This window comes from Thauera butanivorans NBRC 103042 (assembly GCF_001591165.1).
Classification (GTDB): Bacteria; Pseudomonadota; Gammaproteobacteria; order Burkholderiales; family Rhodocyclaceae; genus Thauera; species Thauera butanivorans.
In genome coordinates this window covers 1-49,975 of sequence record NZ_BCUG01000047.1, presented here as the reverse complement: position 1 = coordinate 49,975, position 49,975 = coordinate 1, and the positions used below count along the sequence as shown (strand labels likewise).

Annotated in this window: 44 protein-coding genes and 1 riboswitch; of the genes, 20 read left to right on the top strand and 24 right to left on the bottom strand. The window is 65.3% G+C overall.

Features of this window, described 5'->3' with window-relative positions; translation table 11 throughout:
* Positions 1-5: 5 nt before the first annotated feature.
* Positions 6-362 (bottom strand): hypothetical protein, encoded by a 357-nt coding sequence (locus TBU01S_RS24005; RefSeq protein ID WP_157659188.1) that lies wholly within the window; start codon positions 360-362, stop codon positions 6-8.
* A 122-nt stretch (positions 363-484) separates the two neighbouring features.
* Between TBU01S_RS24005 and TBU01S_RS17160 the strand changes: the two genes are divergently transcribed.
* Complete coding sequence (locus TBU01S_RS17160; protein ID WP_068638373.1) at positions 485-1,501, top strand: IS110 family RNA-guided transposase; 1,017 nt, start codon at positions 485-487, stop codon at positions 1,499-1,501.
* Positions 1,502-1,893: 392 nt separating this feature from the next.
* Here the strand turns inward: TBU01S_RS17160 and TBU01S_RS24000 are convergent, their stop codons facing one another.
* Positions 1,894-2,751, bottom strand: coding sequence for a hypothetical protein (locus TBU01S_RS24000; RefSeq protein ID WP_157659187.1), 858 nt, complete (start codon positions 2,749-2,751; stop codon positions 1,894-1,896).
* A gap of 447 nt (positions 2,752-3,198) precedes the next feature.
* Here TBU01S_RS24000 and TBU01S_RS17150 point away from each other — a divergent pair, with 447 nt between their 5' ends.
* A complete protein-coding gene (locus TBU01S_RS17150; protein WP_068638369.1) occupies positions 3,199-4,389 on the top strand; it encodes an MFS transporter in 1,191 nt (396 codons plus the stop codon).
* Between the two features lie 68 nt (positions 4,390-4,457).
* Here the strand turns inward: TBU01S_RS17150 and TBU01S_RS17145 are convergent, their stop codons facing one another.
* Complete coding sequence (locus TBU01S_RS17145) at positions 4,458-5,096, bottom strand: pyridoxamine 5'-phosphate oxidase family protein (RefSeq protein ID WP_068638367.1); 639 nt, start codon at positions 5,094-5,096, stop codon at positions 4,458-4,460.
* A 136-nt stretch (positions 5,097-5,232) separates the two neighbouring features.
* Here TBU01S_RS17145 and pdxR point away from each other — a divergent pair, with 136 nt between their 5' ends.
* The 4 genes from pdxR to TBU01S_RS24330 all read left to right on the top strand — a co-directional run bounded on the left by pdxR (position 5,233) and on the right by TBU01S_RS24330 (position 7,795).
* Complete coding sequence (gene pdxR, locus TBU01S_RS17140; protein WP_068638364.1) at positions 5,233-6,696, top strand: MocR-like pyridoxine biosynthesis transcription factor PdxR; 1,464 nt, start codon at positions 5,233-5,235, stop codon at positions 6,694-6,696.
* 180 nt (positions 6,697-6,876) lie between these two features.
* A complete protein-coding gene (locus tag TBU01S_RS17135) occupies positions 6,877-7,248 on the top strand; it encodes a hypothetical protein (protein ID WP_157659186.1) in 372 nt (123 codons plus the stop codon).
* Between the two features lie 9 nt (positions 7,249-7,257).
* On the top strand, positions 7,258-7,650 hold the full coding sequence (locus TBU01S_RS25145) for an RES domain-containing protein (RefSeq protein WP_083953690.1): 393 nt from the start codon (positions 7,258-7,260) through the stop codon (positions 7,648-7,650).
* Positions 7,571-7,795, top strand: a complete 225-nt coding sequence (locus TBU01S_RS24330; protein WP_169802978.1) for a hypothetical protein — start codon at positions 7,571-7,573, stop codon at positions 7,793-7,795. The genes TBU01S_RS25145 and TBU01S_RS24330 overlap by 80 nt, the downstream gene beginning before the upstream one ends.
* Positions 7,796-8,110: 315 nt before the next feature.
* Here the strand turns inward: TBU01S_RS24330 and TBU01S_RS25140 are convergent, their stop codons facing one another.
* From TBU01S_RS25140 to TBU01S_RS17105, 6 genes are all read right to left on the bottom strand, one after another.
* Entirely contained in the window at positions 8,111-8,242 is a 132-nt protein-coding gene (locus tag TBU01S_RS25140; protein WP_083953689.1) for a HepT-like ribonuclease domain-containing protein, read from the bottom strand.
* Between the two features lie 18 nt (positions 8,243-8,260).
* Complete coding sequence (locus tag TBU01S_RS23205; RefSeq protein WP_083953688.1) at positions 8,261-8,551, bottom strand: nucleotidyltransferase family protein; 291 nt, start codon at positions 8,549-8,551, stop codon at positions 8,261-8,263.
* Between the two features lie 86 nt (positions 8,552-8,637).
* Positions 8,638-9,735, bottom strand: a complete 1,098-nt coding sequence (locus TBU01S_RS17120; protein ID WP_068638356.1) for an NADH:flavin oxidoreductase/NADH oxidase — start codon at positions 9,733-9,735, stop codon at positions 8,638-8,640.
* Between the two features lie 50 nt (positions 9,736-9,785).
* The gene (locus TBU01S_RS17115) at positions 9,786-10,925 is read right to left on the bottom strand and encodes an ABC transporter permease (protein WP_068638354.1); all 1,140 of its coding nucleotides are present in this window, start codon (positions 10,923-10,925) and stop codon (positions 9,786-9,788) included.
* A gap of 11 nt (positions 10,926-10,936) precedes the next feature.
* Positions 10,937-13,705 carry a ribosome-associated ATPase/putative transporter RbbA gene (rbbA, locus tag TBU01S_RS17110; RefSeq protein ID WP_068638383.1) on the bottom strand — a complete coding sequence of 923 codons (2,769 nt, stop codon included), beginning with the start codon at positions 13,703-13,705 and terminating at the stop codon, positions 10,937-10,939.
* 47 nt (positions 13,706-13,752) lie between these two features.
* Positions 13,753-14,817, bottom strand: coding sequence for an HlyD family secretion protein (locus TBU01S_RS17105; protein WP_068638351.1), 1,065 nt, complete (start codon positions 14,815-14,817; stop codon positions 13,753-13,755).
* 314 nt (positions 14,818-15,131) lie between these two features.
* Between TBU01S_RS17105 and TBU01S_RS17100 the strand changes: the two genes are divergently transcribed.
* The 4 genes from TBU01S_RS17100 to TBU01S_RS17085 are packed head-to-tail and all read left to right on the top strand — an operon-like array spanning position 15,132 to position 18,703.
* Complete coding sequence (locus TBU01S_RS17100; protein WP_083953692.1) at positions 15,132-16,280, top strand: MlaE family ABC transporter permease; 1,149 nt, start codon at positions 15,132-15,134, stop codon at positions 16,278-16,280.
* Entirely contained in the window at positions 16,280-17,095 is an 816-nt protein-coding gene (locus TBU01S_RS17095) for an ABC transporter ATP-binding protein (protein ID WP_068638350.1), read from the top strand. The genes TBU01S_RS17100 and TBU01S_RS17095 overlap by 1 nt, the downstream gene beginning before the upstream one ends.
* 7 nt (positions 17,096-17,102) lie before the next feature.
* A complete protein-coding gene (locus tag TBU01S_RS17090; protein WP_068638348.1) occupies positions 17,103-18,041 on the top strand; it encodes an MlaD family protein in 939 nt (312 codons plus the stop codon).
* The gene (locus tag TBU01S_RS17085; RefSeq protein WP_068638346.1) at positions 18,038-18,703 is read left to right on the top strand and encodes an ABC-type transport auxiliary lipoprotein family protein; all 666 of its coding nucleotides are present in this window, start codon (positions 18,038-18,040) and stop codon (positions 18,701-18,703) included. The genes TBU01S_RS17090 and TBU01S_RS17085 overlap by 4 nt, the downstream gene beginning before the upstream one ends.
* A 97-nt stretch (positions 18,704-18,800) precedes the next feature.
* On the opposite strand, the gene TBU01S_RS17080 is transcribed toward TBU01S_RS17085, so the two are convergent.
* Positions 18,801-22,193: an error-prone DNA polymerase gene (locus tag TBU01S_RS17080; RefSeq protein WP_068638344.1), complete on the bottom strand. Its 3,393-nt coding sequence runs from the start codon at positions 22,191-22,193 to the stop codon at positions 18,801-18,803.
* 224 nt (positions 22,194-22,417) lie between these two features.
* Between TBU01S_RS17080 and TBU01S_RS17075 the strand changes: the two genes are divergently transcribed.
* The 8 genes from TBU01S_RS17075 (at position 22,418) to gltX (ending at position 32,837) form a co-directional block, all read left to right on the top strand.
* A complete protein-coding gene (locus TBU01S_RS17075; protein WP_068638343.1) occupies positions 22,418-23,389 on the top strand; it encodes an ABC transporter substrate-binding protein in 972 nt (323 codons plus the stop codon).
* A gap of 74 nt (positions 23,390-23,463) precedes the next feature.
* Positions 23,464-24,354 (top strand): ABC transporter permease, encoded by an 891-nt coding sequence (locus TBU01S_RS17070; protein ID WP_068638341.1) that lies wholly within the window; start codon positions 23,464-23,466, stop codon positions 24,352-24,354.
* Between the two features lie 83 nt (positions 24,355-24,437).
* Positions 24,438-25,232 carry an ABC transporter ATP-binding protein gene (locus TBU01S_RS17065; protein WP_068638339.1) on the top strand — a complete coding sequence of 265 codons (795 nt, stop codon included), beginning with the start codon at positions 24,438-24,440 and terminating at the stop codon, positions 25,230-25,232.
* 80 nt (positions 25,233-25,312) lie between these two features.
* A complete protein-coding gene (locus TBU01S_RS17060; RefSeq protein ID WP_068638337.1) occupies positions 25,313-25,693 on the top strand; it encodes a Rap1a/Tai family immunity protein in 381 nt (126 codons plus the stop codon).
* Entirely contained in the window at positions 25,690-26,178 is a 489-nt protein-coding gene (locus TBU01S_RS17055) for a T6SS effector amidase Tae4 family protein (RefSeq protein WP_068638334.1), read from the top strand. The genes TBU01S_RS17060 and TBU01S_RS17055 overlap by 4 nt, the downstream gene beginning before the upstream one ends.
* Positions 26,179-26,360: 182 nt before the next feature.
* Positions 26,361-30,764, top strand: coding sequence for a phospholipase A2 (locus TBU01S_RS17050; RefSeq protein WP_068638332.1), 4,404 nt, complete (start codon positions 26,361-26,363; stop codon positions 30,762-30,764).
* On the top strand, positions 30,751-31,143 hold the full coding sequence (locus tag TBU01S_RS23995; protein WP_157659185.1) for a hypothetical protein: 393 nt from the start codon (positions 30,751-30,753) through the stop codon (positions 31,141-31,143). The genes TBU01S_RS17050 and TBU01S_RS23995 overlap by 14 nt, the downstream gene beginning before the upstream one ends.
* A 281-nt stretch (positions 31,144-31,424) precedes the next feature.
* A complete protein-coding gene (gene gltX / locus TBU01S_RS17045) occupies positions 31,425-32,837 on the top strand; it encodes a glutamate--tRNA ligase (protein WP_068638330.1) in 1,413 nt (470 codons plus the stop codon).
* 87 nt (positions 32,838-32,924) lie between these two features.
* Here gltX and TBU01S_RS17040 read toward each other — a convergent pair whose 3' ends face one another.
* From TBU01S_RS17040 to lysS, 8 genes are all read right to left on the bottom strand, one after another.
* Positions 32,925-33,368 (bottom strand): phasin family protein, encoded by a 444-nt coding sequence (locus tag TBU01S_RS17040; protein ID WP_068638328.1) that lies wholly within the window; start codon positions 33,366-33,368, stop codon positions 32,925-32,927.
* A 158-nt stretch (positions 33,369-33,526) separates the two neighbouring features.
* Entirely contained in the window at positions 33,527-34,177 is a 651-nt protein-coding gene (locus TBU01S_RS17035) for a response regulator (protein ID WP_068638326.1), read from the bottom strand.
* The gene (locus TBU01S_RS17030; RefSeq protein WP_068638379.1) at positions 34,174-35,292 is read right to left on the bottom strand and encodes a PAS domain-containing sensor histidine kinase; all 1,119 of its coding nucleotides are present in this window, start codon (positions 35,290-35,292) and stop codon (positions 34,174-34,176) included. The genes TBU01S_RS17035 and TBU01S_RS17030 overlap by 4 nt, the downstream gene beginning before the upstream one ends.
* Positions 35,293-35,438: 146 nt before the next feature.
* Positions 35,439-35,663, bottom strand: coding sequence for a hypothetical protein (locus TBU01S_RS17025; protein WP_068638324.1), 225 nt, complete (start codon positions 35,661-35,663; stop codon positions 35,439-35,441).
* Between the two features lie 8 nt (positions 35,664-35,671).
* On the bottom strand, positions 35,672-37,423 hold the full coding sequence (locus tag TBU01S_RS17020) for a Na+/H+ antiporter (RefSeq protein WP_068638322.1): 1,752 nt from the start codon (positions 37,421-37,423) through the stop codon (positions 35,672-35,674).
* A gap of 18 nt (positions 37,424-37,441) precedes the next feature.
* The gene (gene mnmC / locus TBU01S_RS17015; protein WP_068638320.1) at positions 37,442-39,397 is read right to left on the bottom strand and encodes a bifunctional tRNA (5-methylaminomethyl-2-thiouridine)(34)-methyltransferase MnmC2/FAD-dependent 5-carboxymethylaminomethyl-2-thiouridine(34) oxidoreductase MnmC1; all 1,956 of its coding nucleotides are present in this window, start codon (positions 39,395-39,397) and stop codon (positions 37,442-37,444) included.
* 6 nt (positions 39,398-39,403) lie between these two features.
* On the bottom strand, positions 39,404-40,324 hold the full coding sequence (locus tag TBU01S_RS17010) for a DUF808 domain-containing protein (RefSeq protein ID WP_068638318.1): 921 nt from the start codon (positions 40,322-40,324) through the stop codon (positions 39,404-39,406).
* A 20-nt stretch (positions 40,325-40,344) separates the two neighbouring features.
* Positions 40,345-41,844, bottom strand: a complete 1,500-nt coding sequence (gene lysS / locus TBU01S_RS17005) for a lysine--tRNA ligase (RefSeq protein ID WP_068638316.1) — start codon at positions 41,842-41,844, stop codon at positions 40,345-40,347.
* A gap of 356 nt (positions 41,845-42,200) precedes the next feature.
* On the opposite strand from lysS, the gene TBU01S_RS17000 reads away from it, so the two are divergent.
* Both TBU01S_RS17000 and cobO read left to right on the top strand, forming a co-directional pair.
* Complete coding sequence (locus TBU01S_RS17000) at positions 42,201-43,997, top strand: methyl-accepting chemotaxis protein (RefSeq protein ID WP_068638314.1); 1,797 nt, start codon at positions 42,201-42,203, stop codon at positions 43,995-43,997.
* Between the two features lie 45 nt (positions 43,998-44,042).
* Positions 44,043-44,273, top strand: a riboswitch (cobalamin riboswitch).
* A 155-nt stretch (positions 44,274-44,428) separates the two neighbouring features.
* Positions 44,429-45,040: a cob(I)yrinic acid a,c-diamide adenosyltransferase gene (cobO, locus tag TBU01S_RS16995; protein ID WP_068638377.1), complete on the top strand. Its 612-nt coding sequence runs from the start codon at positions 44,429-44,431 to the stop codon at positions 45,038-45,040.
* A 12-nt stretch (positions 45,041-45,052) separates the two neighbouring features.
* On the opposite strand, the gene TBU01S_RS16990 is transcribed toward cobO, so the two are convergent.
* The 6 genes from TBU01S_RS16990 to TBU01S_RS16970 all read right to left on the bottom strand — a co-directional run bounded on the left by TBU01S_RS16990 (position 45,053) and on the right by TBU01S_RS16970 (position 49,588).
* On the bottom strand, positions 45,053-46,837 hold the full coding sequence (locus TBU01S_RS16990) for a chorismate-binding protein (protein ID WP_068638375.1): 1,785 nt from the start codon (positions 46,835-46,837) through the stop codon (positions 45,053-45,055).
* Positions 46,838-47,137: 300 nt separating this feature from the next.
* Positions 47,138-47,545, bottom strand: a complete 408-nt coding sequence (locus TBU01S_RS25135) for a GFA family protein (protein WP_068638312.1) — start codon at positions 47,543-47,545, stop codon at positions 47,138-47,140.
* Positions 47,546-47,566: 21 nt separating this feature from the next.
* Complete coding sequence (locus TBU01S_RS16980) at positions 47,567-48,289, bottom strand: hypothetical protein (protein WP_068638310.1); 723 nt, start codon at positions 48,287-48,289, stop codon at positions 47,567-47,569.
* A gap of 22 nt (positions 48,290-48,311) precedes the next feature.
* Entirely contained in the window at positions 48,312-48,599 is a 288-nt protein-coding gene (locus tag TBU01S_RS16975; RefSeq protein ID WP_068638308.1) for a DUF1330 domain-containing protein, read from the bottom strand.
* Positions 48,596-49,039 carry a 5-carboxymethyl-2-hydroxymuconate Delta-isomerase gene (locus TBU01S_RS23195; RefSeq protein ID WP_217999653.1) on the bottom strand — a complete coding sequence of 148 codons (444 nt, stop codon included), beginning with the start codon at positions 49,037-49,039 and terminating at the stop codon, positions 48,596-48,598. Before TBU01S_RS23195 ends, TBU01S_RS16975 begins: the two co-directional genes overlap by 4 nt.
* Before the next feature lie 123 nt (positions 49,040-49,162).
* Positions 49,163-49,588, bottom strand: coding sequence for a GNAT family N-acetyltransferase (locus tag TBU01S_RS16970; RefSeq protein WP_068638306.1), 426 nt, complete (start codon positions 49,586-49,588; stop codon positions 49,163-49,165).
* Positions 49,589-49,975 lie beyond the last annotated feature (387 nt).

The following is a 49,975-nucleotide window of genomic DNA, read 5'->3' as shown; positions in this document are numbered from 1 at the left end:
CAATGTTAGATTTCAAGTTCACGGATACGCTTCTCAGCTTGGTTGTGAGTAACTGACGGTCTTTCAAAACCTTTTTCAACAACCTTGTCTCGATGGCTTATCTTCAGAGATTTTTCTGTTCCGCCGTTTGTAGTTTTTATTACCGCGATGAACTCTTGTTCAAGCTGATAGTAGGCACTAATTTGTCGGTAGGCGGCAACCAGCTCTTTTTTTGCTGATGCCATTTCTTCCTTGGCCTTTGCCATATCGGCAGTTGCTTTTACGCTCTTAAATCCAAAATACGCTGTAATGGCTGACCCAATTACGGTTGCCAAAGCAACGATTAACGAAGTTCCGAGTGTGGTTAACGTTTGTGCATCCATAGTGAAATCTAACGAATGAAAGGGACTTCCCCGTCCCGGCCTGACCGCATTGCGGTGATCGGCACCTGAGTGCCACGATGGGAAGTGCGAAGTCTCATCAATCCGTCCGAAAGGGGAAGTCCATGAGCATTGTGACCGTTGGCATCGATCTCGCCAAGAACGTGTTTGCCGTGCATGGCGTCAACGAAGCCGGCCGCGCCGAGCTGGTACGCCCGGCAGTGCCGCGTGAGAAGCTGCATGAATTGATCGCAAGCCTGCCACCATGCGTGATCGGCATGGAAGCGTGCTCGGGTGCGCATCACTGGGCACGGCTGTTTCAGGCTTCGGATCATACCGTTCGCCTGATCGCACCGAAGTTCGTCACGCCCTACCGCATGAGCGGGCGACGCAGCAAGAACGATGCGGCCGACGCCGCTGCGATCTGCGAGGCAGTGCAGCGGCCCCACATGCGTTTCGTGCCGATCAAGACGCTCGATCAGCAATCGCACCTGATGGTGCATCGTGCGCGCCAAGGCTTTGTCGAACAGCGCACCGCTACACTCAATCGCATCCGAGGCTTGTTGGCCGAGTTCGGCATTGTCTTGCCGCTCAAGGCAGCTACCGTGCGCCGACGCGCGGGCGAATGTCTGGAAGAGTTGCCCGGCTGGGCCAATACGGTCATCGGTGATCTGCTCAGCGAGATCGGCCGACTCGATGAACGGATTGCGCAATATGACCAACATATCCGACACATTGCCCGCCAGGACAGTCGCGCTCAACGCCTGACCCGCCTGAACGGTGTGGGGGAAACCACCGCTACCTGCCTGGTCGCCATGATCGGCAACGGTCATGACTTCGACTGCGGTCGGCAGTTCGCCGCCTGGCTCGGCCTGGTGCCCGGCCAATACAGCTCGGGCGGCAAGGCCCGACTGGGCCGCATCACCAAGGCCGGCGATCCCTACTTGCGCAGTTTGCTGGTCATGGGGGCTCGTGCCGTGTTGGCGGCAGCGAAGAACAAGACCGACACATTGAGTCGCTGGGCGATGGCTTTGCAGCAACGGCGAGGCTACTGGAAGGCGGTGGTGGCGATTGCCGCAAAGAATGCGCGCATGGCTTGGGCGGTCCTGCGACGAGGTGAAGCCTTTGTCCTGCCGACCTGATCCAGCCCGAACCTGCAACCGATCAGAGAAACCCGATTTGACCGCCGCGTGACGGCAAACGTTGATGACAACAGGTCTGGACCTGCGCGGGGCGTGACCGATTAACTCAAGGGCGGCAGCACGAGCGCCGGCTAACGAATGGGTTCCCCGCGTGCGTCCTTCATCAGGGTCCGCAGCCATCAAAGTGCTGCAAGAGTGACCGTTTGTAGTCTGGCCAGTCCGCACCTTGTTGTTATTGCATTGCTTGCAGCTCATTCGGGGGAAAGTTGTTCAGCAAGGGAAACGTCGTCCACTCTGTGGGCCGGGGAAAGCTATTGCTTGACAGATGGGGAAGCCCTTGTAGACGAAAATAACCGGACGCGAGAACCGCGAAGCGGTTTTCGCGGTCCGAGTTAATTTGCTTTGTTAGAGGTCATTACTTGTTCAAGCGTATTTCTATCAGTGAACTCCCTGATAATCACTGCGCCCACAGAGTGAGCAAACGAGTAGCCATCCCAAAGCCTTTGAAACGTGATGTCTTGCTCTTTGTAGCGCTGATGTATTTCAGGAAACACTTTTAGAAGATCTCTTGTTCTTTCCCAGTCATTCAATCCTGAGGCCTCGATAAACCTATCCAGACCCTTGTTAAGGTTGTGGCCGATGGCCTTTGCTTCATTTTCTGAAAGCCCCGTTCTCAGAGAAACGTAAGACTTGAAAAATATCTCGAGGGCCATTCTGCAATTAAGGATTGCACGAGGATCAGGGCGATGCTGGGAAAGTATGGATGTAGCCGCCCTCAGTTCTTGATCCGCAGACATGAGAAGCTGGGCACCAAATTCATTCAGGCCTTGCGTTTTACGCAAATCATCAATGCCCATTCCATAGTCTAAACAGTCGGCCCAATAGATGGCATAGTCCCAAGCTTGCCTATGATCGGCCATCATCTCCTGCTTAATGCCTTCAGGCATTTCATGAAGACAATCGAGCGCATTCAGCTGGACTGTGCCATACGTGATTGGAATAGATACAACCCAAAACTGGGAATCATAAAAATAGACGGCTTCATAAAGACTCCCGACTTGATGCACCCCTGGTTTTGAATGCGCTTCAAACCATTTGAAAATTTTTTTTGCGACATCGGAGGACATGTCCACTGAGGTATTAAACTCCTCGGAATAACGACGAATCGCCTCCCAAGGTCGACGCCGCTGGTCTATGCCTGCGGCGCGGAACTCTGTGTTTAGGTTTGCAATCCACTCTTCGGAAACCACTTAGCCGTCCTTTTCCTCTAACTATTAGTAGACGACAAATGTCGGCGTAAAAATGTTATCCGACATCGAAAAACTCGCAAGAAACCCTTGCATCATCTTGATTTCCCTTATTTGATGCATAAATATTTTGTCATATTTCGAATAGCATATTCAATAGCTCGCCGCCGCCTGTGCCACGTTTGCCCGATGTTCATCCCCACGAGTAGGGCCGCTTGTGTATCCAAAAAATATCGCTCGCGTCAAAAGATACATTCTTTCCCACGGCAGCCGCCATCCATACAACATGGTCTGTGTGACCTGCGTCATGCAGGCATGCTGATGCCAGAGGTCTGAACCCCGCGCCGAGCAGTTGCGGAGCTCATCACCACACCCCGAGCAACACCAACCGCACACTCACCGCGCAACGCGGTACATTCACGCCTAACATCAAAAAACAACGATTTACTTATGAAGAAGAATCTGTGGCTGCTGGCCATCGCCCAGGGCTTGTTCCTGACCAACAACGTGGTGTTCATCGCCATCAACGGTCTGGTGGGGCTGGCGCTGGCGCCGGTGGCGTGGATGGCGACGCTGCCGGTGATGGGCTATGTGGTGGGCGGGGCGATGTCGACCGGGCTGGTGGCGCGCAGCCAGCGGCGCTGGGGGCGCAAGACCTCGTTCCAGCTCGGTTTGCTGGTCGCGCTGCTGACGGCCTTGCTGTGTGCGCTGGCGCTGTATCTGCGCAGCTTCTGGCTGTTGGTGGCGGGGACGGTGATTGCCGGCTACTACAGCGCCAATGGCCAGCTCTACCGTTTTGCCGCCGCCGAACTGGCGCCGCCGTCGTTCCGCGAGAAGGCGGTGTCGCTGGTGCTGGCGGGTGGGCTGATCGGCGCGGTGATCGGGCCGAACCTGGCGAACCACACGCGCGAGGCGATGGCCGCGCCTTTTCTCGGTTCCTACTTGGCGCTGTCGGTGGTGGCGCTGGTGTCGATGGCGGTGATGGCGGGCATCCGCTTTCCGCCCGAGCCGAAGCAGGCCGCGGGTGCGGCCGGCGGGCGGCCGCTGGGCGAAATCATGCGCCAGCCGGTGTTCATCGTGTCCACCCTGGGCGCGGCGCTGGGCTATGGGGTGATGAATCTGCTGATGGCGGCGACGCCGCTGGCGATGGACGTGTGCGGCATGCCGTTCTCGGATGCCGCGCTGGTGCTGGAGTGGCACGTCATCGGCATGTTCGCGCCGGGCTTCTTCACCGGCCACCTGATCAAGCGCTTCGGCGTGCTGCCGGTGATGGGGGCCGGCGTGGTGCTGAACCTGGCCTGCATCCTGATCGCGCTGTCGGGGCAGGACCTGCACCAGTTCCTCGTTTCGCTGTTCCTGCTGGGGGTGGGCTGGAATTTCCTTTTCACCGGCAGCACCACGCTGGCGATGCAGGCTTACCGCCCGGAAGAAAAGGACAAGGCCCAGGCGGCGATCAACTTCGCGGTGTTCGCGACGATGGCGCTGACGTCCTTTGCCTCGGGCGCGCTGGTGACGACGCAGGGCTGGGCGCTGCTTAACCTGGGCTCGCTGGTGCCGGTGGTGCTGACCGGCGCGGCGCTGCTGTGGCTGGGCCTGCGCCGCCGGCGCGAGACGGCCGCAGGCAGTGCCGGGCGGGTTTGAGCCAGGGCCGGGGTGCCCGGCCCGTATGGGGGCACGGACATGGACGATGGCCGCGCCAGGCAGGGCACTCAGCCGAGGCGCGTCTTCGGCACTTCCTGCAGCACACTGTCCCGCTCGGCCACCGGCTCGCCAGTGACGGTGTGCAGCGGGACCACGCCTGCCCATACCGGCCAGCTCAGGTCTTCCTCGTCGTCCTTGACGCCATGGGCGCGAATCTTGGCCGAGGCTTCGGACAGCGCGATGCGCAGCAGGCCGGTGGCGTTCAGTTCCTTGTCGGTGATGGGGCGCAGCGTGTCCCAGCGGCCGGGATAGAGGCCTTCGATGAAGGCGCGCAGGCTGTTCAGCTTGTAGCTGGGGTCGGTCACCGGCTCGAAGCGGCCATAGATGACGACTGAGCGATAGTTCATCGAGTGGTGCATCGCCGAACGTGCCAGCACCAGGCCATCGGCCAACGCGATCGTTACACAGGCTTCGCCCGCCGTCAGCGCCTTGAGCATGCGCGACGCCTTGGCGCCGTGGATGTACAGATGCCCGCCTTCGCGCCAATGGATGGTGGGGATGGCATGCACCATGCCGTCGATCTGGAAGGCGACGGTGCATAGCATCGCGGCATCGACGATGGCGGCGACGGTGTCGGCGTCGTAGTGCGCGCGGTCCGGCAGGCGGCGGACGCGGGTGCGGGAGGAGGGGGCGGAAACCGGGGGCATGGCGGCAGACCTTTGAACGGGTGAGGTGGAAGAGGGCGCCTGGAGGCGGGAAGCTCGCAAGCATCGACGGGCTTCAGGCTACGGCGGCCGTGGTACCTTTTGTAGGGCCACGAATCCCCTTGTTCATGGAGCCACGATGGAACTCGACTGGCTGCTCGCCCCGCCGCTGCCCGATGCCGTGCCCCGCCAGCGCCTGCTGTACCGGCGCCTGCGCGAAGCCATCCTGTCCGGCCGCCTGCCGCCGGGCACGCGCCTGCCGGCCAGCCGCAGCCTGGCCGCATCGCTGGGCATCGCGCGCAATACCGTGCTCTTTGCCTACGAACAACTGGCGGCCGAAGGTTGCCTCGATGCCGGCCGCCAGGGCACCTGCGTCGCACGGCTGCCTGTTCGCACCGCCGTGCTGTTCGGCGATGCGGCGGCATTTGGGCCACGGCAGTTGTCCGCCCGTGCGGCGGACATGCTGGGGTCGCTGCCGGCGAGGGAGGCTGAGGCCCTGCCGTTTTCCCTTGGCGTGCATGATTACGGCGCCTTTCCCTTCCGTGCCTGGCGGGCCTGCCTGGAACGCGCCTGGCGCGAGGTGAACTGGCGGCAGCTCGGTTATGCCCGCGACGGCGGCGATCCGGCGCTGCGCGAGGCCCTGGCCGGCCACCTCACCAGCGTGCGCGGCCTGCCTGTCGATGCCGGGCAGGTCGTCGTCACCAGCGGCGCGCAGGCCGCGCTCGATCTTTGCGCCCGCCTTCTTGCCGACCAGGGCGAAACGGTGTGGGTGGAGAACCCCGGTTACATCGCCGCCCGCGCCGCCTTCGGCCTGGCCGGGCTGCGGGTGTACGACGTTGCCGTCGATGCCGAAGGGCTGGCGCCGACCGAGCGCGACTGGCACGAGCACCGCCCGCGCCTGGTCATGGCCACGCCTTCGCACCAGTACCCCACCGGCCGCGTCATGTCGCTGGCCCGGCGTCTGGACTTGATCGCGCGCGCGCAGCAGGCCGGCGCCTGGATCGTCGAGGACGACTACGACAGCGAATTCCGCCGCGGCGGGCCGGCGCCGCCCGCGCTGTTCGGCCTGCGGCCCGATGCGCCCGTGGTCTATCTCGGCACCTTCAGCAAGACGCTCTATCCGGGGCTGCGCCTGGGCTATGCCGTGCTGCCACGGCACGTCGCCGCCGACTTCGCCCGTGCCGCCGCGATGGCGACGCGCGCCGGCCAGGGGGTCGAGCAGCGCGCGCTGGCAGACTTCATCCTGCGCGGCCACTACGCCGCCCACCTGCGGCGCATGCGCGCCCGCTATGCCACGCGGCAGGAGGCGCTGCGCACCGCGCTGGTCGCCGCCTTCGGCGAGCGGGTGGAACTGTCAGGCGGCGAGGCCGGCCTGCATCTGGTGCTGTGGCTGCCGGATGCGGTGCCGGATGTCGAAGCGGCCCGCCGCGCCGCCGCGCTGGGGTTGGGCGTGCGGGCGTTGTCCGGATTCGCCCGGCCGCCGCTGGCGTGCAATGGGTTGGTGCTCGGTTACGGCAACCTGGAGGAGAGTACGGTTGCCGAAGCGGTCGGGCGGCTGGTGGCGGCGGTGGATGGTTGGCGGACGGGCTTGGCGGTTGGATGACAGGCAATTGCAACCCCGTTTTCTGGCGATAATCCGCCACAGCATCGCGCAGCATGCACCGGGGAGCGTTGATCTACATCTCGAGACATCGAAGCGCATTGAAAACGTCAATTCAAACCGCCTGTTGTTACGCAACATAAAGCGCTATATTTGGACCGGGCGCAAGCCGGGAGACTCGCCGTGCTCACCTTCCTTTCCATTGAGGTCCATGTCATGGGCAATGCGATTGCACGCCGCCTGGAGGCGATCCAGACCAAGGGGGCGATGCGCTCGTCCGACATCGCCAACGTCCTGAACATACGGCCCGAGACGGTTTCCCGATGGAACACGGGCAAGGCGCTGCCGCATGCCAGTACCGAGAAGCAACTTCTCGAACTGGAGTTCGTCATCGACAAACTCGCCGACATCTACGAACCTCACGACGCCCGCCTGTGGCTCTTCGCACGCCAACGTCTGCTGGACGACCGAGTGCCCGCCGAGCTCATTCAGCAGGGCCGTGTCGACGAAGTACTGGCCTGCGTCAATCAGTTGCTCGATGGTGTTCATCTGTAAAGCCCCGGGATGATCCACGATCCTGAACTGCTCGACCGACTGGATGCCTTTCCGAAGGAAACCTTCGTCGGTGAGGTCTTCCGGGGCACACGACAGGGGCTGAGCCCGTTGGCCAGTTCGTACAGCGGTGGGCGTTGGATGCGGCGTGACGGCGCCGGTGTGCTCTACACCAGCCTTGCACGCGAGGGAGCGCTGGCCGAGATTGCGTTCCATTGGGGACAACTCAGCCCGCGTCCGACAAAGCCCGTCATGCTGCATACGTTGCGTGTGGTGGCTCATCGGACCCTGAAGCTCGTGAGAGCGGACCCTGACAGTGCTGGGTGTGCCCGAAAACACCTATGCCGGTATGAATTTGCCCCGTACTCAGGAGATCGGTGCGGCCATCGAATTCCTGGGCTGTGATGGCCTGATCGCACCGGGGGCCAGGTGGGCTTGCGACAACCTCATTCTGTTCCCCGATCGGATGGGTGCGGACGCCACGCTGGAAATCGTGACGAGTGAATCCATCGATTGGCTGATGTGGGCGAATGCTCATGGGCTGGCATGAGCCAGTTCGCGCGGTGTGCCTATTGACGCCGCTTGCTCAGCGGGACAAGTTGGTCGGCCAAGCGGTGCATTGCCTCGGGAGCTGAATTTAGAGCGCTTGGTAGTAATCACGGATAGTTGCAGCCATCAGCTTGCGTCGCTCGACCAGGAAATCCTTGTACATGAGTGAGGGCGCTGTCCGGATTCACCCGGCCGCCAGGTGTGCAATCGGCTGGTGCTGGGCTACGGCAACCTTGAGGATCAGGCGGCGGTGGAAGCGGCCGGGCGCTTGGCGGCGGCAATCAACGCGGTGAAGTCGCACTCGACAACTTGAACGTCATTTGTCTGTCAGCATTGTCTGCATACAGGCCTGAAGCGCAGGAAAATGCTGATCGATTACCGTGGCAATGGTGGATGGATCGATGTTGCCCAGATAGTTGTGCACCAGAATGTTGTGGAAGCCGGCGATGTCACGCCCAGGATTTGCTCATGGCTCGATGGCTTCCGCGAGGATGCTGTCGCGCAGGTGACGGTTCAGTTCATGTTCTGGAACCAGATCGACCGGGCGTCCCAGCAATTCGGACAGTTGTCGAGCCAAGGGCAGGCGCTGCGCAAACAAATCGTAGCCGGGATCGAATTCCACGAGAAAATCCACGTCGCTTTCGGGACGTTCTTCACCTCGGGCCACTGAGCCGAAAACACGGATGCGCCGGGCGCCATATGTCCTGCCCAGAGCGGCAATGGCATCTTTCTGGGCGTGCAATTGGTCGAGCAGCATTCTTCAACCCCCGGATGCAGGTGTTCCCGAATTGTACAGCGCACACCGACTGGCCGTGGAGCCGGGCTTCCGGCCCCGCGCGAGCTTCACTCGGTCCGATACCGTTCCAGCCAATGCGCGTACGGCGCCGGCAGCACCCAGGTCGGACGCTCGACCTTCAGCACCTTTGCGGCGTGCATCGGCCAGTGCGGGTTGGCGAGGTGGGAGCGGCCGACCATGACGAGGTCGAGCTGGCCGTTGGCGACGGTGGCTTCGGCGAGTTCAGGCGTGCCGATGCCCCAGGACGAGGCGACCGGGATGGCGGCTTCTTCGCGCACGCGGGCGGCGATGGGAGCGAGGAAGGCGGGGCCCCAGGGTATGTCGGCCTTCGGCGTGGAAAAGCCGACGCTGACGCTCAGCAGGTCGAGCCCGCCACGCTTGAGATTGCGGGTGAGGCCGATGGCTTCGGCCAGGGTTTCCTCGTCGCGGCCGTCGTATTCGATGACGCCGAAGCGGGCGGTGAGGGGGCGGTTTTCCGGCCAGACTTCGCGCACCGCAGCCAGGGTCTCGAGCAGGAAGCGGCTGCGGTTTTCGGCGCTGCCGCCGTAGGCGTCGTCGCGCTGGTTGGCATGCACCGAGAAGAAGCTCTGGCCCAGGTAGCCGTGGGCGAAGTGAAGCTCCAGCCATTCGAAACCGGCGTTGCGCGCACGCCGGGCAGCGGCGGCGAAGTCCGCGCGGACGCGGGCGATGTCGTCCAGCGTCATGGCCTTGGGGACTTTCGGCAGCTTGGCGCCGAAGGCGACGGCTGAGGGCGAAATCGTCGGCCAGCCGCGCGGATCGCCGTCGGCGATGTGGTCGTCGCCCTGCCACGGCAGGTTGGCGCTGGCCTTGCGGCCGGCGTGGCCGATCTGGATGCCGGGCACCGCGCCGGCAGCCTTGATCGCAGCGGCGATGGGGGCGAGGGCCTCGGCCTGGGCATCGTTCCACAGGCCGAGGCAGGCGGGCGTGATGCGGCCTTCCGGCGAGACCGCGGTGGCTTCGACGATGACCAGGCCGCCGCCGCCGCGCGCCAGGGCGGGGTAATGCACCCGGTGCCAGTCGTTGGCGACGCCGTCGACGGCCATGTACTGGCACATCGGCGGGATGGCGATGCGGTTGCGGAGGGTGGCGTCCTTGAGCGAGAAAGGCTGGAACAGTGCCGACATGGAGCGGGTCCTTGGGGTCGTGCGAGGGTGCGATGAGGGAGGGGGCCGGTTCAGCTCTGCATCTTGCCGATGGTGTTGCGCAGGCGGTGGAGGGCGAGGGCGAAGAAGATGCTGCCGATCAGCGCGACCATGGCGAAGGCGGGCCATACCACGTCGATGCCGGCGCCGCGGAACAGGATTGCCTGGGCGAGGCTGACGAAGTGGGTGGTGGGCGTCAGCGACATCAGCCAGCGGACGACGTCCGGCATGCTTTCGAGCGGCGTCAGCGCGCCCGACAGGATCTGCAGCGGCAGCAGCACGAGAATCGCCATCAGGCCGAACTGCGGCATGTTGCGCGCCACCGTGCCCATGAAGATGCCGATCGACGCGGCGGCGAACAGGTAGAGCAGGGTGGCCATGCCGAACAGCAGCGCCGAGCCCGGCACGACGACGCCGAGCAGGCCCTTGGCGACGAACTGCAGCGACAGGGACGAGGCCACCAGCACCACCACGCCCATCGACCACACCTTGGACAGCATGATCTCGAACGGCGTCACCGGCATCACCAGCAGGTGCTCGATGGTGCCGTGCTCGCGTTCGCGGATCAGCGCGGCGCCGGTGAGCAGGATGCCCAGCATGGTGATGTTGTTGATGATCGCGGTGATCGCGCCGAACCAGCCGGCATCGAGATTGGGGTTGAACATCGCGCGCTCGACCAGTTGCACCGGCTGTGCCGCAGTGCTGCGGTGGCGCTGCATGAAGGCGCGGATTTCGTCGTTGACGATGTTCTGGATGTAGCCGGTGCCGGTCTGCGCCTGGCTCTGGCGGGTGGCGTCGACGTTGAGCTGCAGCGCGGGCGCGCGGCCGGCCAGCACGTCGCGCTGGAAGTTGGGCGGGATGTCGAGCACGAAGGTGTGCAGGCCGGCGTCCATGCTGCGGTCGATGTCGGACAGGCCGATGCGTTCGGGCACGATGAACTGCGGCGGCTGCAGCGCGGCGATGATGCGGGTGGACAACTGCGACTGGTCTTCGTCGACGACGGCGATCGAGGCGCGGTGCAGGCTTTCGGGTTTGGCACGGGCGTCGGCATAGACGGACAGCGTGAACATGAACACGATCAGGAACAGCATCGTCCAGTCGCCGAGCAGGCTGTGGAATTCCTTGATGCCCAGATGCCAGGTGTTGTGCAGGGTGCTGTTGCGCGTGGTCATGGTGTTTCCGTTCAGCGGGCCTGCTTCTTCAGCAGCAGCGTGGAGGCCAGCGTCAGCACCGGGATGGCGAGCAGCAGCGGGATGAAGGCGCCGCCCAGGTCGCCGAAGCCGAGCGCCTTGGCGAAGGTGCCGCGGCTGATGTCGAGGAAATGGGTGGTGGGGTAGATCGCGCCCAGCACCGCGCCGGCGCCTTCGAGCGAGGACACCGGGTCGAGCATGCCGGAAAACTGGATCGCCGGCAGCAGGGTGCCGATGGAGGTGCCGGCGATGGCCGCGACCTGGCTGTCGGTCAGCGTCGACATCAGCAGGCCCAGGCCGGTGGTGGCGGTGACGTAGAGCAGCGCGCCGATGAAGAAGGTCGACAGGCTGCCCTTGAACGGCACGCCGAACAGGACGAGCGCGAGCACGAACATCAGCACGCAGTTCAGCATCGACAGCGCGATGTAGGGCAGTTGCTTGCCGAGCAGGAATTCGAGCTTGGTCACCGGCGTGGTGTAGACGTTGAGGATGGAGCCCAGCTCCTTCTCGCGCACCACGCCCAGCGCGGTCAGCATCGATGGGATGAAGACCAGCAGCATCGGGATCACGGCCGGCACCATGGCGATCAGGCTGCGCATTTCCGGGTTGTAGCGGTAGCGCACGGCGATGTCGGCGAGCGCGGCGGGCGCGCTGCCGGTGGCGGCGGCGACCGCTTCGGTGAGCGTCTGCGCGTGCACGCCCATGACGTAGCCGCGCGCGACTTCGGCCCGCATCGGCATCGCGCCGTCCAGCCAGACGCCGATTTCCGGCCGTGCGCCGCGGGCGAGGTCGCGGCCGAAGTTGGGCGGAATCTCCAGCGCCATGGCGAGTTCGCCGGAACGCATGCGGCGGTCGATGTCGGCGTGGCTTTCGAGCGGCGGACGCTCCTCGAAATAGCGCGAGCCGGCGATGTTGAGGGTGTAGCTTTCGCTCGCGGTGCTGCGGTCGAGGTCGAGCACCGCGTAGCTCAGGTCTTCCACGTCGGTGCTGATGCCGTAGCCCATCACCAGCATCAGGATCACGGTGCCGAGCAGCGCCAGCGTCAGGCGGAAAGGGTCACGGCGCAGTTCCATCGCTTCGCGCATGCTGAAGCTGAGCAGGCGGGCGAGGCTGAAGCGGGGCGGCCGCGAATGCGAGGCGCCGGCGGCTGCTTCGCCTTCTCCCCCGGTGGGATGGGTCCGGGGATCGGAGGCACTCGGCTCAGCACTTCGGCCATCGCTCCCCAGCTTGACCCCGCTCGCCTCCGCCAGATACCCCACGAACGCATCTTCCAGCGAACTCGCGCCGCGCTGCGCGGCGAGTTCGTCAGGCGCGCCGCTGGCCAGGATGCGGCCGGCGTGCATCAGCGAGATGCGGTCGCAGCGCTGTGCTTCGTTCATGAAGTGGGTGGTAATGAAGATCGTCACGCCGTCCTTGCGCGACAGGTCGATGATCAGTTCCCAGAAGTGGTCGCGGGCCACCGGGTCGACGCCCGAGGTGGGCTCGTCGAGGATCAGCACGTCGGGCCGGTGCAGTACCGCCACCGCCAGTTGCAGGCGCTGGCGGATGCCCAGCGGCAGCGCTTCCGGAATGTCGTCCATGACCGGCGCCAGGTCGAAGCGCCCGGCCAACTCGGCGATGCGGGCTTCGGCTTCCGCCGGCGGCAGGTTGAACAGGTCGGCGTGCAGTTGCAGGTTGCGGCGCACCGACAGTTCGCCGTACAGCGAGAACGCCTGCGACATGTAGCCGACCCGGCGCCGGGTGTCGATGTTGCGGGCATCGAGAACTTCGCCCAGCAGCCGCGCTTCGCCGCGGGTGGGTGGCAGCAGGCCGGTGAGCATCTTCATCGTCGTCGACTTGCCGCAGCCGTTGGAGCCGAGAAAGCCGAAGATCTCGCCGCGCCGCACCTGCAGGTTGATGTCGTCGACGGCGACGAAGTCGCCGAAGCGCATCTGCAGGTCGCGCGCCTCGATGACGATTTCGCCGGCGTCGAGCGGCGGAATCGTCAGCGGTGTGTGGTCGCCGAGGCGTTCGGGCGGCAGCAGGGCGAGAAAGGCGTTTTCCAGCGTGTCGGTGCCGGTTCTTTCGCGCAGTTCGGCCGGACTGCCGGTCGCCAGCACGCGGCCGGTGTCGACCGCGACCAGCCAGTCGTACTGTTCGGCTTCTTCCATGTAGGCGGTGGCGACCAGCACGCTCATGCCCGGCCGCCGGCCGCGGATGCGATCGATCAGTTCCCAGAACTGGCGGCGCGACAGCGGATCGACGCCGGTGGTGGGCTCGTCGAGGATCAGCAGGTCGGGGTCGTGGATCAGCGCGCAGCACAGGCCGAGCTTCTGCTTCATGCCGCCGGACAGCTTGTTGGCCGGGCGGTCGGCGAATTCGGCGAGGCCGGTCGAAGCCAGCAGGTCGGCGATGCGTTCTTCGCGTTCGGCACGCGATTGGCCGAACAGGCGGCCGAAGAAATCGACGTTCTCGAACACCGACAGCGTCGGGTAGAGGTTCTTGCCCAGGCCCTGCGGCATGTAGGCGATGCGCGGGCAGACGTTGCGGCGGTGGCCGGCGCTGGCCATGTCGCCGCCGAGCACTTCGACCTTGCCTCGCTGAATCTGGCGCGCGCCGGCGATCAGCCCGAGCCAGGTGGATTTGCCGACGCCGTCCGGGCCGATGAAGCCGACCATGCAACCGGCCGGAATGTCGAGCGTGACATGGTCGGCGGCGAGCGTGTCGCCGTAGCGGTGCTCGACGTCGAGGAGGCGAACGGCGGGTCGGCGAACGGCTGTCAGGTGGTCGACCGGCGCCGTGGTGCCCGGTGCCGGTCCGGTCGCTGGATTCACGGCAGCCTCGTCTGCAATTCGTCGGGCCAGGGCTTGCCGTCGTCGAGGCGGACGTGCGCGACGCCGGGCAGGCCGGTCTTGACGTGTTCGGGGTACTTGGCCAGCAGTTCGGGATCGATGCGCGCCTTGACGCGGAACACCATCTTCTGCCGTTCGCTCTGGGTTTCGACCGTCTTGGGGGTAAACTGTGCGATGCTGGCGACGTAGGAAATGTGCGCCGGAATCACGTAGTGCTGGGCGGCGTCGAGCACGATGCGCGCCTCGGTGCCGATGGCGACGCGGCCGGCGGCCATTTCGGGCAGGAAGAAGGTCATGTACACGTCGCCGATGTCGACCAGGCTGACGATCTTGCCGCCGCTGCCGACGACTTCGCCCGGCTGCACGATGCGGTACTGCACGCGGCCGCTACGCGGCGCTTTCAGCACGCCGTCCTCGATTTCGGTCTCCAGCCGGGTGACGACGGCGAGGGCGGCTTGGATCGCCGCTTCGGCCTGCTCGACCTGGGCTTCGGCCGCCTTGACGCCGGCCTGGGTGGCGGCGATCTGGGCGTGGGCGACGTTGATGTTGGCTTCGGCGTTGTGTACGCGGGCGAGATTGTCGTCGGCGACCTGCTCGGAGATGGCGCGGTCGGCGCGCAAGGCCTGCGAGCGGGCGTTGGTCTTGCGCGCAAGGTCGAGTTCGGAACGGCGCTGCACCAGCACTGCTTCGGCCATGGCGACGTCGGCCTTGCGCTGGGCGACCTGGGCGAGCGCGGTTTCGCGTGCGCTGCGGGCATTGGCGGCTTCGGCCCGGGCCTGCGCGAGCTGGGCTTCGACCGCCTTCATGTCCATGCGGGCGATGACCTGGTCGGCGGCGACGAAGTCGCCTTCGTTGACCAGGATGTCCTGCACGCGGCCGGCGGCCTTGGCGGCGACGTCGACTTCGGTGGCTTCGATGCGGCCGTTGCCGGAAACGAAGTTGCCGTCATCGCCCTGCGGCTTCAGGAACTGCCAGGCGGCAGCGGCAGAGATGGCGACGATGGCGGCAATGATCCAGGTGGCCTTGCTGTTGGTGGTTTTCATGGTGTTTCCGGGGCGGTGGAGCGGATGTTCGGTTCATGCGCGCGCAAATCGGTCCGCCATGCCGGCCCTGCGCGGAAGGAGCCCTTGCCGGCGTGGCCAGACGGGAAGATGGCATCGCATTTCGATGGCGCGCTTGCATTCGGTCATTGGTCGAATAGTATCATCGCCGCGCATCCCGGTCCGCACGGCGGCCCGGTGCTGACCCTGATGTCATGAGCTCCGCGTGCGGCTTGCATGCAGGGGGCGGAAGAAAAGCGGAGCATGAAGGCGGTATGCCGGGGCGGTTGCCGCTGCCGGTGCGGCAACATTGGAGCATGGACGTTTTGAGTGATTCGACGGGTGGTTTCGCGGGTTTGTCCCGCGCCGGCGGTGAAAGCCGTCTGGTGCTGAGCGGCGACTGGACGCTGACGCACTATCGTGCCATCACGGGACGCGTGGCGGCATTGCAGGGCCGGCTCGAAGCGGGTACGCAGATCGATGCCGCCGGGCTCGGCGCGCTCGATACCGCCGGCGCGGCGCTGTTGCACGGCTTGCTCGGGCCGGCGCGCTTCCAACTGCTGGCGGGAGAGGGCAGTCCGCTGGGCGCGGAGCGCCGGGCGCTGCTCGAAACGGTGTCGGCCGCGCTTGCCGCCGAAGCGCCGCCGCCCGCCAGACCGGCCCATGCGCTGGGCGACGTGCTCGCGCACATCGGCGAGACGATGACGGCGTTCTTGCACCACGTGCTCGGCATCGCCGGTTTCATCGGCCTCACGCTGCAGACGGCGCTTGCCGTCATGCTGCATCCGCGGCGCTGGCGCATCACCTCGCTGGTCGCCAACCTGGAGCGGACGGCGCTCGACGCCGTGCCCATCGTTGCCTTGCTGACCTTTCTGGTCGGCGCGGTGGTGGCCTTCCTGGGCGCGACCGTGCTGGCGGCCTTCGGCGCCAGCATCTTCACCGTGGACCTGATCGCCTTTTCCTTCCTGCGCGAATTTGGCGTGCTGTTGACGGCGATCATCGTCGCCGGCCGCACCGCCAGTTCCTTCACCGCGCAGATCGGCTCGATGCGCGCCAACGAGGAGATCGACGCGATCCGCGTGCTGGGGCTCGACCCGATCGAACTGCTGGTGCTGCCGCGGGTGGCGGCGCTGCTGCTGGCGTTGCCGATGCTGACTTTCGTGGCGATGGTCTCGGGCATCGCCGGCGGCATGCTGGTGTGCGCGGCCAAGCTCGACATCTCGCCGGTGATGTTCCTGTCGGTCGTCGAGAACAACGTCGGCCTCAAGCACTTCGTCGTCGGCATGGCCAAGGCGCCGATCTTCGCCTTCCTGATCGGTGTGATCGGCTGCCTGGAAGGCTTCCGTGTCAGCGGCAGCGCGCAGTCGGTGGGCGAGCACACCACGTCGGCGGTGGTGCAGTCGATCTTCATCGTCATCGTGGTCGATGCGGTGGCGGCGCTGTTCTGCATGGAGATGGGCTGGTGATGCCCCCCGGCCCGGAGAACATCATCGAGGTGCGCGGCGTGCGCAACCAGTTCGGCACCCAGGTGGTGCACGACGGGCTGGACCTCGACGTGCGCCGCGGCGAGATATTGGGCGTGGTCGGTGGCTCGGGCACCGGCAAGTCGGTGCTGCTGCGCACCATCGTCGGCCTCAACCGCCCGGTGGCGGGCACGGTGAGGGTGTTCGGCGAGGACTTGCTGACCCTGCCGGAGGCGCGGCGCGCGCGGATCGAGCGGCGCTTCGGCGTGCTGTTCCAGCAAGGGGCGCTGTTTTCCTCGCTGACGGTGGCCGAGAACGTGGCCCTGCCGCTGATCGAGCATGCCGGGCTGAAGGCGGCGGAGGCGGCGGACCTGGCGCGGCTGAAGATCGCGCTGGCGGGCCTGCCGGCCAACGCCGGCGGCAAGTATCCGTCCGACCTGTCGGGCGGCATGGTCAAGCGCGCCGCGCTGGCGCGCGCGCTGGCGCTCGATCCCGACATCCTGTTCCTCGACGAGCCGACCGCCGGCCTCGACCCCATTGGCGCGGCCGCCTTCGACCAGCTCATCCTGACGCTGCGCGACGCCCTCGGCCTGAGCGTGTTCATCGTCACCCACGACCTCGACACCTTGTACACCATCACCGACCGCATCGCGGTGCTGGCGCAGAAGCGGGTGCTGGTCAATGACAGGCTCGAAGTCGTGGCGGCGACCGACGATGCCTGGATCCGCGAGTATTTCCACGGCCCGCGCGGCCGCGCCGCTGCCGATGCGGCACAGGCGTTGCAGCGCGATCCGCAAACAGCGTTCAAACCGGAGTAAACCCCAAATGGAAACACGTGCCCATCACGTGCTGATCGGCTTCTTCACCCTGCTGGTGGTCGGCGCGGCGCTGGTGTTCGCGCTGTGGCTGGGCAAGAGCCACAGCGACACCCAGTTCCAGGCCTACGACATCGTCTTCCAGGAGGCCGTCAGCGGCCTGTCGAAAGGCAGCACGGTGGAGTTCAACGGCATCAAGATCGGCGATGTCTCCAGCCTGCGGCTCGATCCGCAGGACCCGCACCGGGTGATCGCCCGCGTCCGCGTCGACAGCGCCTCGCCGGTGCGCAGCGATACCCAGGCGCGGCTGGTGCCGGCGGGCATCACCGGCATCTCGATCATCCGCCTGAGCAGCGGCAACGATCCGGCCAGCACGCCGCTGCCGGCCGGCAACGAAATACCGGTGATCATCGCCACGCCATCGCCGCTGGCCAAGCTGATGGCCGGCGGCGAGGACGTGATGCTCAACTTCAATGGCGTGCTGTTCCAGATGCGCGAGCTGTTCTCGACCGAAAACGTCGCCAACATCGCGCAGACGCTGAAGAACCTGGAGCAGGCCACCGGCGCGGTCGCCGCCGAACGCGACGGCATCGCGGCGGCGGTGCACCAGCTTGCCCAGGTCAGCGCGCAGGCCACGCTGGCGCTGAACGAGGCTTCGAAGCTGGTCGGCACCGCCAATCGCCTGGTCGACGTGGAAGGCGTGCAGACGCTGCAGAGCGCGCAGCGCTCGATGGCCGCTTTCGAGCGCGCCATGGCCACCGTCGATGCGCTCGTCAGCGACAACCGCGGCCCGCTCGACAACAGCGTGCGCGGCCTGGCCGAGCTCGGCCCGGCGCTGGCCGAGCTGCGCGACACCCTGGCGTCTGTGCGCGCCATCACGCGCCAGCTGGAAAAACGGCCGACCGATTATCTGCTCGGCCTCGAGCCGGTCAAGGAGTTCACACCATGAAATCGCCCAAGTTCGAGATGCCCGCCCTGCGCGGCGCGGTGGGTCGTGCCGGCGGCGTCGCGGCGCTGCTGGCCCTGTCCGCATGCTCCGTGCTGCCGCGCCCGGAGCCGGTCGACACCTACCGGCTGCCGGCGGCCGAATGGCGCACGGCAGAGCGGGCGGCGCTGCCGGTGTCCTTGCCGGTATCTTTACGTATTGCACGGCCGGTGGCCGGCGCCAGCCTGTCGGGGCAGCGCATCGTGGTCGTGCCCGAGGGCGACCGGCTCAGCGTCTACAAGGGTGCGGCCTGGAGTGATCCCGCGCCGGTGCTGGTGCGCGAGCGCATCATCGATGCCTTCCGCGCCGACGGCCGCATCGCGGCGCTGAGCAGCGACGAAGTCCGGCTGCAGGCCGACTACGAGATCGCCAGCGACCTGCTGGCCTTCCAGACCGAATACCGCGACGGCGCGCCCGAAGTGGTGGTCAGGCTGGATGTCCGCCTGGTGCAGCGCGACGGCCGCCGCATCCTCGCATCGCGCCAGTTCGAGGCGCGCCACCGTCCCGGGGATGCCGAAGTACCGCAGGTGGTGGACAGCTTCGGCCAGGCGTCGGCGACGGTGGCGGGCGAACTGGTCGAGTGGGCGATCGGCGCGATCGGCGCGATCGGTGCGTCCGGGCGCTGACCCGGTGCCGGCCGTTTGCGGGTGAGCCTGGATTGCCCTGGCTGGACGGCGGTGGGCATACCACGGCGGGCAGAACGGCAATGGCCGCTGCCAGGCTTCAGTGAAAATCCCGGCTCCTTGCCGCCAGGCCCCGCAGCATGCCGGAGTGGTCCACCACCCGGTTCGCCACCAGATGCACGACCTGGCCCTGGCGGCTGACCTGGCCATAGACGCCGAGCAGGTGGGCGCCGAGCAGGATGCGGCGCTGGCGTTCGAGGAGTTCGGGGCGGACGACGACGTTGACCAGGCCGGTTTCGTCTTCCAGCGTGATGAACAGCGTGCCCTTGGCCGTGCCGGGGCGCTGGCGGCAGGTGACGAGGCCGGCGCCGCGGGCGAGCATGCGGTCGGGGGCGGCGGCGATGCCGGCGGCGGTGATGAAGCGCAGCCGGGCGAGTTCGCCGCGCGCGAAACACAGGGGGTGGCGGCCCAGCGTGAAGCCGAGGCGGGCATAGTCGGCGAGCAGATCTTCGCCGGCGGCCGGCGCGGCGAGCGTGGCGCCGGCATCGCCGCCGGGCGCGGTGGCCAGCAGGCCGGGCAGGGGCGCGGCGCCGCTGGCCTGCCACAGCGCCTGGCGGCGGTGGCCGGCCAGCACGGCGAGCGCGCCGCCCGCGGCCAGCACGCGCAGTTCGCCGGCATCCAGCCCGGCGCGGACGGCGAGATCCTGGGTGTCGGCAAAGGCGCGCTGGCGCCGGGCGGCGGCGATGCGCAGCGCGGTGTCCTGCCCCAGGCCGTGGATCATGCGCAGGCCGAGGCGCACGGCGGGCTGGGGAGGCACGGACAAGGGCTGCGCCTCCTGGGACGGTTTGCCGTCGCGGGTGGCGGTGTTCCCGGCCGGAGCCGTGCCGGCGGTGGCGGCCGCCGCTGCTTCGAGCGTGCATTCCCAGGTGCTGGCGGTGACGTCGGCCGGGCGTACTTCGACGCCGTGGCGGCGGGCATCCTGGATCAGTTGCGAAGGGGCGTAGAAGCCCATCGGCTGGCTGTCCAGCAGCGCGGCAAGGAAAGCGGCCGGTTCGAAGCGCTTCAGCCAGGCCGAGGCATAGACCAGCAGCGCGAAGCTGGCGGCGTGGGATTCGGGGAAGCCGTATTCGCCGAAGCCTTCGATCTGCTGGCTCAGGCGCTGGGCGAAGCCGGCGTCGTAGCCGTTGCGGGCGAGGCCCTGCAGCAGCTTTTCCCGGTAGCGTTCGAGTTCGCCCTTGCGCCGCCAGGTCGCCATCGAACGCCGTAGCTGGTCGGCTTCGCCGCCGCTGAAGCCGGCCGCGACCACGGCAAGCTGCATCACCTGCTCCTGGAAGATCGGCACGCCCAGCGTGCGCGCCAGCGCGCCATGGATTTCGGCACGCACCTCTTCCAGCGGGTTTTCGCCGCGTGCGGCGCGTTCGCGCGCGTGCAGATAGGGACGAACCATGCCGCCCTGGATCGGGCCGGGGCGCACGATGGCGACCTGCACCACCAGGTCGTAGAAACGCTGCGGCTTGAGGCGCGGCAGCATGCTCATCTGCGCGCGCGACTCGACCTGGAACACGCCGACCGCATCTGCGCGCGACAGCATTTCATAGACTTCCGGCCGCTCGCGCTCGATGCTGGCCAGGCTCAGCGGCTGGCCGCGCCAGGCCGACACCAGCGCCAGTCCGCGGCGCAGCGCCGACAGCATGCCGAGCGCGAGCACGTCGATCTTCATCAGCCCGACGGCGTCGAGATCGTCCTTGTCCCACTGGATGACGGTGCGTTCGGGCATCGCGGCGTTTTCCACCGGCACCAATTCGTCGAGCCGGCCGCGGGCGATGACGAAGCCGCCGACGTGCTGCGACAGGTGGCGCGGGAAGCCGATCAGTTCCTCGGTGAGCGTGGCCAGCCGGCGGCTGATCGGGCTGTCGGGATCGAGGCCGGCGGCGGCGAGGCGTTCGCGCCGCACGCGGCGGCCGTCGAACCAGTGGTGCTCGCGCGTCAGGCGATCGACCTGCGCCTCGCCCAGGCCGAGGGCGCGGCCGACGTCGCGCAGCGCGCTGCGGGCGCGGTAGGTGATGACGGTGGCGGCAAGCGCGGCGCGTTCGCGGCCGTACTTGCGGTAGACGTACTGGATGACCTCCTCGCGCCGGTCGTGCTCGAAGTCGACGTCGATGTCGGGCGGTTCCTTGCGTTCGCGCGAGATGAAGCGCTCGACCAGCATGATGCCGAGCCCCGGATCGACTTCGGTGATGCCCAGCGCCCAGCACACCGCGGAGTTGGCCGCGGAACCCCGCCCCTGGCACAGGATGCCGGCGCTGCGGGCGAAGCGGACGATGTCGTGCACGGTGAGGAAGTAGGGCTCGTAGCCGAGCTCGGCGATCAGCGCCAGTTCGTATTCGATCTGCTTGCGCACGGCGGGCGGCGCGGGGTCGGCAGCGGGCAGGGGCGGGGCGGCCGTGGGTGCGGGCGCGGCGACACGGATGGGCGCCGCTTCGCGTCCGGCCGCGTCCTGCATCGGCGCGGGCCGGGTTTTCGGGGTGCTGTGCCGGGAGCGGGTCGCATGCTGTCCGTCATAGCGCCAGCTCAGGCCGCCTTCCACCAGGCGGCGCAGCCAGGTGGCGGGGGTTTCGCCGTCGGGCACGAGTTCGGCCGGGTATTCGTAGCGCAACTCGTCGAGGCTGAAACTGCAGCGCGCGGCCACAGCCAGGGTTTCGGCGAGCAAGGCGGGCGGGTAGCGGCTGGCGAGCGTGGCACGGTCGTGCAGCCGGCGTTCGGCATTGGGGGCGAGTGCCAGGCCGGCTTCGGCCACGCTGCAGTGCAGCCGCAGCGCGGTCATCACGTCGGCCAGCGGACGGCGGGCGGCATCGTGCATCAGCGCGCCGCTGGTGGCCACGGCCGGGATGCCGGCGTCCCGGGCGATGCGGCGCAGGCGGGTGATGCGCTGCCGGTCGCGGCCATCGAGCCGTACCGTCACCGCCACCCAGGCGCGACCGGGAAAAAGCCGTGCGAGCCAGGCGGCATCGGCCTCCAGTCCGGCGGTGGCGGACGAGGAGCTGAAGGAGGGCGGATCGGCAAAAGCCGGAGCGGGCAAATCCGGCGGCGGGAAGCCGGGCTCCGGGATCAGCAGGGCCAGGCAGTCAGGGCAGGCGCCGTCGAGCATCGCCCGCGTAAGGTGGTATTCGCCCTTGCCGGCGCCGCGCCGGGCACGGGTGATGAGCCGCGACAACTGGCCGTAGCCGGCGCGCTTGCTTGCCAGCAGCACGATGCAGGGGCCGTCGGCCAGTTGCAGTTCGCTGCCGATGATCAGCCCGGGCCGACCTTGTTCGGGCAGCGCCTGCAGCGCGCGGTGGGCCCGCACCACGCCAGCCAGCGAACATTCGTCGGTGATCGCGATCGCGGCATAGCCGAAGGCGGCCGCCTGGGCGACGAGTTCCTCGGGATGCGAGGCGCCGCGCTGGAAGCTGAAGTTGCTGAGGCAGTGGAGTTCGGCATGGTCGGGAAGCATGCAATGACTGTAAAAAAATACAGCATACAGCGCAATCCCGTTGCCTGTCTTCCGCGATGGAGCGGGAGAAAATGGCACACCGTCCGCATGAGATTGCACGGCTCAGGGCTTGCGGCAGTCGCCTAAAGCAGCGATGCCCGGTAGACTCCGGGGGTTTCGTTCCGCTGCGGCGGGACGAGTCTTGCTCAACTTTCCTGGCCGAGACGGCCGCTGAGGAGTCCTGAATGCCTTTCATCAAGTCCCGCAACGTCCTGTTCGGTGCGCTGGCGCTGGCTTTCGCAATCGCGGCCCCGGCCCATGCCCAGCAGAAATCCGTCGCCGTCACCGCGATCGTCGAACACCCGGCGCTGGATGCGGTGCGTGACGGGGTCAAGCAAGGCCTGGCCGAGGAAGGCTTCGAGGAAGGCAAGAACCTGAAGTGGCAGTATCAGAGCGCCCAGGGCAACACCGGCACCGCGGCGCAGATCGCACGCAAGTTCGTCGGCGACCGCGTCGATGTCATCGTCGCCATCGCCACGCCTTCGGCGCAGGCCGTCGTCGCTGCGACCAAGAACATCCCGCTGGTGTATTCGGCCGTGACCGATCCGGTCGCCGCCAAGCTGGTGCCGTCGATGGGGCCGTCGGGCACCAACGTCACCGGTGCTTCCGACGCGCTCGAGCTGGACAAGCAGATCGACCTGATCAAGCGTGTTGCGCCCGATGCCAAGCGTGTCGGCATGGTCTTCAATCCGGGCGAGGCGAATTCGATCGTGGTGCTCGAGCAGATGCGCGAAGCGCTGCCCAAGCATGGCATGAGTCTGGTCGAAGCCGCCGCGCCGCGCTCGGTCGACGTCGGTTCGGCCGCGCGCAGCCTGATCGGCAAGGCCGACGTGTTCTACACCAGCACCGACAACAACGTGGTGTCGGCCTACGAGGCCCTGGTCAAGGTCGGCATGGACGCCAAGATTCCGCTGGTGGCGGCCGACGTCGACAGCGTCGCGCGCGGCGCGGTGGCCGCCTACGGCATGGACTACCGCGGGCTGGGCGTGCAGACCGGCAAGATCGTCGCCCGCATCCTCAACGGCGAGAAGCCGGGCGACATCGCCTCCGAGACGAGCACCAAGCTGGAACTCCACGTCAATCCGGAAGCGGCGCGCAGGCAGGGCATCACGCTGTCCGACGAACTGGTGCAATCCGCCGCCAAGGTCATCCAGTAAGCCCCGCGGCGGGCATGCCGCCGGCGCGCAGCCGGCGGCGCCTGCTGCCGCCTTCCAGACAACGGTCGTTCCCCATGTCTCTCTACACCCTGCTCGGGGCGCTGGAGATCGGGCTGATCTTCAGCCTCGTCGCCCTCGGCGTCTATATCTCCTTCCGTCTGCTGCGCTTTCCCGACCTGACCGTCGATGGCAGCTTTCCGCTCGGCGGCGCGGTTGCGGCCACGCTGATCGCGAGCGGCACCGATCCCTTCGCCGCCACCGTCGCGGCGATGATTGCCGGTGCGGTGGCCGGCCTGATCACCGGCTGGCTCAACGTGCGGCTGAAGATCATGGACCTGCTCGCCAGCATCCTGATGATGATCGCGCTGTACTCGATCAACCTGCGCATCATGGGCAAGCCCAACGTGCCGCTGATCATGGAGCCGACGGTGTTCAACATCCTGCAGCCCGAGGCCCTGGTGGACTACGTGTTCCGGCCGCTGCTGCTGGTCTTCGTGGTGCTGGCGGTGAAGCTGCTGCTGGACGGCTTCTTCGCCACCCAGAGCGGCCTGGCGATCCGCGCCACCGGCTCCAACGCGCGCATGGCGCGGGCGCAGGGCGTCAATACCGGGCTGGCGGTGCTGGCCGGCATGGCGCTGTCGAACGCGCTGGTCGGGCTGGCCGGCGCGCTGTTCGCGCAGACGCAGGGCGGGGCGGACATCTCGATGGGCGTGGGCACCATCGTCATCGGCCTGGCGGCGGTGATCGTCGGCGAAAGCCTGCTGCCCTCGCGCAAGCTCTACCTGGCGACCATCGCGGTGATCGTCGGTGCCATCGTCTATCGCTTCTTCATCGCGCTGGCGCTCAATTCCGACTTCATCGGCCTGCAGGCGCAGGATCTCAATCTCGTCACCGCCGTGCTGGTGACGGTGGCGCTGGTGGTGCCCAAGCTGCGCCAGCACTGGTCCGGAAAGAAGGGAGGCTGAGATGACGACCCCCACGCTCACTTTGTTCGCTGCCCCCCCGGGGGGCGTAAGCCTCCCTTGGGGCGGCCCGGCGGGAGTCTAATATGCTCAAAGCCCAGGATCTGCACCTGACCTTCAATCCCGGCACGCCGATCGAGACCCAGGCCCTGCGCGGCATGTCGCTCGTGATCCCATCCGGGCAGTTCGTCACCGTGATCGGCTCGAACGGCGCTGGCAAGTCGACCTTCCTGAATGCCGTGTCCGGCGAGCAGAAGGTCGACAGCGGCAGCATCGAGATCGACGGCATCGACATGACCCGCCAGCCGGTGTGGGCGCGGGCGCGCCACGTCGCGCGCGTGTTCCAGGACCCGCTGGCCGGCACCTGCGAAGACCTGACCATCGAAGAGAACATGGCGCTGGCGAAGATGCGCGGCCGCCGCCGCGGCCTGTCCTTCGCCGTCAAGCCGGCGCTGCGCGAGGAGTTCCGCGCCCAGCTCGCGACGCTCGGCCTCGGCCTGGAAAACCGCCTGTCCGACCGCATCGGCCTGCTCTCCGGCGGCCAGCGCCAGGCCGTCAGCCTGCTGATGGCGGCGCTGCAGCCCTCGCGCCTGTTGCTGCTGGACGAGCACACCGCCGCGCTCGACCCGCGCACTGCCGCCTTCGTGCTCGAACTGACGGTGCGCATCGTCGCCGAGCACAAGCTGACGACGATGATGGTGACCCACAGCATGCGCCAGGCGCTCGACGTCGGCCAGCGCACCGTGATGCTGCACCAGGGGCGGGTCGTGCTCGACGTGTCGGGCAAGGAGCGCGAAGGGATGGACGTGCATCACCTGCTCGAAATGTTCGAGAAGGTGCGAGGCGAAGTGCTGGATGACGACAAGCTGCTGCTGAGCTGACAAGCGGATGAGCACGTATTTGCCGCAGCTGATTTGCGCTGCCGTCGAATTGATTTCTTCCTCATGTCAAGGATGAAAAAATGAAAAAAACAATAGGTGTGGCGGCGTTGGCAATGCTGGCATTCAATTCGGTTGCGAGCGGAAATTCGATAGTCTTGCCGGAAAGTGAAAGCCAGCGATTGATTGCCGGCAATCTGTCCATGACTGCCGAGTCCTTCTTCAAAGCGTACATGAGTACGGATCTGGAGCAGAGAAGGCTGGCTGAAATGTATGTGCTTGGCGTGATTGACAGCTCGGAAGGGGATTCCTGGTGCGGCTTTGAAATAGCCTCGCCGGATGCCATACAGGAGCAGGTTTATACCGGGCTGAAAAAAGCGCTTGATGAGTCACCAAAAGAGCGTGCTTCGGCAGTCATCAAGTCCAGGCTGAAGGAACTTCTGCCCTGCAAGGTGGAGCAATGAAAACGACGTTTGCGACATTGAAGTCAAACTACTATTCATCAAATGAGCTTCAGGGCAACTACGTAAGCGGTGCCGATCTTTATGCCGAGATGGGTATTGATCATGACGATCTGATCAGGCAGAACCCGGCTTATGTCAATACTTGTGCTGCCAGAGTCAGCCTGGCGCTATTGAAATCGAACGTGCCTTTTGCAGGTCGCCTGAGGATCAGGAAAGGCCCGTATGAAGGCAGGCTGATTGAAACCGGCGCCAAGCTGCTTGCCGACCAACTGGCGAAGCCAGGGGTTTTTGGCCGGCCTGAGCTTCTTCCTCCTGCAAGCGCGCCATCCAGGCTGAATGGCAAGAAGGGGGTGATCCTGTTCTGGAAGATCGCAGGGTACGGTGGTGGTCATATTGATTTGATCGAACCGTCCACGACAGGCCAGGTCTGCAACTCGGGTTGTTACTTTCAAGCACAGGAAATCTGGTTCTGGCCTCTGCAGTGAGTGCTCGCCTTCAAAAGCCCGATAGTTAAAGGCACTCACGCTCAGCCTTTTGCGAGAGCCGTACGCCAACTGAATCAACCCGCTTGCCTATGGTGAGCGAGGATCGCGGAAATCATTCCGGATTGTCGAAAAAAGCGGGTATCCACCAGATCAAAAACAACGCAAACGGACAGGGGTAGAAGATGAGTGGCAAGCCAGCGGCACGAATCACGGACGGTGTCTCGGATGGCGTGATCGTGACGGGGGCGCCGACAGTGCTCATTGGCAGCCAGGGGGGCGTGGCGTGCTCGGAATGTCCGGGTGGGGTGGCGGTGGGCAGCCCGGTCAATCCGTCGCTGGGTGTGAAGGTGTTGTCGGGGGCAGCGGATCTGGACTTTGCGCTGCCTGGGGCAATGCCGTTGGTGTGGCAGCGCCAGTACAGCAGCTACGTCAATGCCGAACATGGCGGGTACTGCGGCGTTCTGGGCTATGGCTGGTCCATGCCGCTGGAGCTGAGGCTGACCGTACGGGATGACACGGTGCTGCTGCATGACACACAAGGCCGGATCATTACCTTCGAAGCACTGGCGCCGGGTGAGCACCTCTACAGCCCGAGCGAGGATCTTTGGTTGCTGCGGGGCGCAGGCCCCGGTGCGGCCACGGCTCAGCCAGCCGCTCTGCCCGACTGGCACGAAGGCCGCTTCGGTTACATTGCCCCCGCGCTGGCAGGCAATGCCTATCTGATCTTTGCCAGCAACGGCACGGGCGATATCGTGTGGGTCTTCGGGCCGTCGAACTGGCAGGCGATGGACGCGGCACGCAAGGATGCAAAGCCTGTGCCCGAGCCCCGCGCGGATTGGGTGCTGTTCGGCAAACTCGACCGGCTCGGACGCGCGCAGCGCTATCGCTGGGAAGAGATCCTGGGCCAGCCGCGCATCACCGGCATCGAAGACGGCGTGGGACGTCACTATCACCTCCACTATGCTCGCACCCACGCCGCACGGGATGCACGGCATTGCCCCTCGGGGTATCGATGGCAGGCCGACAGCGGTGTCCGCTTGGCGGGCGTGGATCTGGTGTTCGACCCCATTCACCCTCGATCCGGCCAGGACGGCGCCCAGCCCATCGCACTGGTGCGTTACCGCTACAGCGGCGAAGGCGATCTCATCGCCGTGCATGATCGCCACGGCGAGCCGGTTCGACGCTTTGGTTGGCGCAATCACCTGATGGTGCTGCACCAGGAACGCACCGGCCCCGAGCACCGCTACCGCTACGACCGCGACGAGCCGGGTGGGCGGGTGATCGAGCAGCGCAACGAACAAGGGCTGGATTACCGCTTTACCTATACGGAACTGCCCGGCGTGCAGGAGCAACCGCGCAAAGCCTGCGAGGTTGCCGATAGCTTGGGCCGCAGTGAAACCTATGTGTTTCAGGGCGAGGCCGGACTGGCACGCTTGGTCGAACACCGCCGTGCAGACGGTAGCACCCTGCGCCGCAGCTACAACGCTTATGGCCAACTGACGTTGGTCGCCGATCCGCTCGGCCGTACCACGCAGTTGCAAATCAGTCCGGCGGGCCAGTTACTGGGTAGCCAGGGCCCGGACGGCAGCACCAGCCGCCAGCGCTACGACGAAGCGACCGGCCTGCTGCAAAGCCGCATCGACGCAGCCGGTCGCACCACCAGCTACTATTACGATGCTCATCACCGGCTCATCCGCATCACCGGGGCCGACGGTAGCAGCGAAAACTATGCCTACCCTGATCCGTCGCAGGATCCGTACAACGCCGACAAACCCATTCTCATCATCGACGCCAAGGGCGGGCGCAAAAAACTCGAATACACTCGTGAGGGGCTGCTCGCCTGCTACACAGATTGCTCGGGCTACAGTACCCGATACACCTACACCCGCTGGGGCCAGATCGCCGTGGTGACCAATGCGCTGGGAAAGCGCATTCGCTATGTCTATGACAGCCGGGATCGGCTGCAGGCGGTGCACTACCCGGACGGCGGCTTCGAGTGCTATCGCTACGATGGCCAGGGGCAGATCAGTCAGGTACAGGCTGGTCACGAGGAGGCGAGCATCCCGCCCAGTACCACGGCCTCGCTCGTCAGCCTGGAATACGACCTGTGGGGTCGGCTGGTACGGCGCAGCCATGCGGGCCATACGCTGGGCTTTGCCTACGACCGTGCCGGGCGCCTGACACAGCTGGTCAACGAGAACGCGGAGCACAGCCATTTCGAATGGGACGTGATGGACCGGCTGATACGCGAGACCGGATTCGATGCACGGGTGCAGAGCTACCGGTACGACGCGGCAGGCCAACTGACCGAATCGAGTGACGGCTGGACCGACGAACAAGGGCTGCCGAACCACACCAGCACTTACGAGTGGAACGAGGCGGGTCAGCTTGTCGCGCGTCATCTGCCTGCCACCGAACACGCGCCGGCCAGTACCCATCGCTACCGCTGGAACAAAGCAGGCGATCTCGAGCAGGCCAGTGTCTGGCAGCACGAAGCGAAGGGCCCGAAGCTGCACAGCCAGGTCGATATCGAGCGCGACGGAGCAGGACGACTGATTGGGGAAGTGCAGCGGCTGTTCAAGATCGATAGCGCCGAAGCGCAAATCGAGTTCGAACACCGCATCGTCCACACGCTGGACGCGCTGGGCAATCGCACGGCGAGCCAGTTGCAAGGGCTGGGTGAGGTTGGCTACCTGCTGTATGGCTCGGGCCACCTGCACGGTGTCACGTGGCAGGGTGAAAGCCTTGTGGACTTCGAACGGGATGCCTTGCACCGGGAGATTCGGCGGCAGTTGGGCATGGCGCGTGATCCGGCTGCATCGCAGCCGCTCATGCGTCGACTGAGCTGGGATTCAGCCGGGCGGCTGCAAGCCATGCAATTGACGGGCTTGTCTGGCGACAGGGCCGATGTCTTCGCATCAGCAGTCGATCCGGTTCGCCCGCCACCGGCTCTGGTCGGGGCGTTGACGGCTCGTCACTACCACTACGACAGCCTGGGCCAGATGATCGGTATCCAGAGCCCAGCGGGGCCGAGCCGGTTCGGCTACGACGCCGCAGGGCGCCTGACCGCCGCCCAGAGCCCGCAAGCAGGCGAGCAGCGCTGGCGCTTCGACCCCGCAGGTAATCGTTTACCAATCGGCGAACGTCCAATGCAAGAGGCGGACGAGCTCAAGCCGGACTGGATGGCGCCGCACTACAACGTGCTGCAAGGCAAAGCCGGTGCGCAAAACGGCGCGGAGATCACCTACTGGCCGGGCAACCGGGTGGGCCACCACCACAGCGACAGGGACGTGGGCAGCGAAGGCGCCAGTCTGCGCTACCGCTACGACAGCCGGGGCAACCGGCGCGAGAGTGAAGACGAAGTCAGCGGCCAGCGAATGGTGCTGGATTACGATGCGAGCAAGCAACTGATCGAGGTGCACAGAGAAACGGGCGAAGAGCGCCGCGCGCAGCGCTACCGTTACGATGCCTTTGGCCGGCGGCTGGCGAAGTACGACAGCACGGGCGCGGTAGCCTACTTCGGTTGGGATGGCGATCGGCTCATCCACACCGAGCGGCATTGCCCGGAAAGGCGCGTGCCGGAGATCATCCACACCGTCTATGAACCTGGTGGCTTCACACCGTTGATTCAACTGCGTGCTACGGAAAAATCCGGCGCGGAGCCGTTGCAGGCATTGCTGGAAAGCATCCCTGACACCATCGTGCAAGACACATTACGGCCGATGCTGACCGATCTGGCCGGTACCCTCGCCCTGCTGCAAGACAAGGGACGGCAGATCGGTATGCCCGCCGATGCGCTGGCGCTCATGGGCGAGCAGCTTCACGACTTGCAGCAGCAGACGCTGGCGCATCGAGTGGGCAATGGCAAGCATATTGAAGTGAGGCACTACCTGTGCGATCACCTGGGCACGCCGCAAGCGCTGATTGGCGAAACGGGTCAGATCGATTGGGCGGCGAGCCTGGATGCCTGGGGCAATGTGCTGGCGGAGCACAATCCGAAGGGGCTATATCAGCCCATTCGGCTGCCGGGACAGCACCATGATCCTGAAACCGGGCTCTACTACAACCGACACCGGTACTACGATGCAACGCTTGGGGCTTATGTCAATCAGGATCCGATTGGGTTCTCAGGGGGAGTGAATTGGTTCCGCTATCCAGTGAATCCAGTGGAAGGAATTGATCCGTTAGGATTGCAATATGTTGATGGTCGCTTGATTATGGCTGACAGAGTGGCAGGCATTCCGAGATCGGATCAACCTGGTCTCTTCGAGAGGCTAAGAGATGCTCCTCGAAAAGATGGCCAACCTTTAGGACACGGATGCGGAGACTCGAAAACAGACAACTTTGTTCCCGACCGTCCGCTAAGCTTCGATTTCTTTCCTGCCTGCCGCAAACACGACATTTGCTATGGTGAGAAAAATGGCCCATCTAAAAAACAGTGTGACGATAATTTTAAACGGGATATGAATGAGGCTTGCTCTAAAGAAAATTGGTTGATGAGAAAATACTGCGAAGCCGTTGCAAGAGATTATTATTTCGCCGTTGATTGGTTTGGTGGAGAGGCTTTTGAGAATGCTAGAAAGTAAAATAAAAAGCGCTGTTGTTCGGATGGTGGTGCTGATTGCTGTGGCTATTTTTACATTTAAATTGGCTGGAGTATGTCTTGGGTTGAGGGGCGATGATTTTTACAAAATAGCTTACATAAATGCAATTCCATTCATTATTTTGATTGCCGCTGCGCTTATGAAAGATGGTAGATGCTTTTATTTTTCTGTCTTTATTTTTTCTGTATTTAATTTCATTGTTTATGATTTTTTTTCCTGCTCTGATTCTGCAAAGCATGGAGGGGCGTCATTCATGGCTTTGATTTATGCTTTTATTGGGCCTGTTTCAGTGTTAGTGGGGTTGGCGATTGGTTATGTTTTTGTGAAATTATTTATTCAAAATAGGGAGGGGGTTGGGTGAGGTTGGCAGATGGATTTTTCTTAGGGAATTGCTTATATGGACGCCTCCCGGAGTGACAAGTGATTTTCGCGTCTGGCATTCGAGGTAAGTGACCTGCTCCGGTCTTTTCGGACCAGTTGAAACTTGAGAGGATGGCTTCCAAGCAGGAGAGGAAGTCATGCGCAAGAGCCGTTTTACTGAAGAACAGATGGTCAAGATTGTGCGGGAGGCCACGCCGCAAGCCCGGCCCAATGGCTTAGAATCCGCCCTTCGCTTTTCTGCGCATCCGACAGCTTCCAGCCATGCCCCAGCCTTCCGTTCCCCGCCCCGTCCGCACCCGTTTCGCGCCCAGCCCCACCGGTTATCTCCACATCGGCGGCGCGCGCACGGCGCTGTTCTCGTGGGCCTTCGCCCGCCGCCATGGCGGCAAGTTCATCCTGCGTATCGAGGATACCGATGTTGCCCGTTCCACGCCCGCGGCGGTGCAGGCCATCCTGGACGGCATGCAGTGGCTGGGCCTGGAGCATGACGAAGGCCCGTTCTACCAGATGCAGCGCATGGAGCGGTACAAGGAGGTGATCCGGCAGATGCTGGCTGCCGGTACAGCCTACCATTGCTACATGTCGCCGGAAGAGCTCGACCGCATCCGGGAGGAGCAGCGCGCCCGCGGCGAGAAGCCGCGCTACGACGGCCGCTGGCGGCCGGAGGCCGGCAAGTTGTTGCCGCAGCCGCCCGAAGGCGTGCAGCCGGTGGTGCGCTTCCGCAACCCGGTGGATGGCGCCGTGGCCTGGGACGATCTGGTCAAGGGCCGCATCGAGATCGCCAACGCCGAGCTGGACGACTTCATCATCGCCCGCGCCGACGGCACGCCGACCTACAACTTCTGCGTGGTGGTGGACGACTGGGACATGGGCATCACCCATGTCATCCGCGGCGACGATCATGTGAACAACACGCCGCGCCAGATCAACGTGCTGCGGGCGCTGGGTGCCGAGGTGCCGCTGTATGCCCACCTGTCGATGATCCTCGGCGACGACGGCACCAAGCTGTCAAAGCGCCACGGCGCGGTCAGCGTGATGCAGTACGACGACGACGGCTACCTGCCGGATGCGGTCATCAACTACCTGGCCCGCCTGGGCTGGAGCCACGGCGACGACGAGGTGTTCAGCCGCGCGCAGTTCGTCGAGTGGTTCGACCTCGACCACATCACGCCTTCGGCAGCGCAGTTCAACACCGAAAAGCTCAACTGGCTCAATGCCCAGTACATCAAGAAGGCGGACGACGCCTTCCTGGCCGCGCAGGTCGCCAACCGGTTGGCGCGGCGCGGCGTGAACCCCGAGACCGGCGTCTCGCTGGAAGCAGTGGTCGCACTGTACAAGGATCGCGTTTCCAACCTGAACGAGCTGGCTGATTCGGTCGAGCTGTTCGTCGCCGACGTGCATCCGGCGCCGGAAGTGATCGGCCAGCACCTGAACGATGCTGCGAAGGCCGCGTTGGCCAGCCTGCGCGGGCGTCTGGCCGGCGCGGGGTGGAACAAGGCGGCGCTGTCGCAGGCGATCAAGGACACCATGGCCGAGCACGGCCTGAAGATGCCGCAGGTGGCGATTCCGCTGCGCGTCGTCGTGCTGGGTGTGCCGCAGACGCCGTCGATCGACGCGGTGCTGGAGGTGCTGGGGCGCGAGCGGGTGCTGATGCGGCTCGACCGCTACCTCTGAGCGAAAGCCAGCCCCCCGGCGGGGGCGTAAACGGCGAAGGCCCCGAAGTTTTTTCGGGGCCTTCGCCGTTTACCGCTTCGGCTTGGGTCAGGCAGCCTTGCGGGCAGTGTTGCGTGCATTCGTCGTCGGCGTGACGAAGGTTTCCAGCGTGGCAGCCGGCGTCAGCTTGGAGACTTCGTCGAACAGCGATTGCATCGAGTTGCTGACTTCGCTGATGTGGCGGGTGCTGATTTCGGCGATTTCCGACTGCGCGCGCAGGCAGATTTCATTCACGTTGCGCAGGTATTCGGTGGCCTGCTCGAAGTGTTCGTTGTTCACATTGATGCCGTTGGCGAAACGGTTGCGAAGTTCTTCGCCATCGAGCGGCAGGGTCTGGGTCGAAGCGTAGGCGCACAGCGAGCGGGCGGCCTCGACGTTGAGCGAAAGCAGTTGTTCCGAGGCATCGAGGACGATGTCGGCCAGCGACTGGAAAGTCTGCAGGTTGGAGTTGGCAGTTGCTGCGAACTTTTGTACGGACGGGTGGGTAGTCATCTTGGCTTCCTCGCAGGTGTGGGTATTGGGTTGCTTGAAGTCCTCGATGCTAATGTCAAAGGCAGGAGGGGGATATACCCCGTTCAGGGTGTTTGGATGTACCGGTAAACAGGTAGGCCGTGTAACGTCGCGTAAATACATCCCGGACACCCCGGATATCATTCGCTCACCTGGCAGATGCCGTTGCGGATGGCATAGCGGGTGAGCTCGGCGACACTGTGCAGATCGAGCTTTCGCATGATGTTGCGCCGGTGCACTTCGATGGTCGATGGCGCAATGTGAAGCCGCTCGGCGATGCGCACCGATGTGTGGCCTTCGGCGATCAGCTGCAGCACCTGGCGCTCGCGCGCGGTCAGCTGTGGCGCGCCGGTACGCGGTTCGGTGCCGGAGCGCAGTGCGCTGGCCACCGCACCGGCCACTTCGGGGCAGAGATAGGTGCGGCCGTGCCGGACGTTGTCGATGGCGCGCAGCAGGTCGTCGCTGGCTGCGGCCTTCGTCACGTAGCCCTGGGCGCCGGCATTGAGCAGGTCGATGACGAACTGCTGGTCGGAGTAGGCCGACAGCCCGATCACCCGGATGCCGGGATACAGCGCCAGCAGGCGGCGCGTGGCCTCGATCCCGTTCATGCCCGGCATGCCGATGTCGATGCAGACGATGTCCACCGGCTGTTCGGCAAGCAGGCGGAGCAGGGCTTCGCCGTCGGCGGCTTCGCCGACCACGGCCAGGCCGGGTTCCTTTTCCAGCAGCGCACGCAGGGCATGGCGGAACATCTGGTGGTCGTCCGCGAGCACGATGTTCAGTGGTTTCATGGCCTGCCTCTCGGGAAGCGATGTGCATGGGGTGCGAGCACGACCTCGATTTCGGTGCCGGCGCCGGGTGCGGAGCGCAGCGTGAAGCGGCCGCCGGCCAGCTCGGCGCGCTCCCGCATGGTGATGAGCCCCAGGCCGGGTGTGCTACCGTGCTGGCCGAGCAGTTCCGGATCGAAGCCGCAGCCGTCGTCGGCAATGCGCAGGGTGATGTCCTTGCCGCGGCGGCGCAGCTCGATCCGGATCCGGTTTGCGGATGCGTGCTTGGCGCAGTTGGTCAGGGCTTCCTGCGCGATGCGGAACAGCATGGCCTGCAATTCGGCAGGCAGGCCGCTCATGTCCTCGTCCAGTTCGAGCAGTACTCGGATGTCGCTGTGGCGGGAGACCAGGTTGGCATACTCACGGATCGCGGCGGCAAGGCCGGCATAGTCGAGCGTGGCCGGATGCAGGGTGGCACAGGTGTCGCGGATGCCGGCATCGGTGTCGGCGAGCAGAGCGGCCGCGTCGTCGAGCAAAGGCTCCAGTTCGCTGCACATCGTGTCCGGCAACGCATTGCGGAGGTTGGTGAAGATCAGCTTCAGCGCCGCGAGGTTGGGGCTCGCCCGGTCGTGCAGGGCGGCAGCCAGCTGGCGGCGTTCGCGCTCGCCGACTTCGAGCAGGCGGCGCGACAGTTCGGCGACGCGGGCGATCTGGCGCAGGCGTTCGGCTTCCAGCGCCTTGCGCTCGGTGATGTCCTGCACCGTGCCGTAGAGCATGAACACGCGGCCGTCGCCGTCGGCGACCGGCACGATTTCGGTGACGTAGTGTGCGGTCGTGCCGGAGGGCAGTTGCGCGGTCTGCTCGAGCGTGCAGCGCTCGCCCTTGTCGATCGCGTACCAGAAGGCGGTGCGGGTGAGTTCGAGCGATTCAGGGCTGAAGTAGGCCAGGGCTTCGTTGATGTCGGGCACGCCTTGTTCGATGGGGCGCTCGAACAGGCGGAAGAGCTCCGGTGACCAGCGCATGCGTCCGGTGTCCCGTTCCAGCGTCCAGTCGCCGACGCGGGCAAGTGTCTGGGTCGCTGCCAGGCGGCGTTCGATGTCCGCCAGGGCGGAAGTGAGATGGGCGTCCTGCGCAGCCATGATCATCTCCCCGACTCGAAAGCAAGCTGCCTGCCGGCATCCGGGCCGGTAGCATGTTGCGGTTGCCGAGCCTTGCCGGGTTGCTGCATACCATTGCCTGAATCGATCCCCGGCCACGCACGTCCGGCCCACTGTGGCATGGTCGCCTATTCTTCAGTGCATCGCCCTGCGCGTGGCGGGCGCAGCAGGAAGCGTGCTGGGTCGACAGCGTCGCAGAGGTTTCGTTCTGACGGCGGTTCGCCATCGATCAGGCTGGCCAGCAGTTCGGCGGCGAGCGTGGACCATGCCAGGCCGCGTGCGCCGTAGCCGGACAGCACCCAGGCATCGACCTGGCGAGGGACGCAAGGGCTGGTCGGCAGCAGCCTGTTCAAGGGCCATGTCAATGGGGGCCAGTCTCCCGCGGCGGCATCGAGGATGCCACTGCGTTCGCCGCCATTCTGGCGGCACGACGGGCGACGTCGAGGCGCCTGCGCAGCGCGGTCTCTGTCAGATCGAGTTCGGCGACCAGGCTGCGCAGCGATTCGTCGTTGATCCGGTGGGCGTGCCGTTCGGCGTAGAGCGCGTTGCGTTCGGCGTGCAGTGCCTGCAGCCGCAGCTCCTGTTCGACGACGTAGCGCTGGCGGCGCTGGAGGATCGCGTCGGGCGCCTCGGCCTGTGCCTCGGGCGTTGCCGCTGGGGTGTCGTCGTCGAGCAGGTCGATGCGCTTGCGGTATTCCTGGGTCAGGCGGCCGGCGGATTCCTGGTATTGCGCGAGCCATTGCGGATCGGCGGTGTCGGCCTGGGTCTTGTCCAGCACCATGCTGGCGATTGCAGCCTGGCATGCGGCCAGCCGGGCCAGGCGTTCTTCCTGCATCGATGCCGGTTCGCCGCTTGGCGGCAGGCGCCGCAATACCAGCGGCAGGCCGATGCTGCCGATCAGCAGCGTGAGCAGGATGGTGCCAGTGGCGAGAAAGACCAGTTGATTGCGGCCGGGGAAGGGGCTGCCGTCGTTCAGCAGCAGCGGTACCGACAGCGCGCCGGCCAGCGTCACCGCGCCGCGGATGCCGGCCAGCGTGGTCGCCAGGGTCAGTAGCCGCGAAGGCTTTTCGGCCAGCTTGCCTTCGGCGTGCGCGCGGTCCAGGCTGGTGTGTACGCCGGTGCTGAGCCAGAGCCAGCGCATCAGCAGCAAGGCCAGCGAGATCGCCACGACCTGTCCGACCGGCACCCACCAATGCTCGCCCGCCTGCTCCAGCGCGGTGCCGATGATGGACGGAAGCTGCAGGCCGAGCAAAAGGAAGATGGCGCCGTTGAAGGCGGATTCCACCAAGGCCCAGGTGCCTTCGGTCTGCATCCGCTCGGTGATGAATTCGCTGCGGTTTAGGTCGGCGAAATTGGTCGTGATGCCGGCGGCCACCGCGGCCAGGATGCCCGACACGCCGATGCGCTCGCCGACGATGTAGGCGGCAAAGGGCAGCAGCACGAGCAGCAGCACCATCTGGGTGGCGGCGACGTCGCCGAGCTTGCGGGTCACGGTGTCGCGTGCCACGGCGAAACCCCAGCCGATCAGCGCGCCGGCGGCGAGCCCGCCCACGGCCATCCACAGAAACTCTTTCGCCGCCTCGTTCCACGAGAACAGTCCGGTGAGCGTGGCGGCGATGGCGAACTTGAGCGCGACCAGGCCGGATGCGTCGTTCAGCAGCGATTCGCCTTCGAGCACGTGCATCGTCTTCGGCGGCATGCCCAGGTTGCGCGTGATCGCCGACACGGCTACCGCGTCGGTGGGCGACACCACGGCGGCGAGCGCAAAGGCGACGGTCAGCGGCATCTCCGGAATCAGCCAGTGGATGAGATAGCCCAGGCCGAGCACGGTGAACAACACCAGGCCGAAGGCCAGTTTCAGGATCGGCTTGTAGAGCGAGAAGAACTCACGCTTCGGAATGCGCCAGCCGTCGGCGAACAGCAGCGGCGGGATGAACAGCAGCAGGAACAGCTCGGGGTCGAAGGCGATGTGCAGGCCTTGCTGGGGCCAGGCCAGCAGCGTACCGAGGCCGATCTGGATCAGCGGCAGCGGAATGGCACTCAGATAGCGGGCGGTGATGCCGGTCAGCGCGCCAAGCATCAGCACCAACAACACGGTCTCGACGGTATGCACGGATGTCCCTCGATATATTCACGCCCGGGGCCGCAGCAGGAAGCGGGCCGGATCGATGGCGTCGCACAGATTGCGCTCGAGTGGCAGGGGGTCGCCTTCGATTTGGCTGGCCAGCAGTTCGGCGGCGAGCGCCGACCATACCAGGCCGCGCGCGCCATAGCCCGACAGCACCCAGGCGCCGGGCTGGCGGGGTATGGCCGGCAATGGCGTGCCGTGATCCACCGGGCCCGGCATCGGCAGGGCGCCGACCATCGGCAGGCGGTCGGGCGAGGCAGGGCGGAAGCCGACGCGGCCGGCCACGTCGCCGGGCGACAGGCCGGCGGCGATGCCGGGCAGCATGCCGTCGAGCTTGGCGAGGTTCTCGGCGTGGTCGTCATCGCGCAGACCGGTGTCCTCGTCGTCCACCGAGAAAGTGGCGCCGGCACAGCGCAGGCCATCGACTTCGGGGCTGACGTAGCCGCCGCGGCAGACGACCAGGTGCGGCGGGCTGTCGGCCGCGGCGGGCAGAATCGATACCTGTCCGCGCGCGCTGACCACCGGCAGCAGGCCGGGCGGCAGCAGCTCGCGCACGCCGGTGCCGGCGGCAAGCACCATCACAGGGGCTTGGGCGATCGTGCCGCCCTCGGCGTCGATGGCCTGCCAGGTTTCTCCGTCGTGCTGCAGACGGGCGACGGCATGGCCGAAGTGGCCATGGATGTGATCGGCGTGATGCGCCAGGTTGGCGGCGCACAGGCTGGGTGGCTGTACCCAGCCGCTGTCGCCGAAATGCCAGCCGCCGATCGGCAGCGGCCAGCCCGCCAGTTCCGATGCCGCGGTCGTATCGACGCAGCGCAGGTGTTCGGCAGGCAGCGCGAGCCGTTCGACGACCTTGCTCATCTTCGTCGCCTGGGCGTCGTCGCGCGCCAGATGCAGCACGCCGCAGGCCTCGGCCTTGATTGCCTGGCCGTCGCGCCGCAGCCGGGCGATGTGGCGCCAGCCGTACAGCGTGCCGGCGCGGGTCAGCCGGCTCATCGGGTTGTCGTCGAGGCTGGGCAGCGGCCGCAGCACGCCTGCCAGGTTGCCGGAAGCGCCGGTCGCGGGAGCAGCGGCGGCATCGACCAGTTCGATGGTCCAGCCGCGTGCGGCGAGCCGTTCGGCCAGCGCGCAGCCGGCCAGGCCGGCGCCGATCACCAGCGCGTGGCGTGCGGGCGGAGGGCATGCGGCCGGGGAGGGCATGCTGCTAGCCGTGCTTGCGTGCTTCTGTTCGCGCAGCCGGCCGCGCAGCATCTGCCGCTTGCCGCCGAAGCCCGGCGCCTTTTCGACGTCGAAGCCGGCGTGGCGCAGATGCTCGCGCACCGTGCCGGCGACCGACCAGGTGGCCAGCGTCGCGCCCGGCGCGGCCAGGCGGGCGAGCAGGTGGCAGATCTTCGGCGACCAGAGTTCCGGGTTCCTGGCGGGCGAAAAGCCGTCGAGATAGAAGGCGTCGGCGCGCGCGGCAATCTGCGCCAGGCCGTCGCGGGCGTCGCCGAAACAAAGCGTCAGCGCTACCCGCTCGCCGTCCAGGTGCAGCCGGTGCAGACCGGCTGCCAGCACCGGCCATTGCGACAGCAGTTCGGCGCTGAGTTCAGCGAGCGTGGGCCAATCCTCGGGCCAGCCAGTGGACTGGCCCGACTGCAATCGCGCATGCAGCGTGGCGAGATCGTCGCGGCTGAAGGGGTGCAGCTCGCAGGAAACGAAATGCAACCGTCCGCAGCGCTGCGGATCGGCCCGCCAGGCCGCCCAGGTGGCGAGGAAGTTCAGGCCTGGGCCGAAGCCGGTCTCCAGCACGACGAAGCGGTCCCGCCCCCGCCAGCGCTGCGGCAGGTCGTTGCCGGCCAGGAAGACGTGGCGGGCCTGGCCGAAGCCGCCGTCGCTGGAGTGGTAGATGTCGTCGAAGGTGTCGGAGCGGGGTGTGCCGTCGTCGGCAAAGGCGAGACGTGCCGGGATGATGGGCATCGGTGTTCAGTGTGCAGCGGATTGACCAGGCAGCATGCGTCTGGCGATGCTGACCACGACCAGGACCAGTGCGCCGACGATGATGCCGAACACGCCGTCGAGCAGGCTGGGCAGCAACGCACCGGTGATTCCGCCGATGCCGGCGGTGAGCGTTTCGATGAGGTGATGCACCGGCGGCAGGCCATGAGTGAGGATGCCGCCGCCGACCAGAAACATCGCCACCGTGCCGATCACCGACAGCGCACGCAACAGCCAGGGCGCGGCCCACAGGATGGCCTTGCCCACCGCACTCACCAGCGCATTGGCGCGCTGGCTGAGATAGAGTCCGGCGTCGTCGAGCTTGACGATGCCGGCGACCACGCCATACACGCCGATGGTCATCATGATGGCGATGCTGATCAGCACCGCGATCTGGGTGCCGAAAGGCATGCCGCCGACCACGCCGAGGGCGATGACGATGATTTCGGCCGACAGGATGAAATCGGTACGTATCGCGCCCTTGATCTTGTCCTTCTCGAAGGCGACGAGATCGACCTCCGGGTCGATCCGTGCCCTGACTGCTTCGGCGTGGCGTTCGTCTTCTTCCTTGCCATGCAGGAACTTGTGCGCCAGTTTTTCGAAGCCCTCGAAGCACAGGAAGGCGCCGCCCAGCATCAGCAGCGGCGCGATCAGCCACGGGACGAAGGCGCTGATCGCCAGCGCCGCCGGCACCAGGATGGCCTTGTTCAGTAGCGAGCCCTTGGCGACCGCCCATACCACCGGCAGTTCGCGGTCGGCGCGCACGCCGGTGACCTGCTGGGCGTTCAGCGCGAGGTCGTCGCCGAGCACGCCTGCGGTTTTCTTGGTCGCCACCTTGGTCATCGTGGCGACGTCGTCGAGCATGCTGGCGATGTCGTCCAGCAGCATGAACAGGCTGGTTCCGGCCATGGCGGTCTTGCCTCGCGGCCTTATTCCGGCCGCATCTGCGGGAACAGGATGACGTCGCGGATCGACGGCGAGTCGGTCAGCAGCATCACCAGGCGGTCGATGCCGATGCCGCAGCCGCCGGTCGGCGGCAGGCCGTATTCGAGCGCGCGGATGTAGTCGGCGTCGAAGTACATGGCTTCCTCGTCGCCGGCCTCCTTGGCTTCGACCTGGGCGCGGAAGCGCGCGGCCTGGTCTTCGGGGTCGTTCAGCTCGGAGAAGCCGTTGGCGATCTCGCGGCCGACGATGAAGAGCTCGAAGCGCTCGGTGATCTCGGGGTCGCTGTCCGAGGCGCGGGCCAGCGGCGAGACTTCGACCGGGTAGTCGATGATGAAGGTCGGCTCCCACAACTGGCTTTCGGCGCAGGCTTCGAACAGCTGCAACTGCAGGCTGCCGAGGCCGCCCGGCTTGACCTTCTCGCCGAAGGCGACGATCTGCTGTCTGACCCATTCGGCGTCGGCCAACTGTGCTTCGGTGAATTCCGGGTGGTACTTGCGGATGGCCTGGACGATGGTCAGGCGGTGGAAGGGCTTGGACAGGTCCAGCTCGCGTCCCTGGTAGACGAAGCTCTCGGCGCCCAGTGCCTCGCGTGCGGCCTGGCGGATCAGGCCTTCGGTGAAGTCCATCAGCGTGCGGTAGTTCGCGTACGCCTCGTAGAACTCCATCATCGTGAATTCGGGGTTGTGGCGCGGGCTGAGGCCTTCGTTGCGGAAGTTGCGGTTGACCTCGAACACCTTCTCGAAGCCGCCCACCACCAGGCGCTTCAGGTAGAGCTCGGGCGCGATGCGCAGGAACAGTTCCATGTCGAGCGCGTTGTGGTGGGTGACGAAGGGCTTGGCCGTGGCGCCGCCGGGAATGGGGTGCATCATCGGCGTTTCGACTTCGAGGAAGCCGTGGCCGGTCATGTAGTTGCGGATCGACTGCACGATGCGGCTGCGCGCGGCGAAGGTGAAGCGCGACTGCTCGCTGACGATCAGGTCGACGTAGCGCTGGCGGTACTTCTGCTCGACGTCGGTGAGGCCGTGGAACTTGTCCGGCAGCGGGCGCAGGCTCTTGGTCAGCAGGCGGATCTCGTCGGCCTTGACCGACAGCTCGCCGGTCTTGGTCTTGAACACGGTGCCGACGCAGCCGACGATGTCGCCGATGTCCCAGGTCTTGAACTGGGCGTAGACGTCCTCGCCGACGCCGTCGCGCTGCACGTAGAGCTGGATGCGGCCCGACAGGTCCTGGATGGTGACGAAGCTCGCCTTGCCCATCACCCGCTTGAGCATGATGCGGCCGGCCACCTTGACTTCGACCGGCAGTGCTTCCAGTTCCTCGGCTTCCTTGTCGCCGTATAGCTCGGCGAGCTTGCCGGCGGTGTTCTCGCGCGAGAAGTCGTTGGGGAAGGCGCGGCCGCTGCTGCGCCAGGCGGCGAGCTTGTCGCGGCGCTCGGCGATCAGGTGGTTTTCGTCCTGCGGCGGGGTATTCGTCTGATCGGACATGTTTTCGGTTCGGGAGATGAGGATGCGTGGGCGCCGGCATGGCGCCGGCGACAAAGGCGTGATTGTCGCAGGCCGGCGCAGGCAGGGCAATTGCGAGGCTGCGGCCGGAAGGGGTGGGGAACGGCGAAAGAGCGGCCGGAATGGCGGACAGTGACGCGGCGCTCGCACGTCGTCGGCTGCTTTATTTGCCAAAAACGAGATTTATGTCCTTGTTTCGCTCCCCGATGTAGGGAATATTCCGCCAAAAACTACTGCGCTCTGCACCGAAGTCTGTTCTCAAGTGCAGGCGGCCGGAGCCGATAGAGGGGGCGGAAGCAGTTGATGAATACGGATTTCTAGCTCGGGAACCACACCAAATGAGCACGTTGAGACAGCTGTACGAGACTGTCGAGAAGACCTTCTGGAACACGCTGACCAAGAAGCTGTGCAGCTTCCTGCTGCTGTTCTTCTTCAACCTGGGCTATCTGGCCGTGCAGGCCTGGCAGACTTCGGAGATCGACCGCGCGCTGGCCGAAGGCGGCATCGCGCCGGAGTTTGCGGCGCGCATCCTGGGTGCGCTCGGCGTCGGGCAATGGGTGATGATCATCATCAGCGCCGTGTCGCTGGCCTGCATCCTCGGCCAGATCGCCTACCTGCGCCACCTGATCGTGCGCCCGATCCGCGGCATGATCGGCATCTTCGAGGAGATCGGCCGCGGCGAAGGCGACTTCTCGCGCGACCTCCCGCTCATCACCCATGACGAGTTCCGCGAGCTCGCCAGCAGCTACAACCACTTCGCCGAGAAGATGCGCCACATCATCGGCGAAGTGCGCACCACCAGCGTCGGCATCGCGCGCGAGGCGGTGCAGGTCAAGCTGCGCGTCGAGGCTGCTGCCAGGCACGCGCGGGAGCAGGGGCAGATGACCACGGCGGTGTTCGACGCCAGCAGTGCATCCACCGCCGCCATCGAGCAGGTGTCGCAGAGCGCACGGCAGATCGCCGAGTCCACCGCCGAGAATCTGCGCATCGCACGCGGTTCGCTGCACGAGATGCAGGACATCGCCGGCAAGATCAATTCCGTCAGCGACAAGGTGACCGCGTTCAACCACACCGTGGACGACCTGTCGCAGCGCTCCGAGAGCGTGAAGCAGATCGCCGTGCTGATCCGCGAGATTGCCGACCAGACCAATCTGCTGGCGCTCAATGCGGCAATCGAGGCCGCGCGGGCGGGCGAGGCCGGGCGCGGCTTCGCCGTGGTCGCCGACGAGGTGCGCAAGCTGGCCGAGCGGGTGAACAACGCGACCGCCGAGATCGTCGGCAACATCAACGGCATGCTCGAACTGGTGTCGGAGACGCGCAACGAGAACGAAGTGATCAATGCCGACGTGCTGCAGACGCGCGAAGTCGTCGACCGCTCGGCGACCCAGTTCGGTTACATGGTGGGCGAGTTCGAGACGACCGGAAGGCAGCTCGAGCAGATCGCCGCGGCGATGGGCTCGCTGGCGGACACCAACGTCAGCGTGCATGAGAAGGTCAGCGCCATCAATGCCCTGTCGCACACCGTCGCCGGGCAGATGGATGAGAGCGAGCAGGGTACGGAACAGCTTGCCAAGGCGACCGAAGGCGTGCAGGAACTGGTGTCGCGCTTCAAGACCGGGCGCGGGGCCTTCGACCGGATCGTCGAACAGACGCGCCGCTTCCGCGACGAGGTGCAGGAGCAGCTCCAGCAGATGGCCGCTAGCCGCATCGACATCTTCGACTGGCGCTACCAGCCCATCCCCGGCACCAATCCGCCCAAATTCCGTGTGGCATGGGGCGAGGAGTTCACCCGCCGCTGCCAGGCCTTGCTCGATGACAGCCTGGCCTCGACCCGGGGCGCCGTATTCGCCGTTGCGGTCAATGCAGACAGCTACCTGCCGGCGCACAACGCCAAATTCTCCCAGCCGCTGACCGGCAACTACGAGCAGGATCTGGTGGGCAACCGTACCTGCCGCAAGTTCGAAAGCCCGTCCGAACTGCGTGCCGCGCGCAATACCGAGCCCCTGCTGTTGCAGACTTACCTCCGCGATACCGGCGAGATCCTGTGCGACATCGCCATGCCGATCATGGCCGGCAGCCGCCATTGGGGGAATGTGCGCATCGGTGTCCCGGTCGAGAGCCTGCTCGGCAACTGAATCGCCGGCGCGCGCATTGCCCGCGGCACCGCTGCGGGCGTATAGTGCGGCCCGCATCGATCGGGAGCTTTCGCGGGCATTCGCGCGCGGAGCGAAACAGGAAGTCCGGTGAAGCGGGGGGGCGTGCCGCCCATTTTTCCCGCCATTCCGGCGCAGCCCCCGCTGCTGTAAGCCAGACGGCGCCGCCATTTCGGCCACTGAAGCCTTGCGCTTCGGGAAGGCGGCGGCAACCGGATGAAGGCGAGCCAGAAGACCGACCCGTTCGACGAGACAGGTGAATGCCCCGGGGTGCGGGCGGACTGCCGATCGGTCGCGCGGGCCTGACAGCCCGCTTGCGCTTCGCCTACGCCGCCTTTGCGGCTTTGCCGCGCATGCACCATCGTCATTCTTCCCCCTCCGGTTCCGACAGCGATGGCAAGGAGGACGGACCGATGGAAGAGGACAAGAAGCAGAGCCACAACGCGCGCATGCAGCGCAAGAAGGAAGTCGTCGATGCCGCCATCGGGCGCGCGCAGGAGGAGCGCGGCATCGTCATCCTGATCACCGGCAACGGCAAGGGCAAGACCACCTCCGCCTTCGGCACCCTGTATCGCGCGCTCGGCCACGGCCAGCGCGCCGGCGTGGTGCAGTTCATCAAGGGCACGCACGCCACCGGCGAAGTCATCTTCCTGCAGAAGCAGGGGCTGGACACTGCCGTCCAGTACCACGCCATGGCCACCGGCTTCACCTGGAACACGCAGAACTGGGACGCCGACAAGCGCGCCGCCGACGAAGCCTGGGCGCAGGCCAGCCGCATGCTGGCCGACCCGGCGCTCGACCTGGTGCTGCTCGACGAGCTGACCTACATGCTCAAGTACAACTACCTCGACACCGATCAGGTGATCGCCGCGATCCGCGCCCGCCCGCCGCGCCAGACCGTCATCGTCACCGGCCGTGCCGCCAAGCCGGAACTGGCGGAGCTGGCCGATACGGTCAGCGAGATCGCCGACCGCAAGCACGCCTTCAAGGCGGGCGTGAAGGCGCAGGCGGGCATCGACTTCTGAGCTGGCCAGCCGTCAGTTGGATGGCGCCAGCCGTGCCTCCAACCAGTCGCGCAGGCTGTTGATGAAGGCCCAGCCCTGCACGCGCGGCAGATCCTGCACGCGCACCACGGCCTCCACCACGCGGCCTTCGCGCAGGGCGACGGCGCGGCCGATGCCGGGCAGCAGGCCGCAGGCGAGGGGCGGCGTGACCCAGCGGCCATCGATCAGCATGGCTAGGTTGCCGAACGTGGATTCAGTGATTTCGCCGGCTTCGTTGTAAAGCACGGTGTCGAACACGTCCGAGCCCGTTGTGGGAGCGAAGGCCGCGTAGTGCGCGCGGCGGGTGGTCTTGTGGCGGCTGAATTCGCTGTGCGCCTGGAGAAAGGGGCGGTCGGCCAGTGCCAGCAGTACCGGCGCCGGCGTGGGAGCGAAGGCGGCTGCTTCGGCGCGGGCCAGGCCCTGCGCATTCAGCAGCAGGCGCACGCGCCAGGCGCCCTGGCCGTGCGTGCGGGCGAGATCATCGAGGCAGGCCTCGATGCGTGACTCATCCCAGGGGTAGCCGAAGTGCGCAGCGGCGGCGCGCATGCGGGCGAGGTGTTCGTCGCGGTGGCGCAGCTTGCCGCCGTGCAGACCCAGGGTTTCCAGCAGGTCGAATGGCGCACTGGCGCGCTCGACGAAGGCGCGCTTGGCGGCCCATTCGGCCCATTCGTCCTTGGCGCTTGCGCCCCAGACGATGCCGCTGCCGATGCCGCAGCGGGCATTGCTGCCTTTCAGTTCGATGCTGCGGATCGGCACGTTGAAGGTGGCGGCAATGCCGCGCTGGCCGTCGGGCGAAACGTAGGGACGAACCACGCCGACAGCGCCGCAGTAAATGCCGCGCGGCCCGCCTTCGAGGGCGCGGATCATGCGCATGGCTTCCACCTTGGGGGCGCCGGTGACCGAACCGCAGGGAAACAGCGCGGCGAACACGTCGGCGAGCCGTGTGCCGGCGCGGGTGCGCGCCACCACGTCGGAAGTCATCTGCCAGACAGTGGGCAGGGCTTCGGTGTGGAACAGCGCGGGCACGCGCACGCTGTGCGGCTCGGCGATGCGCGAGAGGTCGTTGCGCAGCAGGTCCACGATCATGACGTTCTCGGCGCGCTCCTTGGGGCTGGCGCGCAGCCGAGCGGCCAGCGCGGCATCTTCGTCGGGTGTGGTACCGCGCGGGGCCGTGCCTTTCATCGGCCGCGTCAGGATCTCGTTCCCGCGCCAGTCGAAGAACAGTTCGGGCGAGACGGACAGCACCTGTACGCGATCCTCGTTACCGTCGTTGGTGCCGCAGTCGAGATGTGTTGCATACCCGCCCGGCTGTGCCCGCTGCAACGCGGCGAACAGGCCACGGTCGTCGCCCGCCAGCCGTCCACGCAACTGTGCCGTGTGGTTGACCTGGTAGAGCACACCGTCGGCGATCGCCCGCTGGATGCGGGCATGGGCAGCATCGAAGGCGGCACGCGTGGGCAGGGTGTGCCAATCGACCTCTGCTGCACCGCCCCCCGGTTCCCCGTTCCAGGGCAGCGGGGTGTCGTGGATGGCGAACCAGGCCAGCGGTCCGTCCGCTGCATGCACGGTCATCGCCGCGTCGAACGCGGGTGCGGCTTCGTAGCGCAGATAACCCAGCGCCCAGGCGCCTGCGCGGGCGGCGGCCTCGACCGCATCGAGCAGCGGACGCACCTCGTCAAGGCTGTGTGCGGCCAGCACCGTGCGAGGCTGGCCGAAGGCATGGCGCAGGCGCGGCGCGCTGCTGTCGCGGGGATCGGTGAAATCGATGAGGCTGGTCACGGCGAAGGCGCTGGGTCTCGTCAGGGAGTCAAGCCAGCATTTTGCACGCTGGGCGCGCTCCGGGTGCGCATCGCGGGCCATCTGTGCCTTGCCGCTGCCGATTCGGCGGCGATGATGCTGCTCGGCGCCTGCCTCACAGGCATCGGTGGTGCGCTGTTCTCGCCCTGCATGGAAGCGCTGGCGGCGCGCATCGATGCGCAGCCGGACGGCAACCTGCGCTATCTCGCGCGTGATGAGACGGAACGACACGGTGCATGGCCATGCGTGCCGTGCGTCGGGAAGAGCCTTGCAAAGTTTGCTTCAGCTTTCTTTGTCATCTGGCATGAACTGCTCGAATACCTGCTGGCCGGTGAGCTTGTGCGTTTCGTTGCTGAAATCGTAGAACGGTGGCTTCTCGTCGATGAAGATTTCATTGGTGAGCCGGAATTGCGCGTCCTGGAAAAGCCCAGCTGGAAGGATGTATTCGTTGCTCGGCAGCAGATGGTAGAACAAGTGCGTACCGCATGTGGGGCAAAAGCCGCGTTCGGCCCAATCGGATGAACGATAGGTGGAAGGCATGCCGCCGCTGAACTGCACCTCGGCTCCACAGTGGACGGCGAACATCGGGCCGCCCGACCAGCGCCTGCACATGGAGCAATGGCAAAGCCCGACTTCAGCATGGTCGCTCGCCGAGACTTCGATGGAACCGCACAGGCACGAACCTTTCATGGCAATCTCCTTGACGTTCTGCTATGGGGGCGGACTTCGTTCGCCATTGTCAGCCATCTGTGTGCCGGAAAGGGCGATCACCGACACCTGGCCCAAATCATGCACGGGCGTATGCCATCGTTGGGCATCGGTGTCGAAACGCAGTTCCAGCATGCCGGGCAAGGCGGCATCGATCACGAGCAAGCGAACAGGATGGCGGAAATCCGCTTTCGCTGTACCGAGTGCCTGCAATACCTGTTCAAGGCTGCCGTCGCGCAACTCGTCGGCGATGATCAGCGTGGGCCGGCGTGGCCTGAAGTGTGCCAGCCGGGCCATTGCCGCGGGATGTTCCAGCAGATAGCCGCAGTCCCAGGGCTGGCGCGGGTGTCGTTTTCGCCACCACCACAGCTCGTGCCATTTCACGGCCAGTTTGAGGCACCAGCCCTTCAGCCTTGAATCGGCAGACAGCGCGGCGAGTTCATCATTGCGGTCGAGATGAAGCGCAAAGGTTTCGGCCAGATGTGATCTGCCAGCGCTGTTTCCTCCCACCATGGCTGCCAGGCTGAAGCGCTCCGGCACATCGGGCAACTGCCGAGGACGCCAGAAAGGCGACCGTCCATCCCCCACGCCGGCCCGGCACCAGGATTCGAGGGCCGCCCACGCACGCTGCTGCGCCGCATCCAGCGGCCCAAGCCGCTTCGAGCCCGGTTCGGTTGCGGGAGGTGATCTCATCAGCTCGCCGTCGTAGCGCGCAAACAGCGTCATGACAACATTGGCAAGCAAGTTATCACGCTCCCTCATAGCTGATCAGATCGACGTCCGCTGCCTGCGTGCGCAAAGGAATGAGTTTTTGATAAGCGGCCGAGTTGTACCATTTGGCTACGGACTCCGAATCCGGAAAGCGTATGACGACCGTATCCGAGTGGCTGTGCCGCCCACTCAGTACCGCCATCCGTGTTCCACGGAGCACCAGCTCGGCCCCCCAGGGAGCAAGCGTTTCCGGCACCTGGCTCCGGTATTCGGCCCATTTATCCGCATCTTTCACGGTGATGTGGCCAATGACATATGCTGTCATGTTTCTTCCTTTGCTGTATTGGGGGATGTCGACTTGGAGTAAGTTTCACGCTCAATCTCTTGAACTTCGACGCAAATTTGAAGATGAGTATCTGTGTACTTTGAACTGCTTGCCTGCAACGCGTGGAGCAAGCTTTCCGAAAGTGCTTGCCTGATTTGAATTGATCGACCACTCAAGATAGCGAGCTTGGCATGAATAAATGCGTGGCTATCGGTGGACGTGCCGACAAGGTAGGTGGTGAGTCGAATGGCACGGCTCTTGATATCAATTTCATCGAAATGGCCTGATGCGACAAGAGACTTGTTGAGCGCGGCTAATGTTTCGCCAGCATTGAACTGAGGAAGGCTGTCGGTGTATTCAAGGGTAAGGTGTGGCATAGTGGATTTAATAAAGTGAAGTGTTGCTATCGGCTGACACCAGTTTGTTCTGTCCCTGCCCATCGTGATGCCGGCAGCCGAGAACCGGTCACGCCTGGATGTGGTCAGCGGGAGAAGAAGATGGATGCATGATCAACGGCCGCAGTCCGCAGAAAAAGCAGTTGACGGGAAGTCTTTTGGGAATTTTCAGGCAACAGTGGCGGGATACTTCAGCATGAGACGCAACATGTCAAAGAGCTGGATGCCGCCATCGAATATCGGCTCAGGATAGTTGTTGACGAAGAAGTCACGGTCAATGGCGGTAACCCGGAAACCATGCCTCTGGTAGAAGGCAAGTTGATAGCCAAACGAACCGGTGCCCACCTCCATTTGACTTGCGCCAGATCCACGAAAGAAGTCAATGACCCATTTTAGGAGCGCTGTGCCGTAGCCGGATTTCTGATGGGCTGGTCGTATGGCGATGCTCATCAGCTCATGTGCGCCTGCACCAAGTTCCTGGACCACACATGCGCCAACAAGCACCCCACCACTTGAAGCAATGAAGCACCTCGACCTTGGAAGGTAGGAGCGAACCTTGTCTTCCGAAGGGTCGGAAAGCAGTAGCAGTTCCATAGGCACATCTGTTGTTGAAACTTCTCGAATCAGTAGTGACATATTTGTTCTGTTGCCTAAGGATGGAGTCAGATGCCACACCTTGACCTCATAAAGATCTCGCTATGTCCGCAACGGCATCGAATTCTTGAGTTCTCTCTCCCGGATAATACGATAGCCCGCAGCCAGGTAGTTTGGAAGCGAGTGTCGGATGTACATTTTAGAAGGAAGGTTCGATGTGGCATTTGGGGGCGTCTAACGAATGAATGAAGTCGCGTCGCGAGGTCGCGCCGGCTTGAATGAATTAATTTTTAGCTCCCGCCTCGGACAAATACACGGGCGCACCGAGTGCGGCAGCGTACTGCGACTGAGACAAGAACGGCCAGTAGTCCATGTCGCCGGCAGAGT

Bases quoted from the DNA above. Each gene is read 5' to 3' on its own strand.
- TBU01S_RS24005 (WP_157659188.1), bottom strand. From the start codon at position 362: ATGGATGCACAAACGTTAACCACACTCGGAACTTCGTTAATCGTTGCT.
- TBU01S_RS17160 (WP_068638373.1), top strand. From the start codon at position 485: ATGAGCATTGTGACCGTTGGCATCGATCTCGCCAAGAACGTGTTTGCC.
- TBU01S_RS17150 (WP_068638369.1), top strand. From the start codon at position 3,199: ATGAAGAAGAATCTGTGGCTGCTGGCCATCGCCCAGGGCTTGTTCCTG.
- TBU01S_RS17145 (WP_068638367.1), bottom strand. From the start codon at position 5,096: ATGCCCCCGGTTTCCGCCCCCTCCTCCCGCACCCGCGTCCGCCGCCTG.
- pdxR (WP_068638364.1), top strand. From the start codon at position 5,233: ATGGAACTCGACTGGCTGCTCGCCCCGCCGCTGCCCGATGCCGTGCCC.
- TBU01S_RS25145 (WP_083953690.1), top strand. From the start codon at position 7,258: ATGATCCACGATCCTGAACTGCTCGACCGACTGGATGCCTTTCCGAAG.
- TBU01S_RS23205 (WP_083953688.1), bottom strand. From the start codon at position 8,551: ATGCTGCTCGACCAATTGCACGCCCAGAAAGATGCCATTGCCGCTCTG.
- TBU01S_RS17120 (WP_068638356.1), bottom strand. From the start codon at position 9,735: ATGTCGGCACTGTTCCAGCCTTTCTCGCTCAAGGACGCCACCCTCCGC.
- TBU01S_RS17115 (WP_068638354.1), bottom strand. From the start codon at position 10,925: ATGACCACGCGCAACAGCACCCTGCACAACACCTGGCATCTGGGCATC.
- TBU01S_RS17105 (WP_068638351.1), bottom strand. From the start codon at position 14,817: ATGAAAACCACCAACAGCAAGGCCACCTGGATCATTGCCGCCATCGTC.
- TBU01S_RS17100 (WP_083953692.1), top strand. From the start codon at position 15,132: ATGGACGTTTTGAGTGATTCGACGGGTGGTTTCGCGGGTTTGTCCCGC.
- TBU01S_RS17095 (WP_068638350.1), top strand. From the start codon at position 16,280: ATGCCCCCCGGCCCGGAGAACATCATCGAGGTGCGCGGCGTGCGCAAC.
- TBU01S_RS17090 (WP_068638348.1), top strand. From the start codon at position 17,103: ATGGAAACACGTGCCCATCACGTGCTGATCGGCTTCTTCACCCTGCTG.
- TBU01S_RS17085 (WP_068638346.1), top strand. From the start codon at position 18,038: ATGAAATCGCCCAAGTTCGAGATGCCCGCCCTGCGCGGCGCGGTGGGT.
- TBU01S_RS17080 (WP_068638344.1), bottom strand. From the start codon at position 22,193: ATGCTTCCCGACCATGCCGAACTCCACTGCCTCAGCAACTTCAGCTTC.
- TBU01S_RS17075 (WP_068638343.1), top strand. From the start codon at position 22,418: ATGCCTTTCATCAAGTCCCGCAACGTCCTGTTCGGTGCGCTGGCGCTG.
- TBU01S_RS17070 (WP_068638341.1), top strand. From the start codon at position 23,464: ATGTCTCTCTACACCCTGCTCGGGGCGCTGGAGATCGGGCTGATCTTC.
- TBU01S_RS17065 (WP_068638339.1), top strand. From the start codon at position 24,438: ATGCTCAAAGCCCAGGATCTGCACCTGACCTTCAATCCCGGCACGCCG.
- TBU01S_RS17060 (WP_068638337.1), top strand. From the start codon at position 25,313: ATGAAAAAAACAATAGGTGTGGCGGCGTTGGCAATGCTGGCATTCAAT.
- TBU01S_RS17055 (WP_068638334.1), top strand. From the start codon at position 25,690: ATGAAAACGACGTTTGCGACATTGAAGTCAAACTACTATTCATCAAAT.
- TBU01S_RS17050 (WP_068638332.1), top strand. From the start codon at position 26,361: ATGAGTGGCAAGCCAGCGGCACGAATCACGGACGGTGTCTCGGATGGC.
- TBU01S_RS23995 (WP_157659185.1), top strand. From the start codon at position 30,751: ATGCTAGAAAGTAAAATAAAAAGCGCTGTTGTTCGGATGGTGGTGCTG.
- gltX (WP_068638330.1), top strand. From the start codon at position 31,425: ATGCCCCAGCCTTCCGTTCCCCGCCCCGTCCGCACCCGTTTCGCGCCC.
- TBU01S_RS17040 (WP_068638328.1), bottom strand. From the start codon at position 33,368: ATGACTACCCACCCGTCCGTACAAAAGTTCGCAGCAACTGCCAACTCC.
- TBU01S_RS17035 (WP_068638326.1), bottom strand. From the start codon at position 34,177: ATGAAACCACTGAACATCGTGCTCGCGGACGACCACCAGATGTTCCGC.
- TBU01S_RS17030 (WP_068638379.1), bottom strand. From the start codon at position 35,292: ATGGCTGCGCAGGACGCCCATCTCACTTCCGCCCTGGCGGACATCGAA.
- mnmC (WP_068638320.1), bottom strand. From the start codon at position 39,397: ATGCCCATCATCCCGGCACGTCTCGCCTTTGCCGACGACGGCACACCC.
- TBU01S_RS17010 (WP_068638318.1), bottom strand. From the start codon at position 40,324: ATGGCCGGAACCAGCCTGTTCATGCTGCTGGACGACATCGCCAGCATG.
- lysS (WP_068638316.1), bottom strand. From the start codon at position 41,844: ATGTCCGATCAGACGAATACCCCGCCGCAGGACGAAAACCACCTGATC.
- TBU01S_RS17000 (WP_068638314.1), top strand. From the start codon at position 42,201: ATGAGCACGTTGAGACAGCTGTACGAGACTGTCGAGAAGACCTTCTGG.
- cobO (WP_068638377.1), top strand. From the start codon at position 44,429: ATGGAAGAGGACAAGAAGCAGAGCCACAACGCGCGCATGCAGCGCAAG.
- TBU01S_RS25135 (WP_068638312.1), bottom strand. From the start codon at position 47,545: ATGAAAGGTTCGTGCCTGTGCGGTTCCATCGAAGTCTCGGCGAGCGAC.
- TBU01S_RS16980 (WP_068638310.1), bottom strand. From the start codon at position 48,289: ATGACGCTGTTTGCGCGCTACGACGGCGAGCTGATGAGATCACCTCCC.
- TBU01S_RS16975 (WP_068638308.1), bottom strand. From the start codon at position 48,599: ATGACAGCATATGTCATTGGCCACATCACCGTGAAAGATGCGGATAAA.
- TBU01S_RS23195 (WP_217999653.1), bottom strand. From the start codon at position 49,039: ATGGGCAGGGACAGAACAAACTGGTGTCAGCCGATAGCAACACTTCAC.
- TBU01S_RS16970 (WP_068638306.1), bottom strand. From the start codon at position 49,588: ATGGAACTGCTACTGCTTTCCGACCCTTCGGAAGACAAGGTTCGCTCC.